Raw genomic sequence first — 45,840 nt, 5'->3', positions numbered from 1 at the left:
CCTTCGGTTCTTTCGGATCTTCCGGTTTCACTTCTGGCTCCTTCGGTTCTTTCGGGTCCTCCGGTTTCACTTCTGGCTCCTTCGGTTCTTTCGGATCTTCCGGTTTCACTTCTGGGTCCTTCGGTTCTTTCGGGTCTTCCGGTTTCACTTCTGGTTCCTTCGGCTCTTTCGGATCTTCCGGTTTCACTTCTGGTTCTTTCGGATCTTTCGGTTCTTTCGGTTCTTTCGGTTCTTTCGGTTCTTTCGGTTCTTTCGGATCTTCCGGTTTCACTTCTGGTTCTTTCGGTTCTTTCGGATCTTTCGGTTCTTTCGGATCTTCTGGTATCTTAAAATCTTCTTTTGTTTTCGGTAAAATTGTAACTGTAGGCTCAAGTGGTGGATTTATTCTATCGTCCACTATCGCTCTATTTGTTATCCCTTTACTTGGTGCTGCTTTTACCTTCGCTTTAAAAATAATACTACGTTCTTTTGTATCTGTAATTTCTAGATACTTCGCTATTACTTTTCCAAACTCCATTTTTAACTCTACTGGATTTGGTTCAGCCCCTTCAAATCGAATACTATCTTGCACGTACTCTAAACCGGCTGGAATTTCATCTTCTATCTTTACCTCTGCTATTTTTCCGTTTTCTACCGTATTTTCAAAGCTAATTCGGTATTCGATTTCTTCTCCTAGCTTCGGTTCTTTATTACTTACTGTCTTCGTTGCTTTTACCTTACCATCTTTATATTGTGGCTTTATTGTCGCTGTCGGTTCCATAACTGGATGATTTGGATCATCTACGTGAATAATCGCTTTATTTGTTATTTCCTCTCCAACTTTTACTGATTCTTTTACCTTTACTTTAAAGATGATACTTCTTTCTTTCGTATCCGTAATTTCTGGATACTTCACTGTTACTTTTCCATTTTCAACTTTAAGTTCTGTTGGTACAGGCTTATCACCTACAGCCTTCAGACTATCTTTCACATACTCTAAACCAGACGGAATTTCATCTTCAATCTTTACATCAACTAACTTCCCGCCATCTACTATGCCGTTAAAAGTAATTCGATATTCGATTTCTTCCCCTAGCTTTGGTTCATGATTACTTACTTCTTTCCTTGCCTCTAGTTTCCCATCTTTATATTGCGGTGTAATTGGTACAAGTGACTCAATCGGTGGATTTGTCGGATTATTATCATCCACAACCGCCTTGTTTATAATTTCTTTTCCTACTTGTACCGTTTCTTGTACTTTCGCTTTAAAGATGATACTTCTTTTTTTCGTATCCGTAATTTCTGGATACTTTGCTGTTACTTTTCCATTCTCTACTTTAAGTTCCACCGGATGTGGTTCCGGCCCATCAGACTTTATACTATCTTGTACGTATTCTAAACCGGCTGGAATTTCATCTTCTACCTTTACCTCAGTTAGTTTTCCGTTCTCTACCGTATTTTCAAAGCTAATTCGATATTCTACTTCTTCTCCTAACTTTGGTTCATGATTACTTACTGTTTTTTCTACTTGTAATGCACCATCTTTATATTGAGGCTGAATAGAGATATTCGGTTGCTCTGGTGGATTTATTGTATCTTCCACAATCGCCTTGTTCACAATCTCTTCGCCTACTTTAGCTTTTTCTTTCACTTTCACTTTAAAGACGATACTTCTTTCTTTCATATCCGTAATTTCTGGATATTCCGCAAGGACGATTCCGTTTTTCACTTTCACATACAACGGTTTCGGATTCTCTCCCTCGGCTCTTTCACTACCTTCTACAAACTCTAAGCCAGTTGGTAATTCATCCTTAATCTTCACCTTCGCTACTTTTCCATGCTCTACTACGTTACGGAAAGTAATTCGATACTCTACTTCTTCTCCTAATTTTGGAGCTGGATTATTTACTGTTTTCTCAGCTTTTAGTTTTCCGTCCTTATACTCCGGCGTAATAATCGCTTCTGGTTTTTGCGGAGGATTCTTCGGATTGTCATCATCCACAATTGCCGTATTCACGATTTTCTTACCGACTTTTGCTACTTCCGTTACTTTCACTTTAAAGCTAATACTACGCTCAGCTGTATCAGTAATATTTTCATACTTCGCTGTAATTTTCCCAGCTTCTTCTTTTAACTCTACTGGCGCTGGCTCATTACCTTCTGATTTTAAACTATCCTTCACATACTCTAAACCAGACGGAATTTCATCCTCAATTTTCACTTCTGCTAGTTTTCCGTTTTCTACCGTATTTTTAAAACTAATTCGGTACTCTACTTCTTCTCCTAGCTTTGGATCTTTTTTATTTACCTTTTTATCAGCTTTAATTTTACCGTCTTTATGCTGCGGTGTAATATCTACTTCCGGTCGCTCTGGTGGATTTTTTGTATCATCAACAATTGCTTTATTTACAATTACTTTGTCCACTTCAACAGAATCTTTCACCTTCACTTTAAAGATAATACTTCTTTCTTTCACGTCAGTGATATTTTCATACTTCGCACTAACCTTACCAGCTTCTTCTTTCAACTCTACTGGGGCTGGCTTATCACCTTCTGCTTTTAGACTATTTTTCACATACTCTAAACCAGACGGAATTTCATCCTCAATTTTTACCTCTGCCAGCTTTCCATCTTTCACCGTATTATTAAATGAAATTCGGTATTCGATTTCTTCCCCTAGCTTCGGTTTATGATTATTCACCTTTTTATGAGCAGCAATTTTACCGTCTTTATATTGCGGTGTAATTTTTGCTGTCGGATCAATTACTGGATGGTTCGGATCATCAACATGGATAATCGCTTTATTTGTAATGTCTTTACCTATTGCAACTGAATCTTTCACCTTCACTTTAAAGACGATACTTCTTTCTTTCGTATCCATAATCTCTGAATACTTTGCCATTACCTTACCATTTTCTACTTTCAACTCCACTGGTTTTGGCTCTTCACCTTCAGCCTTTTCGCTTCCTTCTACAAACTCTAATCCAGCTGGAATTTCATCCTCAATTTTTACCTCTGCTAGTTTTCCATCTTTCACCGTATTATTAAAAATAATTCGATATTCGATTTCCTCACCTAACTTCGGTTCATGATTACTTACTTCTTTTCTTGCCTCAATTTTCCCATCTTTATATTGTGGTGTAATCGGTACATAAGGCTCTTCTGGCAGATTCTTTGTATCATCTATAATTGCCTTATTTACGATTTCTTCTCCCACTTTTACGCTTTCTTTTACCTTCGCTTTAAAGACAATGCTTCTTTCCTCTGTATCTGTAATTTCTGGATACTTTGCCATTACCTTATTATTTTTCACCTGTAGCTCTACTGGATTCGGTTTAGAACCTTCTGCTGTGATGCTTCCTTCTACATACTCTAAACCATTTGGTAATGTATCCTTTATATTTACCTCTGCTAGTTTTCCGTTTTCTACCGTGTTTTTAAAACTAATCCGGTATTCTACTTCTTCTCCTAGTTTCGGTTTATGATTATTTGCTACTTTCTGCGCAACAATTTTACCATCTTTATATTGCGGAGTAATTTCCACATGAGGCTCTTCTGGCTCATTTTTTGTATCTACTACGATTGCTTTATTAACAATCTCCTTGCCTATTTCTGCCTCTTCTTTTACTTTCACTTTAAAAATAATACTTCTTTCTTTTGTATCCGCAATTTCTAGATACTTTGCCATTACCTTGCCGTTTTCAAATTTCAATTCTACTGGACTAGGCTTAGATCCTTCTGCTTGTAAACTGTTCTCTACATACTCTAATCCAGCTGGAATTTCATCTTCTACTGTAACCTCTACTAGTTTTCCGTTTTCTACCGTGTTTTTAAAACTAATTCGGTATTCTACTTCTTCTCCTAATTTCGGTTTTTTATTGTTTACAAATTTCTCCGCTTTAAGCTTACCGTCTTTATATTCTGGCGTAATTGTTACTTCTGAAGTTGTTGGATCTTTTGTATCATCAACAACTACTTTATTGACAATGCCTTCACCAACCTTAAATTCTTCTTTTACTTTTGCTTTAAAGACGATACTTCTTTCTTCTATATCCGTAATTTCTGGATATTTTGCGATTACTTTTCCATCTTTCACTTTCAGTTCTACCGGATCTGGCTTAGAACCTTCTGCTCGTAAACTATCTTTCACATACTCTAATCCATTTGGTAAATCATCTTTTATTGTTACCTCTGCTAGCTTTCCGTTTTCTACCGTATTTTTAAAGCTAATTCGGTATTCCACTTCTTCTCCTAACTTCGGCGTTTCATTATTTACCGTTTTCTTCGCTTCCACTTTTCCGTCTTTATGCTGTGGAGTAATTTCTGCCGTCGGTGTTTCTGGCTTATTTTTCGTATCATCAATAATTGCTTTATTGACGATTTTTTTACCGACTTTCACTTCATCTTTTACTTTCACTTTAAAAGTGATACTTCTTTCTTCTGTATCCGTAATCTCTGGATACTTCGCCATTACCTTACCATTTTCAAATTTCAATTCTACTGGATCCGGCTTAGAACCTTCTGCTTTCACACTGTTTTCTACGTACTCTAAACCTTCGGGTAAAGTATCTTCTATTTTCACCTCTGCTAGTTTTCCGTCTTCTACCGTATTTTTAAAACTAATTCGGTATTCTACTTCTTCTCCTAACTTCGGCGTTTCATTATTTACCGTCTTCTTCGCTTTCACTTTTCCGTCTTTATGTTGCGGAATAATTTCTGCTGTCGGTGTTTCTGGCGGATGTTTCGTATCGCTCACAATCGCTTCATTAACAATTGAATCGCTCACTTTACCTTTTACTTTCACTTTAAAGGTAATACTTCTCTCTTTTGTATCTGTAATCTCAGGATACTTTGCCATTACCTTACCGTTTTCAAATTTCAATTCCACTGGATCTGGCTTAGAACCTTCTGCTTTTACACTATCTTTCACATACTCTAATCCATTTGGTAAATCATCTTCTATCTTTACCTCTGTTAGCTTTCCATGTTCTACCGTATTTTTAAAGCTGATTCGGTATTCCACTTCTTCTCCTAACTTCGGCGTTTCATTATTTACCATCTTTTTCGCTTCAAGTTTTCCATCTTTATACTGAGGAATAATTTCCGCAGTCGGATTAACTGGCTTATTTTGCGAATCATCAATAGTTGCTTTATTAATGATTTTTTTACCGACTGTTACTCCTTCTTTTACTTTCACTTTAAAAACGATACTTCTTTCTTCTGTATCCATAATTTCTGGATATTTTGCCATTACCTTACCGTTTTCAAATTTCAGCTCTACTGAATCTGTTCCGGCACCTTCTGCTTTCAAACTATTTTCTATATACTCTAAACCTTCTGGTAAAGTATCCTCTATTGTCACGTCTGTTAGCTTTCCGTTCTTTACCGTATTTTTCATACTAATTCGGTATTCTACTTCTTCTCCTAACTTCGGTGTTTCATTATTTACGCTTTTCTTCGCTTTAATTTTTCCATCTTTGTGTAATGGTGTAATTTTTGCTTCTGGTTCTTTCGGATGCTTCATATCATCAACAATTGCCTTATTAATGATTTCCTTACCTACTTCCGCTTCTTCCTTCACCTTTACCTTAAAGACAATACTTCTTTCTTTCATATCCGTAATATTTTCGTATTCAGCAATGACTTTTCCATCTTTCACACTTAACTTTAATGGAGCTGGTGTATCACCTTCAGCCTTTTCACTGCCTTTTACATACTCTAAACCGTTAGGAATTGTATCCTCTATCGTTACCTTTTCTAGTTTTCCGTTTTCTACCGTATTCTTAAAGCTAATTCGGTATTCTACTTCTTCTCCTAGTTTTGGTGATGGATTATCTACTGTCTTCTTCGAATCAATTATTCCATCCTTATATTGCGGAGTAATTCTTTCTTCCGGCTCAATCGGTGGATTTTTCGTATCATCAACAATTGCTTTATTGACAATCTCTTTATCTACTTTTCCTTCTTCCTTCACCTTTACTTTAAAGACGATACTTCTTTCTTTCATATCCATAATATCGATATACTTAGCTTTGACTATTCCATTTTCAACAGCTAATTCTACTGGTCCAGGTGCTTCTCCTTCGGCCTTGATACTATTTTCTACATATTCAAGACCTTTTGGAATTGTATCTTCCACTCGCACCTCTTCTAGTTTTCCGTTCTCAACCGTATTATGAAAACTAATGCGGTACTCGATTTCCTCGCCTAGCTTCGGTTTCTTATTATTAACTACCTTTGTAGCAGCAACTTCACCTTTTTTACTTTGCGGTGTAATAACAACCTTCGATTCAACAGGCTCATTTTTCGGATCTTTTGCAATTGCTTTATTTACGATTGCCTGCCCTACTTTTGCCGAATCTTTTACTTTCACTTTAAAAACAATACTTCTTTTTTCTGTATCCGTAATTTCTGGATACTTTGCCATTACTTTGCCGTCTTCCACTTTTAGTTCTACTGGCTCTGGTTTTATACCTTCAGCTTTCAAACTATCTTTCACGTATTCAACACCTTTAGGTAGTGTATCTTCTACTAGCACCTTTTCTAGTTTTCCGTTTTCTACCGTATTATAAAATGTAATTCGGTATTCCACTTCTTCTCCTAGTTTTGGTGTTTGATTCGTTACGCTTTTTTCAACATCCACTTTACCGTATTTATAATCCGGCGTAATCTTTTCTTCTGGATGCTCAGTTTGTCCATTTGGCTCACTCACAACCGCTTTATTAACAATCGTTTCTCCGGCTTTTGCCTCTTCTTTTACTTTCACTTTAAAGGCAATGCTTCGCTCTTTTGTATCCATAATCTCTGGATATTTGGCGATTACCTTACCATTTTCTACTTTTAACTCTACTGGATTTGGTTCAGCACCTTCAGCTCGCTCACTGCCTTGAACAAATTCTAAGTTAGCTGGAATTTCATCTTCTATTGTAACTGCATCTAGTTTTCCGTTTTCCACCGTATTTTTGAAGCTAATTTGATATTCAATTTCTTCTCCTAGCTTCGGCTTTTTATTTGTTGCTTTTTTCTTTGCAGCAATTTTACCGGCCTTATGCTGTGGTGTAATCTTCTCTTCTAAATCCTTTGGTGGATTTGTTTTATCACTAACGGTTGCTTTATTAACAATTTCTTCACCAATTTTTGCAGTTTCTTTTACTTTTGTTTTAAAGACGATACTTCTTTCTTCCATATCCATAATTTCTGGATACTTTGCAATTACTTTTCCATTTTCAAACTTCAGCTCTACTGGCTCTGGTTTTGCACCTTCTGCTTTCAAACTATCTTTCACGTATTCAAGATTGCTTGGTAATTCATCTTCAATGGTCAATACATCTAGACGTCCACCTTTTATCGTATTTTTAAATATAATACGATACTCTACTTCATCACCTAACTTCGGTGTTTTATTAGAAGCTATTTTTCTCGCCTCTATTTCTCCCGGAACTTCTTTTGGAAGCGTAACCGTAACATTTGCATCATCTGCAGTTTCATAATTTACCTCGGTACTATCTTTTCCCTTTACCGCAACGATATTTTTTATTGTTGTATCTGATTGTACAGAAGCTTTCACTTTTACTTTAAATGTAATAATAGTACTCTCACCAGGTTTTAAAACACCGCCGTCTTTAGCATCTGCCCCTTCACCCATACGGAAATCAATTTGATTATTTACAAACTCTGCTTCATCATCGCTTGCATTATCTGTTTTATTTCCTTTATTACTTCCAGAAATATATTGTATAGATTCCGGAACATACTCTAAACGATCATCTAATTTATCAAAACCTTTTACATTAGATACAGGTGCTTGGTTATTTTTCGTATCATTTTTCACTTCAATTTGATACGTAAACTCTTCACCAGCTTTAATTTCCTTAACTTCTTTACCAGCACTATCTAACGCCTTTTTATCAACTTGTAAGTTTGGAGCATTATGTTCTGTAACGAATGTAGCGTTATTTAATACGTAAATATCACCATAGCCACTATTTGCTCTAAAACGCATTTTTGCTTCTTTTAAATCATTTTTTACTTGATTCGGTCCTTCAAGATGATACGTATGAATGTCAGTACTGAATGAATTCCTCCAATCCGGATTATATCCTGGATATTTTTTCGTAACAAACTCGTTAGTACCGTCTACTTGTACTTCTGTCATAGATGAGTCATTAACATCATTATCTTTACCTTTAATATTTTTAAACTTTTGATACCCTAACCCAAAATCATACTCTCCATAATCATAGGCATACACATCATTATCAGCTGGATCACCTTGCGATGAAAAATAACTAAATTTCGCCTTAAAAGTACCTTCTTTGGGTGTATTTATTTTATTAACACTAATATCTGTCCAGGCTGTACTTTTTTGAGAGACTAGCCCTTCCCAAATCTTCATGTCTTTTACTGTTTCTTTATAGTTTTCATAAACTAATATAAGATTCCAGTTACCCCAGTAATAGCCGCCACCTGTTACATCTTTAATTTGTGGCACATTTGCAACTGTCAAAGTTTGAGAAATCCCTTGCTGCGCAATTACATTTGTTACATCCGCATATGCAACATAACCAGCACCAGCACCTGAGTAATTAGAAATAAAAGGTAAGCTATCCGCTTTTCGTATGCTATCAGCAGTTACATCTGCATATTCTTTATTTCCCATTTTCATTTTGACTGGTTGTCGTACATCATTATCACTAACTCTTTGATTAACATTTGTACTAGTTACAGTTCCCATTGCTGCTGTCCAAAACAAATACGCCTTTTTTACTTTACTTCCAGCAGGAATGTTAGGAAATGCACCTGTTGACGAATTAAAAGTACTATCATCGTTATCAACGTCCACAATCATTTTGTTCGTTTTATAACCCATACTTTGTCTACCGTAATGGTCAGTTGTCAAACCAAGCGTCACATTACCAGTCTGTACTAAATTTCCAGGAGCAATTGTAGAATACAACGGGTCTCCAAACCCTTGTTTATCTCCTGTTTGGATTTGAACCTTCGAAGCATTTTCTGATGCAGCTTGTACTTCTGCATCACTCTGCTTTACTGCTAAAGGTGATTGCTTTTTCTCTTTTTCTAGTTGCTTCTCAGCTTCAGGTTGTTTTATCTTCTCTATTTCTGTTTTTGGTGCAAGTTTATTTTTATCCTCTGCAGATACTTTTGCATCCACTTCTTTAGCTTTTGAATCAGTTGTTGATCCGATAGCTTTCTTACTACTGTCAGCCTCATCATCGGTATTAGCTTCTAACTTCTCTTCAGAAGGAAGCCCTTCAACATCTACAGACATGTTTCCTATTTGTAGTTGATCCTTTTGCACACTAATTTTTTGCTTATACTCTTTATTAAAATGTTGTGCACGACGAGCTTTTATTAACACAGTCATTTTTTCATGTGATTTTAAATCTTTAATTTTAAGATTAGAAGAAAGAACCTTTCCTCCCTTATCTTTTTCCTCTACATAGAAATCCGCTACCTTACTTTCAGGTAATTTCTCTCCGTTTACTTTCACAGATTGCGAAGGGAACGTAATTTCATTTTCATTACTTTGTTTAAGCACCAATTCTTGAATTGGTGTAGCTCCCGTATTTTCAATCGTATATTGAAATACGTGCTCCCTCTCCGCTACTTCTCCCTTATATATTTCAGCATTTACTTGCTCTGCCTTAATTTTCACATCATTTCCTTGTAACTCATCCCAACTTTTTTTATTTATCTCTGTAGCAAAAGCACTGGGTGAAGGCAATATGATGGATAGGAGAAGTGTGATCATCGTTACGACATTAAAACACTTCAATACTTGCTTCATATTTTCTACCTTTCTCCTTTCTATATACTTGCTATCCGTCTACTTAATTTCAGTAACCCTTTCATTTAGTAGCCGGAGGCATAGCAATATATATCCACTCGCAACAATCCGACCTATGAAAATATATCGTTGAAATCCCAATATCAACAATATAAATCTCATAGAATATTACTATTTTAATTTATCAAAAATAGCATATATATCGGACACTTATACAAACCTTTACCATTTTTTAATATAGTAAAAACACTCTACTGTATAGGCTTATATAACAGTTAAAGGATACATAAAAATCTTAACATACTCCCTAACCTATTCATACATACAATAGAATTTTTACCATTTTTTAGTTATTTCAGTTTGTTGTTTATGATTAAAATTTTCAAAAAATAATAACCGGTACATGTAAAAATATGTTACATTATCAAAGAACGTATGTTCTTAATTTAGAGGAGGAATTGTTAATGATAAACGAACCCATTATCGTAAAAAAAGAAGCTTTCCAAGCAATCGGCGTTTCGATTACGACGACTAACGAAAAAGAGGCATCTACTGAAGGAAACATTCCCGAGCTTTGGAACCGATACTTTCAAGAACAAATGATGCATCACATCCCAAATCAACAAACGAAAGAAACATTCGCTTTCTACTCAAACTACGAATCAGATGAAACCGGTACATATACATTTACAATCGGTATGCCTGTTTCTTCATTAGAAGATGTTCCTGAAAATATGACAACTTTAACAATACCTGCCGCTACGTATGCGGTATTTACAACGAGAAAGGGACCAGTTGCTGAAGTCGTTTGCGAAGCTTGGGAATATATTTGGCAATGGTCGAAAGAAAATAAACGTGCCTTCACAACAGACTTTGAGCTTTATGACGAAAGAGCATTAGACCCAAATCATGCACAATTGGATATTTATATTGCGTTAGCCTAAAAAAAGATGCCCATTCGGCATCTTTTTTTGTCGTTAAATAGCTACTGGGCAAATCCATTATTATTGTCTACAATGAGAAAGTGCAGTATAGAAATATTAGAAACTGTATAAAGTGAAACTATACTCAGCGGAGGGCATCTCCCATTGAGTATTAGCCCTAACCAATCGGGCGTTTACTGGTTTTTTAGTTTAAATTTGTCACATAGAAAGGAAGCAATATGGAGGAACTACAACAAAATAAAACTGCTTTAGAAGGAAGCGGAAAACCGTTATTAAAAAATACGAATTTCCTTTTTCTTTGGGCAGCTACTCTTTTTTCAAGCTTTGCTTTAGCCTTTTTTACTTTTTCACAAACGTGGTACATAGCAAAAACATTAAACCTTGAAGCTTCACTCGGTGTTGTTTTCGTAGCCCTTAGTGTTCCAAGGCTTATTTTTATGATTATCGGCGGCGCTGTAGCTGATAAATTCCCGAAAAAAAACATTATGTTTTACTCCAATATTATTCGAGCGATTCTTGTCGCAACCATTCTCACATGGTTTATCGTTGGTGATGTAACACTATATACATTTGCTTTATTCGCTTTATTCTTTGGACTTGCTGATGCTTTCTTCTGGTCAGCAGATGGATCTATCTTACCTGAATTGGTAGAAAAAAGCCGGTTAACACAAGCGAATTCACTTACACAAATGACGAACCAAGCATCGGTCATCTTAGGCCCTGTACTTGGCGGAATTCTGATCAAATTTACAAACTACGAGACAATATTTTCTATTACAATTTTATTACTGATTGTCGCAGCCATACTCGTTCAAAAAATACAATTTACGATGCCAGAACTAAAAGATACAGATAAAGGTATGTTCACTTCCATTAAAGAAGGAATCTTATATGTAAAGGAATCGCCATTCCTTTCAACTTTCCTTCTTTGTAGCGCCTTTTTAAATTTATTTTTAATTGGTCCGATGCAAGTCGGTTTCCCGCTTTTCGTTAAAAATGTTCTGCACGGTGACTCGCTCCATTTCAGTTACTTAGAAGCATCTGTAGGCGGCGGAATGGCAATCGGTGCTGTCATTGTCGGTTTAAAAAATATTAATCGTAGACGCGGACTATTTTGCATTATCATGATGCTACTGTCTGGTGTATTCTTCTTATCCATCAACTTTAGCACCGTACTTTGGCAAGCATTATTAGCCGGCATGTTTTACGGTATTACAATTGCAATGGCTATCGTTCCGCTTATGGCGATGATTCAATCGACAGTAAAAGAGGAAATGATGGGACGCGTAATGAGCTTACTTATGCTATCATCAATGGGCTTTATCCCGCTCTCTTATGCATTCACATCAATCGCACTTGCAATGGGAATTCCAATCGTAACCGTTATGAAAAGCGGTGCAATTGCTGTTATCGTCTTCGTACTATTTGTAGCGATTCGTGTTCCAGTTGTAAGAAAGTTCGACTAGCTACTTGGAGTCATGTATTATACGCATGGCTCTTTTTTAAATGGGTCAAACAGCACTATCCCCTTACTTCTCCTTAATGCAGCTCCCCACTCTAATCCAACCTCTAAAAATAGATCTCGCACTGTACTATATAAAAGTGCCTTCACATTTTTACGGATTTCCCCATATTTATAAGCTCTCACAACACTCTTCACTCGCCAAATGAAATTTCCATACACTTCTTCATCAGCTAATATTTGCTCTAGTAAAACACCTTGTTCTAGTAACCCGCTCTTTTTATACGCAAGCTCGACCTTGCTCCAAAATATATTAATTTTCTGCGGATTACTCGTCATCGGTACCAGTGCGTATATAAAAGGCTTCGGTATATCATGACGGCAATATGTCTCATCAAGCTCGTACGTTATTTTTCTTTTCTCTTTTATTTGTGGAATGTTTTTAGAAAGAATTGTTTCCCTTTCGCTTTTTTGCTCCTTTCCGCTACAGCCAGCTGTATAATCCTCACTTTCACATGCGGACATTTTCATACGGTCATCCATGCGGTCAATTGCAGATATAAGAAAAATATATAAGTTCGCACTATACCCGCCGCGCTTATGTCTTTCTTTTGTTGCAACACGCTTTATAATTCCTAGTTCCTCTAACTTTGCAATTGAACGGCGTACTGTACGAATACTCTTTCCAACATTCTTCGCAATCGTCTCCATTAACGGACAGGCGACTCCTACTGTTTTTTGTTTCTCATTCACCGCATACTTTCCTAAAAAATGAATAATGGTAGCATCCGTTTTATTCAATTGAAATCGATAGCACTTCAAAACTTGTTTTTGATATGTATTAAACTCTTCTTTACTTCGAAATTCACTGTATGGTTTCATTAAATTATATAAGCTTCCCATTTATATCACCTCATTTATAAGTAAGAGACAGGAAGAGAATTTGGCGTGGAATTTAATATTTTTTTAATGGAGATGAAAATATGATCGTAATTAGCGCTTGTTTAGGTGGTATAGCTTGTCGATATGACGGAAATGACAATCTCGTTTCAAAAATAGAGGAGCTACTACAAAAAGAAGATACAGTCCTCATTTGTCCTGAAGTATTAGGAGGACTGCCAACACCTCGTCCTTCTGCTGAAATTATTGGCGGGAATGGCGACGACGTTTTGGACGGAAAAGCGAAAGTGATGACAAAAGATGGTGAAGATGTCACAGAAGCTTTCGTAAATGGTGCTTATAAAGCATTAGAACAAATTAAAAATTTACACCCAGAATATATTATTTTAAAGGAACGTAGTCCATCTTGTGGCAGTTCTACGATTTACACTGGTGAATTTAATGGCAATAAGCAAACTGGTTACGGGGTAACTACTGCTTTATTTAAAAGACACGGATTTAAAGTCATTTCAGAAGAAGAATTTGAAAGCAAAAAAAGGAATTGACCCTGTTCGTCAATAAAGGTTATTTACGTTCGTTTTAAAAATAGTAATAAACCCTTATATATCAACGGTTTGTGTAACGTTAAAAATCATGAATAAATTTTAAATTTTATTCATTCGTTACCAAAATGTGACCATAAAAACAAAAGAGCACAGCGTGTATATATGGTGTTGGACCACCGTATATACCGTCCACCTGAGCTGACCAGGTAAACACTTGCTATACTCTCATGAGTTATTTTACCTCATACAAGGGGTATTAAGCAACGTTTACCAATAAATCGGTGACGTTGCTTTTTTGTTTCCAAAAAGGAGACAAACCGTTATGAAAAAGTGTATTGATGTATTAGCTCAACCAGAGTCCTATCATAATTTATCAACATTTTCAAATGTACAGGAATTAAATCAAACGATTAGAGTATACAGAGATGTAATTAAAACGTCTATTAAACGTGCAGATGTACAATCTAAATTAATTGCATTACTTGAAATTTTAAAGCGTCATAGCTGCAAATACGTAGGTGTTAGTTTCCTATGTAAAAATAGAATAGCTGAGATAATGAGCGTATCATATAAAACTGTACAACGTTTAATGACGAAACTTGTGACTTTAAGAATAATTAAGCAAATAGCCATGAAGCGAAAAAAAGATATGCGCCAAACTTCTAATGCAATTATTATCCAACCAATTGTAAATGAAGTGTCCCACAAGCACCCTACTGAAACGACTAAGAAGTGTCCTACCGTTAAAACAAATACTAAAATCTTAAAACAAAAGAGTAAAGATATAAATAAACGTAATGGTAATGACAATAATGCTGTACCTAAAGAAAACATTAAATGTGCTGAATTTGTAGCCCATTGGGTTCCGAAACGTTTCGTTTCCCTAACTTCAACATTTTATTCAAAAGCTAAAACAATTCAAGAATTTTGGAAGGTCGTAAAACAATGCAATTGTGTAATAAATCATACAACAGGCCAAACGGCGTTTGACAAAGAACAAGAACTACAAATTGGTGTACAAGCTATGAAAGAATTTGCGATGAAGGTAAAAGATGGAGTCAAAATGAAAAAGGGTAAGTTTGCGTATTTCAACGGTATCGTAAACAATTTGATGAACAAATATTATTTTGACCCTGAATTTGGTATGTGATGCTCTCTTTTACACTTCAGGTATCACATATACCTTTGCATATACACCTTGCTGCACAGCAAATTGTTCTAGCGTCTTTTGCCTAAATGGTGTGAGTGTAAAGAAATGAAGGATAGGGACTTTCCCGTTATATTTGTTTTTATAATACACCGTGAATTCACCATACTTATTCATTTTTTCACTGTTCACATTCATCATTTGTGTACGATCTATTTCGACTGCATTGAGAATCCCGTCACTATCACGGTACTTTACATCCGGAATAATGGTTCGCTTCTTGTCATCTACTTTATAACGTATAGGGGCTTCTATCTGCCAATCCTCAGGACAAAATAGATTCAGCCACGCTTCGTTTCTCATGAGGCTGTGTGCTAATCGAATGGTGGGCACAACCTTTTCTACATCATCGAATAGCGCACGTCCTTGTTTATTGAGGTAATATACATGCTCTTTTTTATAAACGGTACTATTCACATATGGACTTAAATCTTTTAAAATTCGATTTGCATTTCGAATTCCTCCCATATCGTGAATTGCCATTAAGTGTCTTCTTGTCGCAAATTTCAGCTTTCTAATCGAGGTCAAAATCATCATCTGACGATTCATTTTGATATGTGTCTGCATATGCATCCTTTTTCACCTCGTATTGTTTTAATACGTCCCACATCTGTTCATTTGAGATATAAGGGACTTGAATCTCTGTTAATCGATCAGTTTTAAAAAGCGCACGCCCTGGTATACTTTCAATCGATTCAAGACCAGTTTCATCGATGACAACTTGAGAAGCTGTTTGAGTTGGTAACCGAAATCCTAATTTTGCATCACTGTTTTGTTTCACTTGACGTGGTAAAGTATCGCCAGTAGGATATTGTGTGCAAAAAATCAATCGAAATCCTAATGCTCCACCAATTCGCGCTATGTGAGAAAGCATCTGTTGACAAGCTCCTAATAACTTTTGTTGTTCCCTATTCATACTTTTATCAGGACAAAGTTCTGCCCCTTCATCTACGATAATAAAGTAGCGTTCTCTTATATTTGTTTCTACCACATTGGTATAATGGTGTTCTTTCATAAAAAGCATTTTTTCTTCCATCTTTTTTAGAATCGCGCTTAATACCTGAAAAGCTTCCAGTGGCTTTTCTGCAATAGAATCAACCTGCTTTATGTTTTGGTATGGTCCGAACTCTAATCCTCCTTTTAAATCAATAATAAACAAGTGCGTATTGTTTGCTTGTGCAGTAATAAGAGATGTCATCACATTCTTTAGGAATACAGTCTTTCCCATACGAGTTAAACCACCTAATGTCATATGTGGTGTTTTATCAAAATCATGATAAACCAATTGTTCTAAACTTTGCCCGATTGGCACAAGCCATTTTCCAGCTTGAATTAAATTTGTTGACCATTCCCATTTCTTCGGTATTTCTTGATCGAATACACGTATGTTCAATTTATAATTGTCATACTGAATTCGAACAGGTTTATTTAACCCTTCACTTACAACATCTTCAACTTTTTGAATAATTTTACTCGGCATACCAACAGGCAACTCATACACATATGTTGTACTTCGATCATCATGAGTTCGCTTCTTAAATGTTGGATAATGAATCCTATCATCTTTTTTAATTGCAATTCCTGACACTTCAAAAAATACTTGTATCTTCTTTTTATCATCTATTTTACTTTTAAACCGATCACTTACGAATGCAATAGTTAAAGCTGTCGTCGGGACCAATAGTAATTCCAGCATAAACATTTCTCCTTTAGATATCCTATAAGGATATCATTGCACTTTGTTGGAAGAAGACAGAACAAGCATTTTCGCTTATGAATTCTACTGTCCCTCTCTTCCACATCATATTCCTTCATAGAAACATAACGAGAACATAACGTAGAAGATATAAGAACGAGCCCGTAAGCGTCGTATACAAGGTTATACGTGGAAGCCAATGTGGAACACTCTTCCCCATTTTTTCAGCTACACTCATCGCAATTACAGACAAACCTGTTGCCGTCCAAATAATGACTGCTTCTCCTGCAAGTGTCATAGCCATTCCTCCTCAACCAGTTCCTCTTTCTCACGAAATTTAATCCCTGATTTGGTAGCTACAATTTGATACCGCTCCATTAAATCTTGCCAATTCAATATATCTTCCTCTTCTCCATATAAATCTTCTTCAATAACTTGTGATAAGTTGAAATACCCTTTGTATTCTTTATTATCAAATACTTCATGGTTCCTCATGTGAGTAAGAATAGATTCCGTCTCTTTTCTGGATCTTGATTCGTTATACATGTGACGTAATTCTTTTGATGAATATAAATACGGCGTTACATTGAGATAACTATACTGAGAACGCATGCAACCCTCTCCTCTCTTAATATCTACGATGCCATTTGGAATTCCAAGTAGAAGTCTTCGTGGGCTTCTGAGTGGAAGTAATATAGGTATATGATGTAGAACTTTAAAACTTGTTTGTCCACAAATAAAAATATTAGAGGTTTTTAAAAATTGAAATAGAACATTGAAAAAGGAGGGATTTTATGAAGTGTAAATTAAAGATAATCTTGGCCGAACGAATGCTAAAACAGTCTGATCTTGCGAAACTGGTGGGTATTACAGACCAAACATTAAGCATGATAGCAAGAGGGAAAAGTGAACCTACGTTAAGAGTTGCGCTTCGTATTGCAAAAGCTTTGGATCTGACTGTGGAAGAAATTTGGATTGAAGAGGGGAGATAATATAATATATGCCTAGACCCAAAACCAACTTGAGGATTGTAAAAGAAGTATACGGTGAACGAAAAATAGAGGAAGTTTTTGAAGAACTTTACGAAAGAAAATACGGATTAAAAGTTAAGGTGAGCAGGAAAACATCTGAAAAATTAGCCACTGAAAAACACCAAGAGAAAAAATATAACCAGGAGTAATTACAATGTCAAAACAACCATCATTCAAAACATTAAATCGAATTATTGAAAAATATTATGATCCTAAAAATGGATTAATTGAAGTAGAGCAATTTATCATAGGTTTTGAAGCGGAATCACTTTTTGTATTAGATTACAAAGGCATTATGTATCAAAAAACATCTGCTCTAAAATATGATCAGGGTTATGAAATCTTATTACTTCCTTATACAGAACTACATTCAAATTCTAAACAAGATTTACTGCAACTATTAAAGCGTAAAATAATTGTTTATTTCACGTATACAGATCATGATCAACAACAAGAAGACTTTATGCCCGATATAGGAAATCGAATTTTTTCATTTATGAGCCATATGTTAAAAGGTGCACAGCAAAATAAAAGAGCGATTCCAGTACGTTTTATTTTAATAGATATTGAAGCAATTGGTTTTATTCCTAAACTTTCTAAATTTATGGCTGGGTGTCGAGGCTTTAATGTAGGCACTTGTTTGTTTGTAGATGACAGATTGACACTGTCATATGGATATAATAAAGAACAGGTAGACAAAATGTACAATAACAGTGTAGTTACATCAAAATAAAATACTATGAATATGTATTAATTCAATACAACTTAAAATAGGAGGTTGAACACGTGAGTTATGATACCGTCGCATCGCTACAACGCATGCAACAATTACAACAAGCGCAAGCTGCTTGTGGAAAACGCATAGTGTTAAAAAGAGTTTATGAATCAGATAAAATTTCTGCGCTCATTATCGTTCTTTGTATTTTAGCTATCCCAGCAACAATGTGTATATCCCTTTTAGTTGGATTAGTAATCTATTACATTAGAGAATTTAAGCGTACAACATATTTAGTTAAAAACGTTGCTACTGGAGAGAAGTTCAGAGTCGATAAACAAGACTTTAAACAATATAAGAGGAATTTTAAGAAGAAAGAAAAACAAGTTAGAAGAATTTCTGATTTATAAAACTATTCTTTTGTAAAAATATATTTAACATATACATTTATCAGTCAATAATAAGTTCTATCCTTCACTAATATTGGATATACTATTTATACATCTAGAGAATCACCACATGAGGCACCTTCAGCTGGGGAAGGTGCCTTTTTATTTTGATGGAACATTACGTACTTTAGAAGCATATATTAAATTGCTCCTGGCATGATGCCTTTCTATATACAGAAAAAGCATTCCGGCCTCACCACCCTGGATTGCTTTTTCTCATATTTCAGCATATTGCTACATACAATGCAATTAACACGTTCCCTTTTTATATAGCATCCTATGTAATCAGAGCACTCCACAAGAGTACTCTGATTTTTATTGTTCATATTTATTCCTTTCGTTACATATGATTACTATCGACAAACCAAATGAGAGATATATCTTTATAATGTTAAGAAAGAGCGTCCCTCACTCGCCAGAGGAAGGCTCTTTTTCCGTCCATTTCACATACACATAGGCCTTATTCGTAGTCTCAGAGTATGAACAATCTCAAAAATGGTGTTATCCTAACCCTCAAACCTCACATACTCCCCAGAAACCCATTGATTTCCACCAACGTTGTACCAGCCATATTGAATGCCCCAAGATTGATAGCGTTCCCCTCGGTACACATTCTTTACAATACCATAATTCGTTCCTGGTCCTGTACGAACACGTAAGACATCCGCAGTAATTGTAACAACACCTATACCATTGTTAGATGGTTTTGTAGAACCTGTATTCCCACCACCGATATATGCGTTTTGCACCCTTTCTATAAAAGAATTCCAACGTCCTTCTGCTAACATACGATGCGGGCAATACTTTCCACTCCACGATTGGTGTGTGCGAACTTTACTTATCGGAATGTTGTATTGTTTCATGAGCTGTGCTACAACAATAGCTGCATTATTTTCTGCTTTATAATACCTATCCCCACCGCTTAAAGAATAACAAATCTCCACGCTAATCGACTTTCTGTTGCCTGAACCATTCCCATCTCCACAAGCCCATGCATTCCGTTCTAAAGGTAAACCTTGCACCGCTTCTTTATCGTCTACCGCAATATGGAATGACACTTCATTATTATTTCGTATCATATAGGCAATTTCATTCTCAGCTGGTGCATCATTATACGTATTGTGAACTGTGATAAATTCTGGATTCATCGTATAAGGACATTTTGTACCATATTTACTTGGGTCAACTAATTTTTTTCTAATTTCCATTATTGAACATCTCCTTTTTTCTCTCCTTGTTTTTGTTTGCCACCTAAAATTTCAACTGCATTTGTTAATGCTGAAGGTAAGGGGATTCCCATACGACCAGCGTTTTCTAAAAGTGAAAGTAACTCATTGCCCATGAAGAAGAAAATAGTCGCTTCACGAATTGCGCTGTTACTTCCCAGTGCTGCATCTAATTGTGCTGCTGCCCCAACTAAAAGAAAAAGCACCACCTTTTTGGCGATGCCTTTGAAACCAACTTTACTTTTTAATTCTCCGTTATATCCTGCTGCAATCATGCCAGTTAAATAATCAATAACTGCCATCGTTACTAAGATTTTCAATGTTGCATCCCATCCTCCCAAGAAGTAACCACAAAACCCACCGAAAGTGGCAATAAAAACTTTTACTAATACATCGATACGATCCACATTCTTTCCTCCTTCTTCAAGATAAAAAAAGAGAGACACTTGTCCCTCTTTCACAAATACTTATATATGAACAATCTAAATCCCACCTTTGAATATCAAACCTAAAACTGCCATCACTATTGCACTGATAACAATTCGTAAAATCCATGTGGTATTTAGACTGATTTTTTCTAATTGCTGATTGATGGTAGAAATATCTTTTTCGTTTATCGTTGTACGAGTTTCTAAATTACGAATATCTCGCATGATTTCTTTTTGCTCTGCTTTTAGGCTGTCGATTTTTACATATACGTCTTCCATGCATTCACATCCCTTTTGAAATCTTAATAAAACAATCTCTATATACTATGAGACAAACCTTTTCTGAGTGAATGCATAAAAATTTTTATACAAAAGCCCTATTTTATACAAAATAAAAAAGCCTGCTTATGCACGCTTAATCTGTAATAGCTAAATTAAAAAGCTCATCGCAATATGAATGACATTTCCATTTTGAACACCATTCAAGAAAATTCCACCATCACTTTTAACTGTAACTTCACAAACTGTTGGTCCATTGCCATATGCAAGTGCTGGGAAAGCAATACTTTGTACAGGGCGAAATCCAGCGGGAAGGGTTGCAAATACTGTTGTATTTGCTAGATATTTAACTGATCCAATGACAGATATTTGTTCCCCACTTCTCTTGTACTTCAAAATTCTATCAGGAACATTCTCTACCCCAGTTGTAGGAAGGTTAATCCAACCTGTATCATTTGCTTGTCTAATTGTCCCATCAGTTCGAAATTCTACTCTTTTAGACCAATCCCAAGTATCCCCTTGAGAAACTGTGGATGGAGCAAAAATCAGCTCTCCCTGCGCCCCTTTGTGAATTACTGTCTTATAAGAGCGACTACCTAATACAATTGCATTATCGCTCTTAAATTCCAGTAATCCATTTATGATGTCGCCAGCTTTTTTTAGAAGATTATCAGCAAAAACATTGAATACCCCAGTAGGTGATTTATCAAGCAACACTTTATTATTTTTCCAGTCTTTTAAATAGAATTGACCATCCGAGGCTCCTACAAGACCGATATCTAATAACTTATCCTCACTATTGAATCCAACTCCGATATTGGAACCGGGCGTTGGTCTCATTGTTAGATAACCAGTCATTATCCCCCCTGATCGCTTTACAACATCCATTTTATCAACCGCTTGTTGCAAAGCATCTATCTGTTTCTTGAGCTTATCGAACTCTGAAATATAGTTTTCTATTTTAATGTTTCCTTCTTTTACATCCCGTCTTAATGTAATCCGAATGTCTGGTGTACTCATTCGTTCTGTACTTTTTTCCATAACAAAATAAGCTGTCCAATCATCCGATGTGGAAACAGCTTGCGAGGACAATGTGTATGAAAATACGCCATTCTTTGCATCAACTATTTGGGCATCATCCCGGACGAACAGTCCGACTTGATTAATCGCTTCGTACTTCACTGCATACCCTGTTAAATCAACAAGTTGCCCCTTTTCTCTTACATTTACAGTAATCTTCAATCCGTTTTTATCATTTTGCCTCGAACGAATTGTTTTGGTAAACACAGGATCTGCTAAATCTATAATAATTTCCTCATTTCGCATGACTACACCTCTCTCTAACTATTCCTTTTCACGCGTCTAGGCGGTCTTCTTTGGCGTTTTACTTTGTTCCTGTGTTTTATATTCCCTTTAGGCTTTATCGGTTCTACTTCTTCGAATTTAGCCGTAGTTTTAGTTACATGCTCTTGAAATGCACTTGTTAATTGTGAAAGCATTCCGTATAAGCCTACACCATTTTCCTCTGATTCTTTTGGAATAACTAAACCATAATGTGTAGGAATTGCCTCTGTAGTAATTGTCGGCTCTCCTTCTTTACAATTCATACGCATTTCATAAAGTTTTGGAATATCGGTTTTCAAATTGTACTGTTTAATCTCCCATCCCATTACCTTTTCAAGTAAACTGGATGTAACAGGTCGGATATTGGTTTTATATGTTTCTTTCGAAGAAACTTTGAAGTCCGAAGCAATTACTCCTTGATAATAGGATCCAAGAGCTGTCTTGATTTGAATATAACCGTTTTCGTAACCTGAATTTCGTATCATCGCATTTGGAAGTATGATATCTGTATCTCCTCCAGATGAAACCCCGATACTCGCAATCCAACTTTCATTGCGATAAAAACGGAACTGATCTTTGACTTTAAATCTCATATCACTTTGCGCATTTAAAACAATCGTTTTGTCAGCATCAAGCATGGCATTCCCTGTTTGCGAAAAATATAAAGAAGCTGCATTCAAGTATCCATTGCCCTCAAGTCCTTTTGTAATTCCAATTCCACCAGACTTAACACTTGCATCTGAAAATTGATACAACATGATAGCGCCGTTTGCACCTGTTTGATCCGAGTCACCACCTAGAATAAAAGTGGGCTGTATTTCACCCCTACTATTTTTGTAATACCCAATAAAGGCTCTTACTTTCGAGGATTCATAAAGACGAATAAATTGTTTAGAGATATTTACAAAATTAGCCGAATTAGATGTTTTCAAAGTCGAACCTGTTATTTCTCCGCCTTGCACCAGATTTCCACTCAACGTACCTGCAGTAATAAAATCCGCAACAATTCTTCCATCACTTGTAATAGCAGTTCCATATGGGCCATTCACACCTGTGGAAGAATACCCTAATCCATTCAAGTTCCATTGCCAAACCTTTTTCGCACTCTTTTCATCTTTCGTGTCCATAATTAAAACACGATCTGGATAAAAACGAACATGTCCTCCGAATCCTGAATTAATAAGACTTGTAGCATTTGCTTTTGCTGCATCCAAAATAGAACTTGGCATATTGGATAACTCTTCTTGTACCAGATCAACCCTACCGGAAACGTCCGTAAAGGATTCTTTGAAGTTACCAATGGTTATATCCAGATACTCTTTTTTTATTGGATCATATTTATAAGCAATTACCTTCGCCTTTATATTAATACCATCTTCTTGATGCTCAACCGTAACTGTATCTGCCATATAAACACTCTGTAAATGCTTATAATCCTTATACTCTTCCGTTTGTGATAACTCCTGAAACTTAACGTTATAACTTGCTTTAGGCTGATCAACCTTTTGAATAGCAAACATATCCTTAGCTGCCTGGCGTAATAACCTATATGCTTCTTCTAACGGAACTGCATCTTCATCGTCAGCATTTTCACCAATAGCTGCTTTAATATGTTTAAATTCAACCACTTTAATTTTAGGATGAGGATACTTATTTATAAGTGGGCTATCCACATACTTTTCAGGAAGAAATAACCCATCAAAACCTTGTGGCATGATTCTAGTTATGGGACTTTTCCAATCCACATTACCTTCATATCCTAATAAATCTTTCTTATGACGAATAACTACCCCGCGATCCATACCACGATTTTGTAGCATCTTCACATCAAAATTATCTCGTTTTAATTCGCCACCCCAACGATTAACAAATGAATTGTCTTGACTAGAATCCAATAATGCTTCCACAGGATTTTTACGGACAATACGTGCACTGGCTATCTTTGGTACATCTGAATAAAACTGAAAAGGATGCTTATATTGGCATCCTGCTGACATACGATTCATTGCTCCATTACCATTTGTTGCTTCAGCAAAAATGTCTTCAATTAGATTTTCAGTTAAGTCATAAAAAATGTGATAACATTGTGCTGTAATCTCACCCATACTGACTTTAGGCGCTGCCACTCGAAATAGTTGTTCGCCATCAGGAGTTGGAACTTTAATAATGCTCATTCCCTCTATTTCCAGACCATGCGGCGCAAACAATGGATAACTAAATGAAAATAAAAATAAACCATTGAGTTCTTCCTCAACAGTTGCGTTATAAATATTTTTATCTAAAGCCCCTATACCATTGTGTGTAAAATCAGTTTCATTTGGTTTATACAAAGTAATCATTTATATCTCCACCTAGGTCGAATTTCCATAAATTGAATTGCACCTGACCACTCTATTGTATTTTCTCCTACGTTGAATATAGGGAACTGCCCACCCATTTTATTATTCATTGATATGGTATCGGTATATGCTTCAAGTATTTCTGAGTCTATGACAACAGAACCATTCACATCTTTTATTTGAAAAGAGACGTCATTGATTGTTATACGGAAATTACCGTTTCCCACAATCCAAAACTTAGGATCAGATTCAATTGTACCTGAATTATAAATTACACCAGGTTTGGTGAGCTTTAGATTTACATCCTCTGTATATTCAAAGGGATCTAGTGTGAAATCCACCTCAAATTCACCATGCTCCTCAATTTCAGTTGTGATGTCTCCCATTTCAACATGCTTAATCTTCCGATGTACATCGTCATCTGTGAAAAAAAGTGTTTTCCCTTGTAATAACCAAGGTTTTGCACGTCTTATGAAAGGTTTAATATTTTCCCTTTCCAACATATTAAATTTCACCTTAAAAGGGACATTTTCATATGTCCCTTTCTTTGTAAGTGAACCATGTCGTCCTGGTATTTCTATATGTTCTACCTTTTGTTTTGCGGTTGGAATCACTGGACGACCTACTAAACCTAATCCGTAACTGCTTGCTAATTCATTATCGATTCCTATATCCAACAATTAAGTCGTCCTCCCTATTCCTATTTTTGAATTACGTCCTTTTTGAGCCAGTGCATCATCTATTTTTCCGACCATGCGGTCGATATCACGATCCTCCCTTACTGAAGGATTATAAATATTAATTACAGTTGGTTCAGTAGACATCGTTGCTGCAATCCCTTCACCAATCGCGCCTAATGTTTTTTTATTCAACGGTAAAACCGCTTCATTTCCAGCTTCTCCTGCACCTTGTAACTGACCATTACTCATACCGAAAATTGTAGGTCTAGTAAAAATACCGCCTTTTGCACGCCATTGTACACCAATGCCAGATGGATACGTAATGTCTTTCCCTAAAATGTTTTTCGTGCTAGTTTCTAAACTAAAATGCGGCATTTTAGGCATTTCCGGTTTCGGAATCTTTAATTTCAAATCACTGAAAAATCCTTTGATTTTATCAATGAATCCCTTCACTTTATCCACCGCATCTTTTATCGGGTCAATGATAAACCTCTTTGCTGCATCAAACTTTTCTTGAGCTGCATTTTTGACTGAATCAAATTTTTCCCGTGCTGTGTTGTACATATCATTAAATTTCTCTTTTGCAGAATTATAAGCTGAAATAACAGGATCAATGATATATTTATAAACTAGATTCCATGCCGTAAGTGTATAAGATTGGATTTTGGCCCAGTTACCTAGTATCCAATTCGCTAAATCATTCAATTTTTCTTTCGTTGCATTCCACAATTCCTGAACAGGCTGAATGACATATTGTTTTATTAGATTCCACGCTGAAAGTGTATAAGATTTCGCTGTTTCCCACTGTGAACTTAACCAAGAAATCAAATCACTGAATTTTTCTTTTGTTGTACTCCAAGCTTCTTGGACTGGCTGAACGATATATTGCTTAAATAATCCCCACGCAACTTGCGCCACAGCTTTTGCAATTTCCCATTGTGTACCTAACCAATCAACCAATTCACCAATTTGTTTACTCACCCAATCATACGCTTCTTGAATTGGTTGAATAATATATTGAGATATGGCCGCCCAAGCGATTTGTGCTCCAGCTTGTATTAATAACCATCCAGCCTCAAGAACTGTAGAAATCAAAGAAATAATTGGATCTAAAACCGTAACAATAGTATTCCAAGTTTCTTGCCAAGCTGTCTTTAATTGATCCCAAATAGAAGTTGCCGTTTCAACAATACCCGTCCATAAATCAGTGAAAAATTGACCTATAGGTTCAAAGAACTCATTTACCATATTTAAAAAATCTGACCAGGCTCCAGAAAAGTAATCAACTGTGGCAGACCAACCATCACTGCATGCCTGAACTATACCTGACCACAATTCACCAAACCAATCTTTAAATTGTGACCATTTTTCAGAAAGCCAATCTGTTATGGCACCCCAGTTTTTTATTAACATGATAATACCAGTTATCACCAAGGAAACTGCTGCGATGGTAGCTATTACAGGTAAAAACGCCAGATTCAATGCACCAAATGAAACAGCTAGAGCTGCTACAATTGGAGTTAGAATAATAAACGCCGCACTCAATGCACCCATCACGATTAAAAGCGTTTGATCGGCTTCGGACAATTTACTAAACCAATCCATTACAGCTTTAACTCCATCAACAATTGGAGGTAAAATATCTTTCGCTAATTCTGCAAATTTCTTTCCAAGTGGCTCTAACGCAGCCTGTGTTTCTCTTAGTGCTTTTTGAAATTGCTGCCCCAAAGATTCTTCCTGAAGTTTCTTCATTTCATCCATACGTCCAGTTACATCACCAAGACCACCATGTACATTATTTAAACTAAGTACAGCTTCAGCGCCCATGTCTTCCCATTTCACGCCAAATAAAGCAACACCAATCTGGTTTGCTTTTACTTTGTCATCCATCTTTTGAAGATCACCTAACACAACATTAAAAACATCCGCTGCAGTTCCCTTACCTTCATTGAATGACTTCCATACTTTTTGTGTCTCTTCAGATAAATCGCCGAATCCTTCTGATACACCTTTCGAACCATCTTGTACACGGATACCAAATTCTTTCACCAGGTCATTGATATAGTCTAAGTTATACGAACCACTTTTTGTTCCATTTGCTAAAATCGTAAACATTTCTTGAGCACTAAAACCACCTTGTTTGAATAAAGGTGCATATTCAGAGAGGTTATCAAATAACTCATCTGAATAATTAAGACCTTCTTGAGCACCGGCAGCAAGTAAATCAAATGTTTCTTGTGTAGATAAACCAAATTGACTCATTAACTGCCCTGCACCTCGAGTGGCTTCATTTAAGTCTACATCGTAAATTTTTGCTAATGTTAAAACATCCTCCGATGCCATTTGGAGCTCATCATATGGAACATCTCTCATGTTTTGATAGACTTTTATAAGTGCATTGTCTACCTCTTCAAGATTTTCACCAAAACCTTTTTTCCAAGTATCAACAGCAATCTTTTGAAGGTTTTCGGCACCTTTTCCAGTCAATCCTAATGAAGCTTGAATTTTCCTCTGTGATCCATCAAACTCTATTGCTGTATTTACAATCGACTTTCCCATTTCAATTAACTTTTCAGATATTCCTTGTAGAACTTCAGCGGCTTCCATTAAATTGTTCATATCAAGTTTCTTACTGATTTCCGCCATACCATCCGCCGCTTGTGAACCACTTCGCCCAACACTCTGTAAGGAGTTTTCGAATTGCTTTAACGTCGTTTTTGCTTGGTTTAATTTAGCTTCAAGTTGCTGCACTTCAGTAGAATTCTCACCATACACACGCTTTGCGGCACTTAATTGTTGTTCTAAGTTGTGAACAACCCTATCCGTCATTTCCATTTGCTGACGTAGTTGTTTCTGCGCTAATTCCAATTTATCCGCTTCACTAGCATTTTGACCTAGTTCAGCATTTTGAAGTTTGAATGAGCTTGTCAAACGCTTCTGTCCAGCTTCAAGTTTCTTAGAATTCTCTTGTAAATCCAGTAAAGTTCCGCGTGCTTCCCTCGCTTCAATCGCTTGCTCGGAAAGGCCTTCATTCACTCTTTTCATTGCATTATCAAGAGAAGTTTCAGCACGTTCTGCATCTAGCAATTTACCGTACATTTTATTGAGTTGTTCAGCGGTTGTACTTGTGTCCTTGGACATCGCTTGATATTCAGAACGCAACATAGCTGTACGTTTCTTGGCTGCTTCCATTTGAATTTCAAGCTTCTTCTTTTCAGCAAGAAGTTTATCAGTCATCGTCGCATCTTGGCCCATTGCTGCAATATGATTTTTATATTCTTTCGCTGCATTATTCATAACCATATTGATTTGTTTCAATGTATTTGCATACTGAACCTGACCATCCATTTTAAAATTAAGGACGACATTCCTTTCTTTACTATTCCCTGGCATTTTCTCACCTCATTTCTTATAGGAATGGTGTTTGATCTAGCGTGTAGATTTGTTTTGGTGTCTGCTCATGTAATGCATCCGGATTGTTGTATCTGAGATGCATGATGAATTGCTTTAAAAAATGTGCAGGTGTGATTTTCCAGAAGTCATCCATACTTAAACCAAGCAACGTATTACCGACATAAAAATAAAAATCCCAGTCCAATTCGGACTGAGATTCCTCGTTTTTAGTCAGTATGTTTTTTACTTTTTTTCTTGCTTCAGCTTCTCCATATCAGAATTCTGGAAAGTTTGGCCACTGAAGATCTCGTATACAACGATGAAGATGTCAGGTAAATCATTCATAGGAATGGCACCTTTAATTTCATCTAATGTACATTCCGTACCACCACTACGTACCATCGCATAAATTAATGCACGCATCAATTTCGCTTCATTTTCTCCCAGGCTAAATTGACCTTTAGCTAACATATCATTCATTTCTTTTTCAAATTCATGATAAGGTGTTCCAAATGCTTCTTCCACATAAGGAAAAGATTCAAAAGTAAAAATAACAGGGATTGAGACACCTTGTATCTTAATGCTATTTCTAGTTATATTTACATTTACTAAATCACTTAAACGTGCCATAATTACCCTCCTTATTTACCTGTTTGAGTCGTTCCACCTAGCTGCGCTAGTTGAGATTCATCACAAATTACTTGTTTTAGGAAATCTTCAGCTTTAATTTCTTTTGCCTCTGGATCACCAGTATCCAATTCAGCTTGTGTTACATCATTAAATAACAATGGATCTGCTGTAATTGTGTAAGCAATGTCATCCACAGTCATTTCATCACCTTGTGTTTTCCAAGATTCCTCTACTGGAGCAACTGTACATTTTGGGTACCAACGTAATATTTTTGTTCCATCATTTAAAGGGAATACAACCCCTACTGCGAACTTTGGATACGCCTTCGCCTTCGCTGTTTCAAAAGACACACCTTTTTTACGTGTTTTTGCAAAGATTTTATCTTTTACTTCACGATTTAGACCAGCAAGGTTAAAAGCTAATCCAAACGCTGTATTTTTGACAATGTTAATAATTTTTTTGTTAGATGCCCACTTTGTAAAATTAGTAGAAGTAGTGGAAATCGTTAAATCAGAAATATTCGTTTGTCTATAAACAATATCCTCATAAGTTGGTAGTGCACTAGAAGTTTCATTTCCCTTCATCAAGCACAGATATAAATCTTCAATCCCTACGGAATATTGAATTTCTTTATTTTCAATTGTCATGTGTCTCATCCTCACATTCTATCCATTATTTTTTGTGCCATAATATCAGCAATTTTGTCACCTTCTGCATCAAAGGTATTCTGAGAAAAATGTAGACCTTTCACTCGACCTTTTCCATTCGCTTTTTTATGGCCATGTTCAGCTAGATACCAATACCATGCTGCATCTTCGAATTCCACAGATACATGATCATTCTTTACAACGACTTTCAAGCTATTTTTTAAATGTACTCGCTTGTTCTTATCCGACATTTTAATACGCTTTTTTAATTCTGCTGCAAAATACTTGGCTGCTTCATCTAACACATCCAAACTTACTTTTTTATTCACCCGTAATAGCGTATTGATATCTTCTAAAGCTTCAGCAAAGCCATTGTTATTTGAAGCCATTACTGGATACACCTCACATACGTTATAAACTGCGTGATAGTGTCGTCATTCTCGTCATAACCCATTCCATCAAACTGAGAATAAGACACGCCTACTTCATTAAAAACAGCCTTTAATGGTTCATAATCTTTTTCAGTTCCATTTGTGATAACTGCAATTTGATAAAGTGGCATATCTTTTAGAACCTTATTAGAAGCCCTCTTATGTTGCTCATTCACAAATTCATACACAATATAAGGGTAATCTCCCCCTGTAGGAGCACTATCACGAGAAACTGGAATACCAGATTTCTTCATAAGACTTCGCAACTGTTCAAAATTAATTTGCATACGATAGTGACACCTCCATCAATCGGTCTTCTTCTTTTACATAAATGCGTTCAATGTTATAAATACGGCCACCAACTTTTACGCGATAATTCTTTTGATTGTTTTCAATGTCACGATCAATACGAACTTCAATTTTCTTTACAATTTCATTCGTATCTTTTGTTGTGAATTTATCAGTGGCCGTAACTCCAATGTTGTTATATCGAATTTTCCGTTCTAATGGATATCCCATCACAACACGGTCTGTTACTGGATCAATCGTCTCTCCTAATTTGAGTAAATCACCCATCCATTTGAGTTTATTCGTCTTCCTCTTCGGCATCATAAACCTCCTGGACAAAGAATGGTGTCAAAGCATCCAAGGCTTGTTCTAATTCTTTTTCAGCTACACGATATTCATAAAAAATACCTGCACACATAATGACCAGGTATTCCACTTCTCTTCCACATGCTTTTTTTACATATCGTTGACCTTGCTTAATATAAAAAGAGAGCATAGAATCATCCATACCCTCTTCCCAATGAATATGAGATTTTAATTTCTCAATTAAATCATCCATATTAAGCCCCAGTAGAAGCTTTTAAAACATACTTATAAACTGGAACTTCAAATGGAGAATGAATTAATTGAGCATCTAGTAAGTTCCAGATACGGAAGCCTACACGGTTTGTACGTGAGAATAACTCAACTAACTTTTGTACTTCTAGTGATCCAATAACATCTTGAATATAGAACTTAGAGAAATCACCGAAATAGAATACTGGTGTATCTGGTGAATCAGGGATATCAATTGCATCTTCTTCCTCAACAGGGAAGCCTAATAATGTATAACCAATGCCGCCCTCTGCTTGATTAAATGGACGAAGTAATGGGAAACCATCATCCGTTTTCATTGTTTCAATTTTTGTTAGTGCTGCTGTATTTAACACCCATCTTGCTTTTTTACGAATTTCTTTAACCGGTGTATTTTTCATTTTTACTAATGCATCATAGAGATTTTTTTCATCCGTTTTAAATTCAACGGCTTTCTTTGCCAATGCACCATCATTTATATTATTCGCTTCATCGCCATTCACCATATATTGCGTTTCTTTACGAACATAAGCTTTTTTCAGCTCATCCATAACAATTTGTTCAATCGGTAAACCTGTACGTGCTAATAATTTTTTCGTCACTGTAGCCAGTGCATCAAATTCCGTTGGTGATAATTCGATTTCATCGAACTCGATATCCGTTTCTGGCATTTCATTATTTGTTCGCTCATTTTTATGACCTTGTGCTTCTGCCTTTTTAACTAAAACAGGATACTTAATATTTTCTTTTGTTTTTACTCCTGTTCCTAATCGACGTAAGAAGTTTTCTTCTTGAGCATACGTAATAATTTCTTTACTCAAGAAATCTGGAATCGTAACAGAACCATTACCAGTCACTAACCCTAATGCACGGGCTTCCTTTTCATCAATATTACCAACAATGTAGTTAGCAAATACGGAACGAATTTCTGTTTCTTTGTTTGCACGATGACCTTTAGTAGAAAGAGCTGCTGCGATAGATGCTGAAATAGCTGAACGTTGTTCTTCTGACAGTTCCGTTTTTTCATTCGGATTTTCTTTTGCTGCTGGGTCTTCTTTTTTATCTGGATCTTCATCTTTCTTTTTGTCCGGATCTTCTCCTTTTTCTTCCGCTTCTAATTTTGCTAACTCATCAGTGATAGTTTGTACTTCCTTTGTTAATTCTTCTACTTCAGCTTTAATTGCTGCTAATTCTTCTGAACGAACTTCATTTTTTTCTACTTTCCCTTGTAATTCTGCTAATCGAGATTTCGTTCTTGTTAAAGATGCGTTTAAGATTTCTTTTAAATTCATGTTAATTTTCCTCCAAAACTTTTTTTATTTGTTTAATAAGATTATTTCTTTCTTCTGTATCATCTTCCACAACTGTTTTTACAGCTGCTTCTTCACTTCTCATTTCAATCATGGCTGTATTTTCGCCCCTGGTTTCAATGGAAGTAGCAACATAGGCTGGTGTCATATCTAAAATAGAAACTTCTAAGAGTTCTAATTCTTCAATAGATCGTTTTTGAACACCAGATTCGCCTTCTTCCCAGGAATCTTTTTCAGAAACAAAGCCAAATGACCAACCACGCAATTCTTTATTCCTTGCTTTCTCAATTATTTGTTCATCTGTAACTGTAGCGATGGCTCTTAAACCAATATTGTCTTCGTACAATTCCAGATTGCCATTTTCAATAGAACCAAGCTTTCTATTTTTGTTGTGATTAAAAAGCAAGTCCACATTCTTTGCTTTCTTTAACGCTTTTTCAAATGTCTTAGGAACAATTTTCTCTTTGAAATATCCCCTTGGTGAAGGCAACATTCTACTTTCCCTGTCCACAACATTTACGTAACCATCAAGTATGACTTGATTCCCTCGGACCTCAATTTTCATCATTTTCACATCCTTTCATTCCTAGAAATAGTTTTTCTGCTATCATTTGATGAGTAAGGAGGTGATCCCAATGATTTTATCTATCCAAACAGAAAAAGATTTTAAAGAAAATTTTGAGTTTGCTCACAAAACGTTAGCGTTTATTGACGAAATTGACATTGAAAATCGCGCCAAATTTCAATCCATTTCACAGATTTCTAAAACAAAGTATTTAATCCGTTTCAAAAGTTATTCTTTTCCTGGTTGTCAAGACTACAGCATAACAATTGAAGCAATATATTCGGAGAACCAATGGCTAATTTCTCTTTTGAATAAACCCGTAGATTAACAATTTTATAAAACAAATAGGGAGGCTTCTCTTGTTCTACTGAACACATCAAAATGCCATTTCCAGTCCTACAATTTCCAACTACCACATCGAACATTGTAGGACTTTTCTTATGAATTCTAATATCCATGTCTCCACAACTAACATGAATTGTATCTCCCTTCACGTTTAGTCACCTCCTTCCACTGAACCATCGGCCGCTTCTTTCTTACCGATTTCGGTTATATCATTTGAAATATAAATAGATTGTGATTCCTTTGTATTTTGTTTAGGGAACCCAAGCATATCGGCAACATTATCAGGTGAAGTAATAGCTGTACGCACAAGGTTGTAACCGATATTTGTCTTGTTGCTATAAGTGACAAAATCAAGAATATTTATCTTAAACTTAATTCGTTTCCCCGAATTTTGACCATAAAAAAGAAGACTCAAATGGTCTTCAAAATTTTTCATTATTGGTCTAACTGCCTTGTTATGGATATACATCATTGCTTTCTCAATATCTTCTTTGATTAGCTCTGTGTATGTATCCACATTTATGCCTAAATACTTACCTAAATCTTTTTTATATACATTTAGGTATGCTAGGGTCTTTTCGTCGTCTAACGGGCTTTTAAGTGTGTCTATTGAATACCCTTTTCCAAGAGGAATCATTTTTACAGACCTTGCTTCATCGATTGATTCCAGTTGATCTAAAATTGCATTGATTAATTTTGACTGCGCACCATTCTGTGGATTGATATGGGCATCTAAATTTAACAAGAATGCTAATAGTCCACCCTTTTTATATTTTTCAGTTAAAGTTTTCTCAGCTGACATAACGCCCTCAAGTGTATCTCTTCCCAAATCAAGAAGGCCTTTTCCTCTTAAATGATCTGCGCCAATATTTTTCACATGACGAATCATAAACGGAGGAATTTCGTGACCACCAATATTAAAATGCTCTACTAAATTATCATCTAACTCTGTAAATACATTTGAAGCTAAATGTATTTGAGCACCATTTAATATAGGGAACGTTTCTCCCTCGAGTAAATAAGTATTCGTCATTAATTTAATGAATTCAGATTGTGTAAGATAATCATTCGGATTCTTTAAAATACGAAGTGCAATATCATCTTTAGTTTCATTCCCAAATTCATCTTCCACAACAATATCAGCCAATACCATTTGATTACTGATGTCTTGTAACAACTCGTAAACATCGCTAGATTGTAAGATGTTTGAATCTGTAACATACACACCACCATAACGAATACTCTTTCCTAAAACATCATCAAGATAACCACGCTTTTCAGCCTTTTTAAATAAGTAATTTGAAAACCTATCCCTTAAACCCAATTTTTCACCGCCTCTCTATCGATAAATATCACCAATCAATTCATCCATACCTTCCTCTGTTATGCTATCCATAACCATCATCGTTTCTTTGTGAGCAACTAAAAAAGCCACAAATCCATCAATCTTCTTTTTGGACTGTCTCTTACTTGGTGCTTTCATTCCGTTCATATTTGTTACCACTACAACATTAAGAGCGCAATAAACAAATAAAGGATTGTCTGTAATTAAACGCTTTTCATAAATTAGTATTTCTGAATCGTCAAGCATTGCATTCATAACGTTTGGATACTGATTTACTGCAATGCATTCTAAACCGAGGTTTTCAAGCTTCTCTATTAACTTTTGGGACATTGCTGGATCATAGTTTATTTGTTGTACATCGTACAAATCCATACATTCAACGATATATTCCATAACTTGATCCTGGTCAATCATTTTCCCATCACAAAACGTAGCAAAACCACGTTCAACCATATCTGTATATGGAACGTTATCCTCTTTTTCTTTAAAATCAATATTTTCATTAGGAAGGAAATACATCTGTTTCACTTTTATAATCGACCTTCCTTCCTCATCATGTGAAGGGAAGTTTAAACTCACGCACGTTAAGTCTGTTGTTTTAGATAAGTCTAATCCTAAATAACAAATTTCACCTGTAAGATCACCTAAATCTTCCACAAGAACATGTTGTACTTGATCATGCTCAAAATAATTATCAGCACCATTTACGAAAACATTTAAATGTTTGGAAAGGAACTCAGCTTTTGAATGTGCCGACTGTTTCGCCTTTTTGAACTCAATTTCAAGTGTTTCCATTGTAACGGAAACACCAATATTCGGGTTAACCATTTCCCAAACTTTACGATCTTCCCAATCATAATTTTTATTTGGCTCCCAGATTGCAACAAACAAAGAATCGTCATCGTCATTTTCCAAAACAAATTTCGCATACTTATAAACACGCATACCGACAGATGAAGCACCCTTACCAGCTGTTGAAATATTAAGCATTATCGGTTGTTCACGAGAAATCTGCGCTGACTTCAAGTTATCATACATGTCCATATTTTCCTGTGCATGGAGCTCGTCATTTAACACAAAATAAGGGTTCTTTCCTTCAAGACCCTTCGTGTTTTTCGTTAATACTTTGAATTTATTTTGATATGCAATTCCATTGATGCTATATCGGTACATAGCACCACTAACTGTTCCATTCACACCTTTATAAATTTGTGTATGCCGTGCCAGAGGTTCGGAGTTCTCTATCGCTTGTGCAATTGGTTCAGCTGCATTTTGCGCTTGTTCATAATCTGATGCCGCACAATAACAATCCGCTCCAAGTTCAAGTTCTCCATACATAGCATAGAGCAATGCACCTGCTGCGATAATAGTTTTTCCGTTCTTCTTTGGCACTTGAACATATGATTCACGAATAACACGGACTGTTTTTCCTTTTTCGTTTTTATGATACCAACCATACATATTCGCAAAAACAAACATTTCCCAAAGCTCTAATTCCATCAATTGACCTGCAAGTGGTCCTTTAACATGACGGATGAACGATTGAACGAAATCTAACATTTCATTCGCTCGATCTACATCAAACCAAATATCTTTACGCTTTTTCCACTTCTTATAACGTTCTACAGCAAGAATGATCGACTTCGGGTACTTCTTTTTATTACGCATGACGTTATTCGCATACTTATCAGCATAGTTAACGCCTGATGTAATAATCATTGGGTTTTCCGCCATTTATTCCGATGAGCTGCTAATTCGTCTTTAGGCTCATTAGATTGAATATTCCCTGCATTTTTAGGTGTCTTTTGTACACTTTTTCCCTTATTCGTCATCCCTAGAGCTTCTAACATTTTATTCTTCTTATCATTCCAGGTTTCAACTTGTTGAGCGAGCGGATGTTTCATTTCATTTACTGCACCAGCCTTGTTTTTATGCGTTTTTGTAGGAGCAAAACCATCGGCTTTCCATTCTTCAAACATCGTTTTATAAATGATAAAAGCATCTAAATAATTATCAATTAATGGTTCTAAGGAAGGTGTGAAATTGTCATCTTCAGTCAATAATTTTATGATTCTATTTCGTTCTTCATCCCTTGCTACATCTAACATTTCAATCTTTTTCTTTTTCGACATTCGAGCCATGTTCACACCCCCCTTTATTTTTTAAAATGGTGCAACTATTTGTGTGCCCCCTACGCTACCTATCCTCCCCAGAGAGGAATTTTTAACTTTTGATAGGGGGGCTTCCAAAATAACTCGGAAAAACTTTTTTCGGTTTATCTTCATTTTCTTCGATTGTATGACAAACTGGACAAAGTAACCTTAAGTTATTTTCTTCTAATTTAAGAGTTTGGTCTTCTTTGATTGGGATTACGTGATGAACATGAGCACGCCTACCAAAGACAAACTGTCCACATCGTTGACAACATCCCTTCTCTCTTTCATATACCTTTGACCTGACAAACTTCCATGCATCAGTTCGATAGAATGATTTGTTATCATGATGGTAGATGTTCTTCTTATCTTTCTTCTTCCTTGGCTTGTTACGCTTATGTTCCCCGCAGTAACGTCCTTTGCTTATCTTGTTATGGCAGCCATTGAAGTCACAGTATTTCATGATAGTAAGTCAATGATATCTTCTTTCTTTTTAACATCAGCTGGAATCTCAATGCCTAGCTCATCAGCATACTCACGTAACTCTTTTATTGTCTTATTACTCAAGATAAGGTCTGTACCTGCTTCACCAATTGCCAACGTATCTTTAGTCAAATACCCTCCTGTTACAAATCCTTTATCAGCAATCATACTCTCAGGATTAACAGTTACTTCAAATCCTGGTTCTTCACCTGTAGGAACAAATAGACTCTTCTTCTTTTCATTATCCCAATACTCTGTACCTGATATTGTTTTTCTTGTTTCAGTAATCAATTAGATTCACACTCCTTATAATTATTTTCTTTCTTCCAAGTCTCGAACTCTTCTTTAGCAAGACCCAAACCTTTATCTAACCATTGCAACTGTATCTTGTTTTGTTCCACAATCTCAGAGCTAGTTTTAATTGTTACTACAATCTGTTCTCTTCTAGCCTCTTGTTCTTTAATCCACGCATCCATTTGCTTTACATATATCTCATCTGGACTCATTTACTTAACACCATCCTTTTTAAATGCAACACGTTTGCGCTTATCTTTACCTAGATAACCTCAAGAACTCACTCATACCATCTACAACCTCTTTATCGTTTTCAATAAGCCTACCTTTGACATAGATATCTCCATTACTTTTCAAAGTTACAATCTCTTGTTCACCAACTTTTAAAATGATACTGTCATGTGAAGTATCTCTTGCCAACTTATTTAAATCTCCATTATGAAATATAAGACTCATCTCTACACCACCTATGTAATTTTTTGCATAATAAAAAGCACCCGTTTTGGATGCTTTTTATAGTTTGAATTTTTCTACTGTATCTGTTAGCTCAACTGCTATTCCTAATAAGCTTTTTTTCGTTCCTGTTTCTGCTTCTTTCTTTTTAATAAGCCACTCTGGATAATTTAATTCTTCCAGTAGATTTCTGAAATGTTTTGGATTTACTTGTAGGATATCAGGATTTTTCCCGTTAAACCTTCGATATTTCATTAGTGCTTCTAATAATTCTTCATTTAACATGAATTATAGTTCCTCCCCTTATATTCTACGTTTATAACTATTCATTACTGTCTACAATGATTCCTGTAAATGATTCCATTTCTTATATAGTTTAAAAGGAGGCTGTTATGAAATTCTTAAAAATACTACTTATTCTCTTTGTTTTTATCATTCTTACATGGTTTTGGTTTCCTAAATAAAAAAGAGCAACCGTGCACCAGTTGCCCTTTCATCAATTCTTTATGTTATTACTATAAACTCTTTTTGCAATAGTTAACATGAACTGAAGTGAACTTAACATTTTGTTAACTTAACTTCTGAGCATATTCAATCATACGCTTTATTTGCGCGTGTTTATTATAGATATAGCGCGGACTATAATGTAACTCTTCAGCAAGCTTTTCCAATGTTTTGCCCTCCACATACTTACCATACATGATCTTGTGTTCCAAACCATGGAATGTACTAATTACCTTTTTGAAATCAAACATGTCATTCATTTTTAAAGCTAATTCATGTTCACGAGTAGCAATACGATCTTCTAGTTTCGCTCCTTCTGATTCAGCTGTTAAACGTACTTCCCACAAATCACCACCAGCCCAGCGTTTTAATTCTCGTTTACTTCTATATAAGTCATTTTCCAAATAAATGATTTCATCTTCTAATTTTTGATAATCCTTTAGCCACTCTAACATTATGTGTGCCACCTCACTTATTTTAAGATGCCAGCTTGCACAAAAATATTTCTCCATGCATTTGTAACTCTCTCCTTATCCATTGCTCTTGCGCGACGGTCAATGGCTTTTTTTATCTTCTTTTTCTTTAAGTTAGCTACATCAACACTTCCTTCTCTCTATTGTTTTAATCGAATCTTATTAAACGCTATTTACAGCCTGAATGAGCGGTTTTAGCACTTCCTAGACTTATTGTATTCTCAATTAAAAACAAGCCTTTTCTTACGTGATTTTAGCATCCCATTCATTCGAACTGTTGTTCTTTGACTAGCACCTCACGCAAGTCATTAATCGTTATATCCTTCTCAATTAAATCTTCCTCTTGTACATGGCAATTACGAACTTTTTCAACTGCTTTTTCCATTGTTTCCGCTTCAACAACTGCTTCATACATTTTCATTTGAGTAAAGGTAATATTGAATGTTTTCATTTCGTTCTCCCTTTCTATTCAAATATCTATTTTGTTTGGCTTTTCGACTATTCAAATGCCTGTTTCTCACACTCTTTACACGCTACAATGTCACCCGACTCATCAAATTGATAAATAGACTTTTCTTCAATATCCTTATTTAAAAAGCAAATGTCACAATTGAATTGCTGTTTCTTATCCACTAATTCGTCATTGATTTTCTTAGTCAGTTTTACAGTTCCAATTTCTTCATACGGTTCAACGGAATACCCTTTCTCTTGTAACATTTTCGCAATATCTTGCATATCTTTCCATGCTTCTGTACCTTGGCCAAATTTAATTGTGATTGTATTCATTTTCCATTCTCCTTTCAATATCCCGTGTGATATATGAATAATCTTTTTTATATTACAAATACTATCTACGAGTCAGCTACACTCTTTCAAAACGGAGCTTTACCCCTCCGAACTGTTTAGGCACTTGGCAGGTGATTTGGTCAATTACCTGCCATTCCGATTAAAATAGCACTTTTGTTTAGTTTTACTCTTCAAAACTTCATCATACAAACTCATAAAAGTAGTTTATTTATTGCTTGTCTGCAACTTAATATCTGGAATAATTTCTTCCGGTCTAAATAGTACTTTGTAATGGTATGCATCTTCGTATTTAGCATCTGTTTGTTCAATGAAGTAACTTACATTATCACTTAATCCAAGGTAATGTTTCTTATATTTACCATCACCAGTCTTGCAAGTTACAGTTATCTTCTTCCCATCGCCAGCGTCTAAAGCGCATAATCCTTCAATACTTAAAAGGTATTTATCAGTTATACCATTGAAGAACACTACTCTTCGTTGAACCTCAAACGAATCAGCTGATTTAGATAAATTTTGTGAAACTGTATCTGCTTCTGTACTACAACCTGCTAAACCCGTTATTGCCATAACAGACATTAAACCTGCAATTATTTTCTTTTTCATTTCCCGCTCCCCATTTCTTATAAAATTCAAATTGTATTACATTAAAAGAAGGCACGTGGTCCATACATACTCCCTTTGTTTCACTCAATCCTGTAGACCCCCATCTTTACCAAACTGAGCAGCATTTTTATTAATTTTTGTTAAGATACGGCTAATTTGAACTTGGCTACACCCTACTTCATTTGCAATGTTTTGTTGTGTCCTGTTCTGTAGACTCATATCTAATACGATGTGTTCTTTATGTGATAATTGAGATTTAAATGCCTGTATCACCATTCTATTAATCGATACATCCTCAACGTTTTCTGCTTTTTTATCCTCTAGCATGCTTTCCAAGGTTAATTCTTCATTCCCGTTAGACTGGTGTACAACTTTATTCAAGGACTGTGTACCTGGTTGATAATGTAATGCGTTGCTTACTACGGATACATCTTCATTTAGGATGCTTGCTATTTCTTCTGGAATTTCATATTCTAGGTTTTGTCTCAGAATTTTCCCCTTTATACTGTATACACTCCGTTGCACTTTCACCTTTTGATGATCTCGAATGGCTCGGCCAATTTCACCTATGATTTTAGGAACAGCATATGTTGAAAATTTACAACCATACTCAAGATCAAAATTATCCCTTGCTTTAATAAGACCTATCATCCCAAATTGAGTTAAATCCTCTATATCTAAACCCGTATCATGTTCTATACTCTTCATTTTTTTCGCATATCGTTTCCAAACACAATGATGAACAAGCCTTCCATACTTCTTCATAAATTCAGTGTCTGACATTTCTCTAACGTTAACTCCAGCTTTTACTTGGTCTCTTTCTTTAGTCATTTTTTGGATTCTCCTTCTTCAAAGTTAGGAAAGTGTTTTTCTTGTAACCTTGCAAAAGCTACCGAAAGTTCTTCTTTAGCTGAATGTTTATTGTCTTCTAACACTTTTTTAAAATCATCCAAAAAATCCCGTACTCTTTCATCAGTTTTCGCTTTAACTATTAATTTCCACAGCAACTCTTTAATACCATCAAGTATTTCTCCGCTCTTATTATTTGCCATTACCTCGCACTCCCTGCCGTAATTGGAATTTTATAACACCCTTCTCTTAACCGATCTAAAATACGTCCACCCTGTAAATGGCCCAGACGTTCCTTTAGTTCCTCATCACTACAGTTACTCGTAATAATCATTCGTCTCCACGTACTGTATCGATAATCTACAATCGTATATAAAAACTCTGCTGCAAACTCTGAAGGCTTTTCTGCTCCTAAATCATCTAGGACTAATACATCGCACTTCATGAGTAATGCCATAATTTCCGCCTTACTTTCCTTATCACTGCTAAATGTAGAGCGTATCCTATCTAACAGTTGTGTCACGTTATATACAATTACTTTAGGACCCATACTCTCTAAAGTGTGTTTAATCGAATAACAAATTCTTGTTTTTCCAGATCCGAATCCACCTTGTAAAAACAGCCCTTTTTCTTTCTTTTTTGAGATATTTTCAATAAAATATATTGCACCTTTAACTGCCTTCTCGACGCCCGCTCTCATTTCAAAGTTCTCAAGTGTAGCATCGATATATCTTTCTGGTGTTGGCATTAAATATCGATTTTGTTCTCCTCGTTGCATTCTCTTTTGTGCTGCCTCTACAACATCCTGATATCTAATTTCATCTTGTTCCGCAGATGGTTTCCTTAAGCATTTAGGACATACTGGTTGCACTTTCCCTGTAGAATTAACACCCGGTACTTTTGCACCTTTTAAATGTTTTAATAAGTAGATAGGCAACTGCATCATTGGAACGAATATTTTACAAGTTTTGCACCATGCACCCTCTTCAAGTGACATAGCCTTCATTAATTCCTCTACACTGACTGAGTTTCTCACATCTCGATCACTACTGAACACTCTTTGAAAAAGTTCTTCTCTCCCCATTTAGCACACCCCTAGAATGGCAAATCATCTTGTTCCTCTGCTTCTTTTTGGAAATGTTCCAACCGTTCCTCAGCAGACATTTCCGAATGTTGCTTTGTTTTTGGTTTGCTATTTAAGTAGCTTTCAAACTTTGTTCCAAATAGTGTTTCTGGTCTTAAATATTCATCCCATTTTGCATCTCCAAACCAATGAGATTTCTTTATGTCAATTACTTTCTTGAACTGTTCAACTTTATAGCCTTCAGCTAGTCTTGCTTTTATTAATGTTTGAGTTTTCTTAGTTGAGGTACGATAACTTTTATTACATGTAGTGTTGAGATAGTTTACTATCTCGACTATATATTCTGTAATCTCTGTAGATAGTCTCTGTGTATTCTCTGGTATTGGTCTGGTCAAATTGTCCGGTAGCACATGGTCACTTTTACCACTTCTTCTAGTCAAATTGTCCACATCGTTTACCGTTTCGAGCGAACGTAATTTATCATAATCAATGGTGTACCATTTAGTTTTATCGAATTTCATCTTGTTGTAATTACCAGTCAATAAAATCTTGGTTTCTTCTAAATTTTTCAAAATACGTCTAATTGTCTTTTCACTCCAAAACGGAAATTGTTTAGACCATTCAACAGCACTGTTATATATCCAACGTCTTTCATCATAAAAATGGTTAGAGCGATTTAACCAATAATGTATTTGTTGTAAAAAGACAGCTTCATTTAATCCAATACTCTTTGCTAACGATGGAAGAACTAATAATGGTTCTTCGTTGATGATTAATTTACTCATATAGGCACCTCTTATATTTAAGGGGCATAATCATGCCCCTCTTTTCATAAACTGGACATGTATGTTATAATTTTTCTAAGTATTTTTTCATGGGTATTTCAGTAGGGTAACTTGTTGGCGCAAGTTACTTTTTTAATTACTCTCATCATCCTCAATAACTCCTAAAATATTGCCTTCTAAATCTTCAACTGTTCTATACATAGTTAATCCCAAATCATTTTTAAAGAAATTGCTTATCTTTTCTTTCGCTTTTGGCGAACTGTCTATAAAATCCAAAATCACGTTATTTACCGCCCAATAGAAAGGCATTTCATAAGATGGGCAATCATATATACCTTTCATTCGCCCTTTTCGATGTCTATATTCCAGTCCTCTATGCAAGGCATATTCCATAAATGTTTTAAAAGTTTCTTGCTGTTTTTTTTCTTCTCGATATTCTTTATATAGCCGTTGACCTTCTATTGCATTTCCTCCAAGAAGAGCACACACCTCATCGACACTAAAATCCCAAACATGAATAATATCTATAACCTGCTTACCTATACTTAAAATTTGCTCCTTCACTCTGTTTAACACATTGTTAACTTCGTTAATGAAAAGTAGTTTTTCACTGGCACGTTTTATTTCCATAATCTCCATTAACCATTCATGCTGTTTTTGTAAACTTCTTTTGCGGTCATACAATTCGTCCATATCTTTGAAATTCGATTTTAACCATCGCTTGTACCAAGCAATTGCATTAAAGACAATCATTTTATAAGGATATTCATTCCACTCTGCACCAAAAACTTTAAAAAACTCGACTTGATTGGTCATTTTACCTTTTCCAAATGTTTCAGAAACAAAATGAATTTGATTATCATGCAGATACACACAGATGTATTCACCCTTATATTCTTTAAAAAGAAATACACTTTGTAATTGCTCCACCTGTAATTGATCAGGAACTAAACTAAGTTGTTTTGCTTTCTTTTCAATACTTCGAAACACTTCTTTGTTTGTTATCATCCCCACGTAATGGTCCTCCTCTTGTATAATTAGATCATTGGTCTCCAGCCCTCAATAAACTTTAACGCCTCATCAAAATCTTTCTTTAAAATATCCCGATAGCTATTCACATCAAATGCATCTTTTAAATTCTTACCTAACAAACCAAACAACTTACGTGTAGTGCCATGAACCTCTTTATCAACATGACCGTGTTCCCATAGGAAATAGATACGTCTACCTTTTGCCTTCTCTATTACTCGTTGCTGTCCAAAATCAATAGTTAATTGCTCTTCAATAACATGTTCTAACTTGCTAACTCGATTGTTTAAATTAGTTGCTCCTGCTGCAATTAGTTCGATTTGTCCGAATGGGTCAGTAGGGATTTCATTTTGTTTTTTTATATGTTGTTCCATTTGGTGAAATCGTTCTATGTAAGAAGCGGAAAACAATGTCCCTTTCTTACCTGTCATTTTATGAGCGATTAATTCGCAGCCTTTTTTCGTGATGTTATAGCAAAGTTTTTTTCGATTCAATGAATCTTTGTACGAACTTTCAATGAAATAATTAGTTGGGCGCAATTTTGCGCTCATCTCTTCACCATCCAAATAGCTAATGTATGTTCTGATATCTCGCAATAATTCCTTATGTTCCTTCCCTACCATCTTTGCTACTTCCAAACTTGGTAATGTCGGTTGTTCGTTTATTGGTGTTAATTGGTCCATATAAATAAACCCCTCCTCATTTTTAATAATGCTTGTCCACCCTACACACTTGGAATGACTCGTATTGAGTTCGTATGACGATGAACTAAATGTAATTCGCCATCTACCTTCTTAAAGATTAACCAGCTCTCAGGATTCAATTTGTATGATTTAAGGTGGATCTTTTCACGCTTGGTTAATTTTTTACCGTTTTTCATTTAAATTCCCCTCCAGTTACTTCGCAAATAGGTCGTCTACCGTTGTTTTAAAATGTCGTGCGAGTAATTTTGCTTCCGTAAGAGTAAAATCACGTTTCCCTTTTTCTTTTAGGTAATATGTTTGCTGGCATATATTTACCAACTTCCCAGCATCCTCTTGTGTCATACGATGTTCTCTTCGAAGAATAAATAGGTTTTTATACATCTCGCTCATCATCCTTTATAAACTTTTCAATTGGCTTGTCCAAAAAACAAACTGCTAAAGGAACTATACAAATCACAAGTGCGACTATCATCAACGAAAACGTGCTTTCCTCTATCATTTTGTTATCGCCTCCTTTCAGTTACCTTAAGAGTTTTGTTTTTTCTTTTGGTAATAATCTCGCATGTAATCGTTTCTTTTAGCTTTATTTTTCTGATACCAATTGCGATTGTAATCATTCTTAATTTCGCTTTCTTCCATATTCATTTTCTGCGCCACTTTTTTCCAATATCGTTCCTGAGTTGCTTTAACCTTTTCTTTATTAGCCGCTCTCCAGGCTCGCATGTAAGCCTTTTTTGCTTCTCGAGCAGATAAGTCTTTTTCATTATCCACACTATATACCTCCCTATACTTTGCTAGCAGCAAAGTTATTGACAGAAAACGAATTTGCTTATAGCAAAGTTTTTGTTTGTCTTTTTCTCTTTATCTTTCTTTTGTTAAACACATTGTACAATTAAATTTGCTTGTTGCAAAGTATTTTTTCTAAAAAAAATAAAAAACTTGTCTTTAAGCAAAGTTTTATTGTACATTATATATAACAAAGAGAGAAATAAACGTAAAGTTAAAAGACCTGCGGTAGTATGTCAACTGAGAAATAACAAAGTTTAAAGTTGTCAAAGGT

At 35.6% G+C, this 45,840-nt stretch carries 54 protein-coding genes; 9 read left to right on the top strand and 45 right to left on the bottom strand.

From position 1 onward, the window contains the following. Positions 1 to 9,787: isopeptide-forming domain-containing fimbrial protein (locus tag CQ064_RS28620; RefSeq protein WP_142396694.1), on the bottom strand; the 9,787-nt coding region annotated here is incomplete at its 3' end. Between the two features lie 464 nt (positions 9,788 to 10,251). Here CQ064_RS28620 and CQ064_RS28615 point away from each other — a divergent pair. Next, complete coding sequence (locus tag CQ064_RS28615; RefSeq protein WP_000606660.1) at positions 10,252 to 10,731, top strand: GyrI-like domain-containing protein; 480 nt, start codon at positions 10,252 to 10,254, stop codon at positions 10,729 to 10,731. A gap of 218 nt (positions 10,732 to 10,949) precedes the next feature. Beyond that, positions 10,950 to 12,197 carry an MFS transporter gene (locus CQ064_RS28610; protein WP_000391931.1) on the top strand — a complete coding sequence of 416 codons (1,248 nt, stop codon included), beginning with the start codon at positions 10,950 to 10,952 and terminating at the stop codon, positions 12,195 to 12,197. Between the two features lie 17 nt (positions 12,198 to 12,214). Here the strand turns inward: CQ064_RS28610 and CQ064_RS28605 are convergent, their stop codons facing one another. Further along, positions 12,215 to 13,096: a helix-turn-helix domain-containing protein gene (locus CQ064_RS28605; RefSeq protein WP_000535246.1), complete on the bottom strand. Its 882-nt coding sequence runs from the start codon at positions 13,094 to 13,096 to the stop codon at positions 12,215 to 12,217. 80 nt (positions 13,097 to 13,176) lie between these two features. Between CQ064_RS28605 and CQ064_RS28600 the strand changes: the two genes are divergently transcribed. Continuing rightward, positions 13,177 to 13,638: a 2-thiouracil desulfurase family protein gene (locus tag CQ064_RS28600; protein WP_000635489.1), complete on the top strand. Its 462-nt coding sequence runs from the start codon at positions 13,177 to 13,179 to the stop codon at positions 13,636 to 13,638. 322 nt (positions 13,639 to 13,960) lie between these two features. After that, the gene (locus tag CQ064_RS28595) at positions 13,961 to 14,788 is read left to right on the top strand and encodes a hypothetical protein (RefSeq protein WP_000710531.1); all 828 of its coding nucleotides are present in this window, start codon (positions 13,961 to 13,963) and stop codon (positions 14,786 to 14,788) included. Positions 14,789 to 14,797: 9 nt separating this feature from the next. Here the strand turns inward: CQ064_RS28595 and CQ064_RS28590 are convergent, their stop codons facing one another. From CQ064_RS28590 to CQ064_RS28575, 4 genes are all read right to left on the bottom strand, one after another. After that, positions 14,798 to 15,418, bottom strand: coding sequence for a replication-relaxation family protein (locus tag CQ064_RS28590; RefSeq protein WP_000551103.1), 621 nt, complete (start codon positions 15,416 to 15,418; stop codon positions 14,798 to 14,800). Next, entirely contained in the window at positions 15,360 to 16,541 is a 1,182-nt protein-coding gene (locus tag CQ064_RS28585) for an FtsK/SpoIIIE domain-containing protein (RefSeq protein WP_000891536.1), read from the bottom strand. The genes CQ064_RS28590 and CQ064_RS28585 overlap by 59 nt, the downstream gene beginning before the upstream one ends. 115 nt (positions 16,542 to 16,656) lie before the next feature. Further along, on the bottom strand, positions 16,657 to 16,839 hold the full coding sequence (locus tag CQ064_RS28580) for a hypothetical protein (protein ID WP_000170777.1): 183 nt from the start codon (positions 16,837 to 16,839) through the stop codon (positions 16,657 to 16,659). Then, positions 16,836 to 17,153, bottom strand: coding sequence for a hypothetical protein (locus CQ064_RS28575; protein WP_001257569.1), 318 nt, complete (start codon positions 17,151 to 17,153; stop codon positions 16,836 to 16,838). Before CQ064_RS28575 ends, CQ064_RS28580 begins: the two co-directional genes overlap by 4 nt. 182 nt (positions 17,154 to 17,335) lie before the next feature. On the opposite strand from CQ064_RS28575, the gene CQ064_RS28570 reads away from it, so the two are divergent. The 4 genes from CQ064_RS28570 to CQ064_RS28555 are packed head-to-tail and all read left to right on the top strand — an operon-like array spanning position 17,336 to position 18,697. Continuing rightward, the gene (locus tag CQ064_RS28570) at positions 17,336 to 17,533 is read left to right on the top strand and encodes a helix-turn-helix transcriptional regulator (protein ID WP_000649833.1); all 198 of its coding nucleotides are present in this window, start codon (positions 17,336 to 17,338) and stop codon (positions 17,531 to 17,533) included. A gap of 8 nt (positions 17,534 to 17,541) precedes the next feature. Continuing rightward, the gene (locus CQ064_RS28565; protein ID WP_001137905.1) at positions 17,542 to 17,721 is read left to right on the top strand and encodes a hypothetical protein; all 180 of its coding nucleotides are present in this window, start codon (positions 17,542 to 17,544) and stop codon (positions 17,719 to 17,721) included. 5 nt (positions 17,722 to 17,726) lie between these two features. Then, positions 17,727 to 18,305 (top strand): type IV secretory system conjugative DNA transfer family protein, encoded by a 579-nt coding sequence (locus CQ064_RS28560; protein ID WP_000043397.1) that lies wholly within the window; start codon positions 17,727 to 17,729, stop codon positions 18,303 to 18,305. A gap of 53 nt (positions 18,306 to 18,358) precedes the next feature. Next, positions 18,359 to 18,697: a hypothetical protein gene (locus CQ064_RS28555; RefSeq protein ID WP_000119483.1), complete on the top strand. Its 339-nt coding sequence runs from the start codon at positions 18,359 to 18,361 to the stop codon at positions 18,695 to 18,697. A gap of 545 nt (positions 18,698 to 19,242) precedes the next feature. On the opposite strand, the gene CQ064_RS28550 is transcribed toward CQ064_RS28555, so the two are convergent. The 16 genes from CQ064_RS28550 to CQ064_RS28475 form a co-directional block, all read right to left on the bottom strand. After that, the gene (locus tag CQ064_RS28550; protein WP_000405778.1) at positions 19,243 to 19,944 is read right to left on the bottom strand and encodes an N-acetylmuramoyl-L-alanine amidase; all 702 of its coding nucleotides are present in this window, start codon (positions 19,942 to 19,944) and stop codon (positions 19,243 to 19,245) included. Next, positions 19,944 to 20,369, bottom strand: a complete 426-nt coding sequence (locus CQ064_RS28545; protein ID WP_000373913.1) for a phage holin family protein — start codon at positions 20,367 to 20,369, stop codon at positions 19,944 to 19,946. Before CQ064_RS28545 ends, CQ064_RS28550 begins: the two co-directional genes overlap by 1 nt. A 75-nt stretch (positions 20,370 to 20,444) precedes the next feature. Continuing rightward, entirely contained in the window at positions 20,445 to 20,669 is a 225-nt protein-coding gene (locus tag CQ064_RS28540) for a hemolysin XhlA family protein (RefSeq protein ID WP_000390482.1), read from the bottom strand. Positions 20,670 to 20,819: 150 nt separating this feature from the next. Beyond that, on the bottom strand, positions 20,820 to 21,995 hold the full coding sequence (locus CQ064_RS28535; protein WP_001243323.1) for a BppU family phage baseplate upper protein: 1,176 nt from the start codon (positions 21,993 to 21,995) through the stop codon (positions 20,820 to 20,822). Positions 21,996 to 22,009: 14 nt separating this feature from the next. Continuing rightward, positions 22,010 to 24,352 (bottom strand): phage tail spike protein, encoded by a 2,343-nt coding sequence (locus CQ064_RS28530; protein WP_000631942.1) that lies wholly within the window; start codon positions 24,350 to 24,352, stop codon positions 22,010 to 22,012. Continuing rightward, complete coding sequence (locus CQ064_RS28525; RefSeq protein WP_105559720.1) at positions 24,349 to 25,032, bottom strand: phage tail domain-containing protein; 684 nt, start codon at positions 25,030 to 25,032, stop codon at positions 24,349 to 24,351. The genes CQ064_RS28530 and CQ064_RS28525 overlap by 4 nt, the downstream gene beginning before the upstream one ends. Further along, a complete protein-coding gene (locus CQ064_RS28520; protein WP_001119327.1) occupies positions 25,033 to 28,425 on the bottom strand; it encodes a phage tail tape measure protein in 3,393 nt (1,130 codons plus the stop codon). It abuts the gene before it with no gap. A gap of 16 nt (positions 28,426 to 28,441) precedes the next feature. Then, positions 28,442 to 28,630 (bottom strand): hypothetical protein, encoded by a 189-nt coding sequence (locus CQ064_RS33945; RefSeq protein ID WP_015406517.1) that lies wholly within the window; start codon positions 28,628 to 28,630, stop codon positions 28,442 to 28,444. 38 nt (positions 28,631 to 28,668) lie between these two features. Further along, the gene (locus tag CQ064_RS28510) at positions 28,669 to 29,055 is read right to left on the bottom strand and encodes a hypothetical protein (RefSeq protein ID WP_000113340.1); all 387 of its coding nucleotides are present in this window, start codon (positions 29,053 to 29,055) and stop codon (positions 28,669 to 28,671) included. 11 nt (positions 29,056 to 29,066) lie between these two features. Next, positions 29,067 to 29,702: a major tail protein gene (locus tag CQ064_RS28505; protein WP_000151366.1), complete on the bottom strand. Its 636-nt coding sequence runs from the start codon at positions 29,700 to 29,702 to the stop codon at positions 29,067 to 29,069. 11 nt (positions 29,703 to 29,713) lie between these two features. After that, positions 29,714 to 30,091 carry an HK97 gp10 family phage protein gene (locus tag CQ064_RS28500; protein ID WP_000157921.1) on the bottom strand — a complete coding sequence of 126 codons (378 nt, stop codon included), beginning with the start codon at positions 30,089 to 30,091 and terminating at the stop codon, positions 29,714 to 29,716. Beyond that, on the bottom strand, positions 30,091 to 30,420 hold the full coding sequence (locus CQ064_RS28495) for a hypothetical protein (RefSeq protein WP_001166633.1): 330 nt from the start codon (positions 30,418 to 30,420) through the stop codon (positions 30,091 to 30,093). The genes CQ064_RS28500 and CQ064_RS28495 overlap by 1 nt, the downstream gene beginning before the upstream one ends. After that, the gene (locus CQ064_RS28490) at positions 30,410 to 30,742 is read right to left on the bottom strand and encodes a hypothetical protein (RefSeq protein ID WP_001126092.1); all 333 of its coding nucleotides are present in this window, start codon (positions 30,740 to 30,742) and stop codon (positions 30,410 to 30,412) included. Before CQ064_RS28490 ends, CQ064_RS28495 begins: the two co-directional genes overlap by 11 nt. Next, entirely contained in the window at positions 30,720 to 30,980 is a 261-nt protein-coding gene (locus tag CQ064_RS28485; protein WP_000342229.1) for a head-tail connector protein, read from the bottom strand. The genes CQ064_RS28490 and CQ064_RS28485 overlap by 23 nt, the downstream gene beginning before the upstream one ends. A gap of 1 nt (position 30,981) precedes the next feature. After that, positions 30,982 to 32,286, bottom strand: coding sequence for a phage major capsid protein (locus CQ064_RS28480; RefSeq protein ID WP_001049344.1), 1,305 nt, complete (start codon positions 32,284 to 32,286; stop codon positions 30,982 to 30,984). A gap of 1 nt (position 32,287) precedes the next feature. Then, a complete protein-coding gene (locus CQ064_RS28475; RefSeq protein WP_000687903.1) occupies positions 32,288 to 32,869 on the bottom strand; it encodes an HK97 family phage prohead protease in 582 nt (193 codons plus the stop codon). A 70-nt stretch (positions 32,870 to 32,939) separates the two neighbouring features. On the opposite strand from CQ064_RS28475, the gene CQ064_RS28470 reads away from it, so the two are divergent. Beyond that, positions 32,940 to 33,197 carry a hypothetical protein gene (locus CQ064_RS28470; protein WP_000603760.1) on the top strand — a complete coding sequence of 86 codons (258 nt, stop codon included), beginning with the start codon at positions 32,940 to 32,942 and terminating at the stop codon, positions 33,195 to 33,197. Positions 33,198 to 33,365: 168 nt separating this feature from the next. Here the strand turns inward: CQ064_RS28470 and CQ064_RS28460 are convergent, their stop codons facing one another. The 23 genes from CQ064_RS28460 to CQ064_RS28360 form a co-directional block, all read right to left on the bottom strand. Beyond that, positions 33,366 to 34,538, bottom strand: coding sequence for a phage portal protein (locus CQ064_RS28460; protein WP_000524246.1), 1,173 nt, complete (start codon positions 34,536 to 34,538; stop codon positions 33,366 to 33,368). A gap of 15 nt (positions 34,539 to 34,553) precedes the next feature. Further along, positions 34,554 to 36,278, bottom strand: coding sequence for a terminase large subunit (locus CQ064_RS28455; protein WP_000587611.1), 1,725 nt, complete (start codon positions 36,276 to 36,278; stop codon positions 34,554 to 34,556). Continuing rightward, positions 36,275 to 36,700 carry a P27 family phage terminase small subunit gene (locus tag CQ064_RS28450; protein WP_000113444.1) on the bottom strand — a complete coding sequence of 142 codons (426 nt, stop codon included), beginning with the start codon at positions 36,698 to 36,700 and terminating at the stop codon, positions 36,275 to 36,277. The genes CQ064_RS28455 and CQ064_RS28450 overlap by 4 nt, the downstream gene beginning before the upstream one ends. An 82-nt stretch (positions 36,701 to 36,782) precedes the next feature. Next, complete coding sequence (locus CQ064_RS28445; RefSeq protein WP_000872554.1) at positions 36,783 to 37,175, bottom strand: HNH endonuclease; 393 nt, start codon at positions 37,173 to 37,175, stop codon at positions 36,783 to 36,785. After that, positions 37,172 to 37,486 carry a Rho termination factor N-terminal domain-containing protein gene (locus CQ064_RS28440; protein WP_000627440.1) on the bottom strand — a complete coding sequence of 105 codons (315 nt, stop codon included), beginning with the start codon at positions 37,484 to 37,486 and terminating at the stop codon, positions 37,172 to 37,174. The genes CQ064_RS28445 and CQ064_RS28440 overlap by 4 nt, the downstream gene beginning before the upstream one ends. Continuing rightward, on the bottom strand, positions 37,483 to 37,701 hold the full coding sequence (locus CQ064_RS28435) for a hypothetical protein (protein ID WP_000074276.1): 219 nt from the start codon (positions 37,699 to 37,701) through the stop codon (positions 37,483 to 37,485). Before CQ064_RS28435 ends, CQ064_RS28440 begins: the two co-directional genes overlap by 4 nt. 46 nt (positions 37,702 to 37,747) lie before the next feature. Then, positions 37,748 to 37,945 (bottom strand): hypothetical protein, encoded by a 198-nt coding sequence (locus CQ064_RS28430; RefSeq protein WP_000052395.1) that lies wholly within the window; start codon positions 37,943 to 37,945, stop codon positions 37,748 to 37,750. A gap of 57 nt (positions 37,946 to 38,002) precedes the next feature. After that, positions 38,003 to 38,227: a hypothetical protein gene (locus CQ064_RS28425; protein WP_000930965.1), complete on the bottom strand. Its 225-nt coding sequence runs from the start codon at positions 38,225 to 38,227 to the stop codon at positions 38,003 to 38,005. A 284-nt stretch (positions 38,228 to 38,511) separates the two neighbouring features. Then, entirely contained in the window at positions 38,512 to 38,901 is a 390-nt protein-coding gene (locus CQ064_RS28420) for a hypothetical protein (protein ID WP_000895343.1), read from the bottom strand. Positions 38,902 to 38,918: 17 nt separating this feature from the next. Further along, a complete protein-coding gene (locus CQ064_RS28415; protein ID WP_102981940.1) occupies positions 38,919 to 39,017 on the bottom strand; it encodes a DUF3983 domain-containing protein in 99 nt (32 codons plus the stop codon). Positions 39,018 to 39,184: 167 nt separating this feature from the next. Next, positions 39,185 to 39,370, bottom strand: coding sequence for a hypothetical protein (locus tag CQ064_RS28410; protein ID WP_000847100.1), 186 nt, complete (start codon positions 39,368 to 39,370; stop codon positions 39,185 to 39,187). 47 nt (positions 39,371 to 39,417) lie between these two features. Further along, a complete protein-coding gene (locus CQ064_RS28405; protein ID WP_001092478.1) occupies positions 39,418 to 39,705 on the bottom strand; it encodes a DUF8088 domain-containing protein in 288 nt (95 codons plus the stop codon). A 225-nt stretch (positions 39,706 to 39,930) separates the two neighbouring features. Then, positions 39,931 to 40,329 carry a beta-sandwich lipoprotein gene (locus tag CQ064_RS28400; protein ID WP_000726820.1) on the bottom strand — a complete coding sequence of 133 codons (399 nt, stop codon included), beginning with the start codon at positions 40,327 to 40,329 and terminating at the stop codon, positions 39,931 to 39,933. 84 nt (positions 40,330 to 40,413) lie between these two features. Beyond that, positions 40,414 to 41,160 (bottom strand): sigma-70 family RNA polymerase sigma factor, encoded by a 747-nt coding sequence (locus CQ064_RS28395; protein WP_000159772.1) that lies wholly within the window; start codon positions 41,158 to 41,160, stop codon positions 40,414 to 40,416. Further along, on the bottom strand, positions 41,157 to 41,381 hold the full coding sequence (locus CQ064_RS28390; protein ID WP_000002743.1) for a hypothetical protein: 225 nt from the start codon (positions 41,379 to 41,381) through the stop codon (positions 41,157 to 41,159). Before CQ064_RS28390 ends, CQ064_RS28395 begins: the two co-directional genes overlap by 4 nt. Then, the gene (locus tag CQ064_RS28385; protein WP_000532218.1) at positions 41,381 to 42,262 is read right to left on the bottom strand and encodes an ATP-binding protein; all 882 of its coding nucleotides are present in this window, start codon (positions 42,260 to 42,262) and stop codon (positions 41,381 to 41,383) included. Before CQ064_RS28385 ends, CQ064_RS28390 begins: the two co-directional genes overlap by 1 nt. Before the next feature lie 11 nt (positions 42,263 to 42,273). Then, complete coding sequence (locus CQ064_RS28380) at positions 42,274 to 43,047, bottom strand: conserved phage C-terminal domain-containing protein (RefSeq protein ID WP_000040038.1); 774 nt, start codon at positions 43,045 to 43,047, stop codon at positions 42,274 to 42,276. Positions 43,048 to 43,179: 132 nt separating this feature from the next. Then, positions 43,180 to 44,055: a hypothetical protein gene (locus CQ064_RS28375; RefSeq protein ID WP_153596480.1), complete on the bottom strand. Its 876-nt coding sequence runs from the start codon at positions 44,053 to 44,055 to the stop codon at positions 43,180 to 43,182. 29 nt (positions 44,056 to 44,084) lie between these two features. After that, the gene (locus CQ064_RS28370; RefSeq protein ID WP_000372558.1) at positions 44,085 to 44,759 is read right to left on the bottom strand and encodes a Rha family transcriptional regulator; all 675 of its coding nucleotides are present in this window, start codon (positions 44,757 to 44,759) and stop codon (positions 44,085 to 44,087) included. A gap of 41 nt (positions 44,760 to 44,800) precedes the next feature. Beyond that, entirely contained in the window at positions 44,801 to 44,956 is a 156-nt protein-coding gene (locus CQ064_RS34470) for a DUF6906 family protein (protein ID WP_000788368.1), read from the bottom strand. 16 nt (positions 44,957 to 44,972) lie between these two features. Beyond that, entirely contained in the window at positions 44,973 to 45,161 is a 189-nt protein-coding gene (locus CQ064_RS28365) for a helix-turn-helix transcriptional regulator (protein ID WP_000277642.1), read from the bottom strand. Then, positions 45,154 to 45,279 (bottom strand): hypothetical protein, encoded by a 126-nt coding sequence (locus tag CQ064_RS34225; protein ID WP_000568869.1) that lies wholly within the window; start codon positions 45,277 to 45,279, stop codon positions 45,154 to 45,156. Before CQ064_RS34225 ends, CQ064_RS28365 begins: the two co-directional genes overlap by 8 nt. A 26-nt stretch (positions 45,280 to 45,305) precedes the next feature. Beyond that, positions 45,306 to 45,551 (bottom strand): hypothetical protein, encoded by a 246-nt coding sequence (locus CQ064_RS28360; RefSeq protein WP_000368215.1) that lies wholly within the window; start codon positions 45,549 to 45,551, stop codon positions 45,306 to 45,308. Positions 45,552 to 45,840: the final 289 nt, after the last annotated feature.

The sequence above is a fragment of the Bacillus sp. MYb78 genome, assembly GCF_002975115.1.
In the GTDB taxonomy this organism is placed as follows: Bacteria; Bacillota; Bacilli; order Bacillales; family Bacillaceae_G; genus Bacillus_A; species Bacillus_A cereus.
The sequence above is the reverse complement of the archived record's forward strand: the minus strand, read 5'-3'. Positions and strand labels throughout refer to the sequence as shown.

Excerpts from the sequence above, each read along its gene's own strand:
- CQ064_RS28615 (WP_000606660.1), top strand. The coding sequence starts at position 10,252 with ATGATAAACGAACCCATTATCGTAAAAAAAGAAGCTTTCCAAGCAATC.
- CQ064_RS28610 (WP_000391931.1), top strand. The coding sequence starts at position 10,950 with ATGGAGGAACTACAACAAAATAAAACTGCTTTAGAAGGAAGCGGAAAA.
- CQ064_RS28605 (WP_000535246.1), bottom strand. The coding sequence starts at position 13,096 with ATGGGAAGCTTATATAATTTAATGAAACCATACAGTGAATTTCGAAGT.
- CQ064_RS28600 (WP_000635489.1), top strand. The coding sequence starts at position 13,177 with ATGATCGTAATTAGCGCTTGTTTAGGTGGTATAGCTTGTCGATATGAC.
- CQ064_RS28595 (WP_000710531.1), top strand. The coding sequence starts at position 13,961 with ATGAAAAAGTGTATTGATGTATTAGCTCAACCAGAGTCCTATCATAAT.
- CQ064_RS28590 (WP_000551103.1), bottom strand. The coding sequence starts at position 15,418 with ATGCATATGCAGACACATATCAAAATGAATCGTCAGATGATGATTTTG.
- CQ064_RS28585 (WP_000891536.1), bottom strand. The coding sequence starts at position 16,541 with ATGCTGGAATTACTATTGGTCCCGACGACAGCTTTAACTATTGCATTC.
- CQ064_RS28580 (WP_000170777.1), bottom strand. The coding sequence starts at position 16,839 with ATGACACTTGCAGGAGAAGCAGTCATTATTTGGACGGCAACAGGTTTG.
- CQ064_RS28575 (WP_001257569.1), bottom strand. The coding sequence starts at position 17,153 with ATGCGTTCTCAGTATAGTTATCTCAATGTAACGCCGTATTTATATTCA.
- CQ064_RS28570 (WP_000649833.1), top strand. The coding sequence starts at position 17,336 with ATGAAGTGTAAATTAAAGATAATCTTGGCCGAACGAATGCTAAAACAG.
- CQ064_RS28565 (WP_001137905.1), top strand. The coding sequence starts at position 17,542 with ATGCCTAGACCCAAAACCAACTTGAGGATTGTAAAAGAAGTATACGGT.
- CQ064_RS28560 (WP_000043397.1), top strand. The coding sequence starts at position 17,727 with ATGTCAAAACAACCATCATTCAAAACATTAAATCGAATTATTGAAAAA.
- CQ064_RS28550 (WP_000405778.1), bottom strand. The coding sequence starts at position 19,944 with ATGGAAATTAGAAAAAAATTAGTTGACCCAAGTAAATATGGTACAAAA.
- CQ064_RS28540 (WP_000390482.1), bottom strand. The coding sequence starts at position 20,669 with ATGGAAGACGTATATGTAAAAATCGACAGCCTAAAAGCAGAGCAAAAA.
- CQ064_RS28535 (WP_001243323.1), bottom strand. The coding sequence starts at position 21,995 with ATGCGAAATGAGGAAATTATTATAGATTTAGCAGATCCTGTGTTTACC.
- CQ064_RS28530 (WP_000631942.1), bottom strand. The coding sequence starts at position 24,352 with ATGATTACTTTGTATAAACCAAATGAAACTGATTTTACACACAATGGT.
- CQ064_RS28520 (WP_001119327.1), bottom strand. The coding sequence starts at position 28,425 with ATGCCAGGGAATAGTAAAGAAAGGAATGTCGTCCTTAATTTTAAAATG.
- CQ064_RS28510 (WP_000113340.1), bottom strand. The coding sequence starts at position 29,055 with ATGGCACGTTTAAGTGATTTAGTAAATGTAAATATAACTAGAAATAGC.
- CQ064_RS28505 (WP_000151366.1), bottom strand. The coding sequence starts at position 29,702 with ATGACAATTGAAAATAAAGAAATTCAATATTCCGTAGGGATTGAAGAT.
- CQ064_RS28500 (WP_000157921.1), bottom strand. The coding sequence starts at position 30,091 with ATGGCTTCAAATAACAATGGCTTTGCTGAAGCTTTAGAAGATATCAAT.
- CQ064_RS28495 (WP_001166633.1), bottom strand. The coding sequence starts at position 30,420 with ATGCAAATTAATTTTGAACAGTTGCGAAGTCTTATGAAGAAATCTGGT.
- CQ064_RS28490 (WP_001126092.1), bottom strand. The coding sequence starts at position 30,742 with ATGCCGAAGAGGAAGACGAATAAACTCAAATGGATGGGTGATTTACTC.
- CQ064_RS28485 (WP_000342229.1), bottom strand. The coding sequence starts at position 30,980 with ATGGATGATTTAATTGAGAAATTAAAATCTCATATTCATTGGGAAGAG.
- CQ064_RS28480 (WP_001049344.1), bottom strand. The coding sequence starts at position 32,286 with ATGAATTTAAAAGAAATCTTAAACGCATCTTTAACAAGAACGAAATCT.
- CQ064_RS28475 (WP_000687903.1), bottom strand. The coding sequence starts at position 32,869 with ATGAAAATTGAGGTCCGAGGGAATCAAGTCATACTTGATGGTTACGTA.
- CQ064_RS28470 (WP_000603760.1), top strand. The coding sequence starts at position 32,940 with ATGATTTTATCTATCCAAACAGAAAAAGATTTTAAAGAAAATTTTGAG.
- CQ064_RS28455 (WP_000587611.1), bottom strand. The coding sequence starts at position 36,278 with ATGATTATTACATCAGGCGTTAACTATGCTGATAAGTATGCGAATAAC.
- CQ064_RS28450 (WP_000113444.1), bottom strand. The coding sequence starts at position 36,700 with ATGGCTCGAATGTCGAAAAAGAAAAAGATTGAAATGTTAGATGTAGCA.
- CQ064_RS28445 (WP_000872554.1), bottom strand. The coding sequence starts at position 37,175 with ATGAAATACTGTGACTTCAATGGCTGCCATAACAAGATAAGCAAAGGA.
- CQ064_RS28435 (WP_000074276.1), bottom strand. The coding sequence starts at position 37,701 with ATGAGTCCAGATGAGATATATGTAAAGCAAATGGATGCGTGGATTAAA.
- CQ064_RS28430 (WP_000052395.1), bottom strand. The coding sequence starts at position 37,945 with ATGAGTCTTATATTTCATAATGGAGATTTAAATAAGTTGGCAAGAGAT.
- CQ064_RS28425 (WP_000930965.1), bottom strand. The coding sequence starts at position 38,227 with ATGTTAAATGAAGAATTATTAGAAGCACTAATGAAATATCGAAGGTTT.
- CQ064_RS28420 (WP_000895343.1), bottom strand. The coding sequence starts at position 38,901 with ATGTTAGAGTGGCTAAAGGATTATCAAAAATTAGAAGATGAAATCATT.
- CQ064_RS28410 (WP_000847100.1), bottom strand. The coding sequence starts at position 39,370 with ATGAAAACATTCAATATTACCTTTACTCAAATGAAAATGTATGAAGCA.
- CQ064_RS28405 (WP_001092478.1), bottom strand. The coding sequence starts at position 39,705 with ATGAATACAATCACAATTAAATTTGGCCAAGGTACAGAAGCATGGAAA.
- CQ064_RS28400 (WP_000726820.1), bottom strand. The coding sequence starts at position 40,329 with ATGAAAAAGAAAATAATTGCAGGTTTAATGTCTGTTATGGCAATAACG.
- CQ064_RS28395 (WP_000159772.1), bottom strand. The coding sequence starts at position 41,160 with ATGACTAAAGAAAGAGACCAAGTAAAAGCTGGAGTTAACGTTAGAGAA.
- CQ064_RS28390 (WP_000002743.1), bottom strand. The coding sequence starts at position 41,381 with ATGGCAAATAATAAGAGCGGAGAAATACTTGATGGTATTAAAGAGTTG.
- CQ064_RS28385 (WP_000532218.1), bottom strand. The coding sequence starts at position 42,262 with ATGGGGAGAGAAGAACTTTTTCAAAGAGTGTTCAGTAGTGATCGAGAT.
- CQ064_RS28380 (WP_000040038.1), bottom strand. The coding sequence starts at position 43,047 with ATGAGTAAATTAATCATCAACGAAGAACCATTATTAGTTCTTCCATCG.
- CQ064_RS28375 (WP_153596480.1), bottom strand. The coding sequence starts at position 44,055 with ATGATAACAAACAAAGAAGTGTTTCGAAGTATTGAAAAGAAAGCAAAA.
- CQ064_RS28370 (WP_000372558.1), bottom strand. The coding sequence starts at position 44,759 with ATGGACCAATTAACACCAATAAACGAACAACCGACATTACCAAGTTTG.
- CQ064_RS34470 (WP_000788368.1), bottom strand. The coding sequence starts at position 44,956 with ATGAAAAACGGTAAAAAATTAACCAAGCGTGAAAAGATCCACCTTAAA.
- CQ064_RS28365 (WP_000277642.1), bottom strand. The coding sequence starts at position 45,161 with ATGTATAAAAACCTATTTATTCTTCGAAGAGAACATCGTATGACACAA.
- CQ064_RS34225 (WP_000568869.1), bottom strand. The coding sequence starts at position 45,279 with ATGATAGAGGAAAGCACGTTTTCGTTGATGATAGTCGCACTTGTGATT.